The sequence below is a fragment of the Chromobacterium fluminis genome (assembly GCF_011602385.1).
GTDB classification, from domain to species: Bacteria; Pseudomonadota; Gammaproteobacteria; order Burkholderiales; family Chromobacteriaceae; genus Chromobacterium; species Chromobacterium fluminis.
Map to the genome: position 1 here is coordinate 1 of NZ_JAAOMA010000032.1, position 56396 is coordinate 56396.

The window sequence follows — 56396 nt, forward strand, 5'->3', positions numbered from 1 at the left end:
TTGAGACTTGTCATGGGGTTACTCCTGCGCTTGCGCGCTGTCTTGATGAAGATTCGCACCTCTATCAAAACGGGTAACCCCACCTATCGGCAAGGCCTGACTGTCAGATCAAATCGGAACTTCTACACCTCATGTACCACCTGTACATTCCGCTTCTTCAGCCGTTTCCGCCTTGTCTCGCCCTAGCTCGCGAGATCGTAAACACGTTATTAGGGCGGCTGCATCGTTTTTGCCCGCAGGTCCAAACGGGGTATGATGTCAGGCCGTACGTTTATTGCGCTTGCACACTCCGCCGCCCATGTCTCAGCACACTTTCTCCCCGGATGGGAACGCCCATCTCAGCCCCAAGGCCTGGTATCAGGCCGCCAGCGAAAAACCCGGCTTCATTCATGACGAGGCCCAGGCCGCGGCGATCGAGGAGCTGGACCTGCTGTGGCACCAGCTGGTGGAGTTCAAGAACAAGCGCAACCGCTTCCTCGGGCGCAGCCTGCGCAGCCCGGACGTGCCCAAGGGCCTGTATTTTTGGGGCGGAGTGGGGCGCGGCAAGAGCTTTCTGATGGACGCTTTCTACGCCTGCGTGCCTTACCGCCGCAAGCGCCGCATTCATTTCCACAATTTCATGGCCGAGGTGCACCGCGAACTGCGTGCCTTGGCCGGCAGTAAGGACCCGTTGCTGGCCTATGCCGACAAGATCGCGCGCGACACCCGCCTGCTGTGCTTTGACGAGTTCCACGTTAGCGACATCGCCGACGCGATGATGCTGGGCCGGCTGCTGTCGGCCTTGTTCGAGCGTGGCGTGGTGCTGGTCACCACGTCCAACTACGCGCCGGACAGTCTCTATCCCAACGGCCTGCAAAGGCAGAACTTCCTGCCCACCATCGAGTTGATCAAGCGCGAGCTGAAAGTGCTGAACGTGGACGGCGGCAACGACTACCGGCTGCGGGAGTTGACGCGCGAGCCGCTGTTCATGGTGCCGGTGGATGCGGCCAGCGAGGAGAAAATGGAGCAGCTGTTCCAGCGCCTGAGCCACGGCGTGGAGCAGAAAAAACGCTCCATCGAGGTGCTGGGCCGCGAGATTCCGGTCAAGCGTCTGGCCGCCGGGGTGATCTGGTTCGATTTCCCGGCCTTGTGCGACGGCCCGCGCGCGCAGACCGATTACCTGGAAATCGCCACCGAATACCACACCGTCTTCGTCAGCGGCATCCCCAAAATCACCGCGCGCGAGGCGTCCATCGCCCGTCGTTTCACCTGGTTGGTGGACGTGTTCTACGACAACCGCGTCAAGCTGGTGGCCTCCGCCGCCGCCGAGCCGGAACAGCTGTACACCGAAGGGGTGCAGGCCGGCGAATTCTTCCGCACCGCCAGCCGGCTGACCGAGATGCAGTCGCGCAGCTATCTGGAACTGCCGCACCAGTCCGTCGGCCAGACTCACGACCAGCCGCCGGCCGGCGTGGTGCTGTAAACGGCCGCGGACGTGGACGCCGACGGCCTGCTGCAAGAAGTGCGCGCCTGTCGGCTGTGCGCGGACAGCCTGCCGCATGGCCCGCGCCCGGTGCTGCAATGGCATCCGGACGCGCGCATCCTGATTGCCGGCCAGGCGCCGGGGCGGCGCGTGCACGCGTCCGGCCTGCCGTTCGACGATCCCAGCGGCGAGCGCTTGCGCGACTGGCTGGGCGTGGACAAGACGGTGTTTTACGATGAGACCCGCATCGCCATCCTGCCGATGGCTTTCTGTTACCCCGGCACCGGGAAGTCCGGCGATCTGCCGCCGCCGCCGCAATGCGCGGCTGCCTGGCGCCAGCCCTTGCTGGCCGGCCTGCCTCATCTGCAATTGACGATTTTGCTGGGCCAGTACGCGCAGCGTTATCACTTGCCGGGCCGTTATCCGCGGCTGACCGAGGCGGTGGAGCGCTGGCGCGAGCACTGGCCGGCCTTGCTGCCCTTGCCGCACCCCAGCCCGCGTAATCAACTGTGGCTGCGCCGCCATCCCTGGTTCGAGGCCGAGTTGCTGCCGGCTTTGCGGCAGAGGGTGGCAGAGGTGCTGGAGCGCGGCTGAGAACCTGTTTACGATCTGCTGCGCGCTGTGAAACGTGGCTCGGTGAGTGCAACTTCGAAATGCTCATGTACCACGTGTACATTCCGCTTTCTCAGCCGTTTTCGCCTTGTCTCGCGCTAGCTCGCGAGATCGTAAACACGTTCTAAGCACTATTCACCATCAATGGTTTTCCAAGGAGGCTGCAATGTGGCGACGCTGGATCTGGAATGGCAAGCAATGGTTGTTTGATTGGGGCGTGCGCCAGCAGCGGCGCTGGGCCGGGTTGAAGCCGAGGCGGCGCAGCCTGGAGCAGGGTGAGTTGAGCTGGTTGGAGCGCGCGGCGCCGGCCGGCGCGCCGGTGCTGGTGTTGCTGCATGGCTTTGGCGCGGAAAAAGACCATTGGGCGATGCTGGCGCGTCGCCTGCCCAAGATGTTCCGCCTGATCGCGCCGGATTTGCCCGGTCACGGCGACAGCATGTCCGGTCTGGACATCAGCTACCGGGTGGAGGCGCAGGCGGATAGGCTGCGCGCCTTTCTGGATGTCTGGGGCGTGGAGCATGTCCACTTGATCGGCAACTCCATGGGCGGCGCCATCGCCGCCAACTTCGCCGCGCGCTATCCGCGGCACGTGGCCAGCCTGACCCTGCTGAACGCCGCCGGCGCCGGCGACAGCGCCAGTGAAATGGCGGAGTGGTGGCGGCGCAGCGGCGAGAACCCGCTGCTGGGCATGACCAGCGCGGACGGGGTGCGGGCGATGCTGGATTGGGCGATGTACCAGCCGCCGCCGGTGCCCGGCTTCGCCATCGAGGTAACGGCGGCGCGCAAGGCGGAACGCGTCGAGGTGGAGCGCAAGATTTTCGACGACCTGTTGGACAGCGTGGACCAGCGGCCCTTGCTGGCAAGCATTCAGGCGCCGACCTTGATCGTCTGGGGCCGCGAGGACCGCATCTTGCACGTGGAGGACGCGGATTGCTTCGCCGCCGCCATCGCCGGCAGCGAGAAGCGGGTGTTGGAGCAGGTGGGCCATCTGCCGATGATGGAGCAACCGCGCCAGGTGGCGGAGTTATGGCTGGATTTTGCGCGGAGACGAGTCTTGCAGGCAGGGCAGGACGACGCACCGGCAGCGATTGCGACCGGGCGCTGAGACATCGCTCAAAACAAAAGCCGCCCGGCGCATGGCGCCGGGCGGCTTTGGGCACTGCGAAGCAAGAGGACGCTTAGGCGCGCTTCTTGAATTCGTTGGTGCGGGTGTCGATTTCGATCTTTTCGCCGGTGTTGACGAAGGCCGGAACCTGAACTTCGAAGGTGGTGCCCACCAGGCGAGCCGGCTTCAGCACTTTCCCGGAGGTGTCGCCGCGTACGGCCGGTTCGGTGTATTCCACTTCGCGGATCACGGTAGTTGGCAGTTCAACCGAGATGGCCTTGCCGTCGTAGAAGGTCACTTGGCACACTTCTTCCATGCCGTCGACGATGAAGTTCAGCGTGTCGCCCAGGTTGTCGGCTTCCACTTCGTACTGATTGAATTCGGTGTCCATGAACACGTACATCGGATCGGCGAAGTAGGAGTAGGTGCAGTCCTTGCGGTCCAGCACGATGACGTCGAACTTGTCGTCGGCGCGGTATACGGCTTCGCTGCCGGCGCCGGTCAACAGGTTCTTCATCTTCATTTTCACAACGGAGGCGTTGCGGCCGGATTTGCTGAATTCAGCCTTCTGCACGACCATCGGGTCGCTGCCTACCATGAATACGTTGCCGGCGCGGAGTTCTTGTGCGGTTTTCATTACTAAAAGTCCCAAACTCTTGATTGAAGTCGGAAAAAAGGTTTCCGAAAAACGGCGTATTTTAGCCGATTTCCCGGACAAAGTGCAGCAGTCTGTCGCCTAGATCGCCGTCCGCCAGCAATTTTTCCGGCCAAACGGCGGCGTGCTCGCGCCAGGCGGGCAGCCAGGCGGCCAATTCCGTCCAGGCGGCGGCCATGTCGGCGCCGTGGTTCCAGGTGTGGCTGGCGGCTGTGAGTGCTTGCGCCGCTCCGACGGGCAGCGCCGCGCCGTACTGTGACAAAAAGGCATCAAGCTTGGCCAGATGGGCGGCGTCGTCCTGCGGGTAGATGTGCCAGAGAAACGGCCGGCCCGCCCATTGCGCGCGCACGAAGCTGTCTTCGCCGCGCACCAGATTGAGGTCGCAGGACCACAGCAGCAAGTCGTAGCTGTCCTGGTCTGTCATTGGCAATACCTTGACCGTCAGCTGGCCCTGGCGCGCCAGCATGCCGGCGCGCAATGGGTAGCCGAAGACGCGGGCCGCGTCCGGCAGCGCCTTGCCTTCCGGCAGCAGGCAGGTCACCGGGCGTTCGCCCAGCGCCCAGGCGGCCAGCAGGCTGGTGACGGCCGGGTTTTCATAGGCGAACAGGCTGATGCGCCATTCGTCCGCGGCCGGTTCCGGCAGCTCCAGCAGTTGCCAGTAGGCGCGGCGCGCCAGCGCGTCGTCCTGCCATTGGCGACGAACCTCCAGCAGGCCCTGCTCGCAGATCAGGCCGCCGGTGTCCGCGCCGAAGCCGGGAAAAAAGAAGTGCTTGGTCAGCGGCAAGCGCGGGTGAGGCGAGGGCTGGCGGTGGCAGCCGCGAGTCCAGTCTTCCGCCGACAGGTATTCCAGATTGATCCACACCGGCTTGACCGCCTTGGCGGCCATCGCCTGTTCAAAGTTCTCCGGCAGCCGGCAGCCGAAGGCCTCGATCACCACCTCGGCGGGCACGGTGTCCGCCGGCGGGCCGTCCGCCGGCCAGTGGCGGATGTCGATGTCGGCCAGCCGCTGGACCGGCAAGGCCGGGTCCAGGTCGGGCGCGATGCGGGCGAAGCTGGCCAGGTCGTCCACCCACAGCCGCACCTCCAGGCCGAAGTCGTGGGCCAGCCGGCGCGCCAGCCGCCAGGCGACGCCGATGTCGCCGTAGTTGTCGACCACGGCGCAGAAAATATCCCAGTGTTTGCGTTCCATTGGCGGTGCCGCGCGTGAAAATGGCGGCAGCTTAGCACGCCGCCGCGGGTTAATGAAAAACCCCGCGCCAGAGCGCGAGGTTGCATAAAGATTAAGACGCCGCGCACAAAGGCCTGAGTTCGTAGCGTGGGCAAGTCCTTTGGGCTTGTCCACACTACAACTAGATCAAAACGCGGTGATTGCTTTTAGAGCCGGTTTACGATCTCGCGAGATAAGGCGAAAACCGCTGAGAAAGCGGAATGTACGCGTGGTACATGAGCATTTCGAAGCGGTTTTCAACGCCGTATCGCCGACGCGCAGCAGATCGTAAACAGGTTCTTAGAAAATGGACATCCACAGGCCGGCGGTGGTCGCCGTCATGAAACCCGCCATCACGGCGGCGGCCAGCGCGCGCATGCCGATCTGGGCCAATTCCTTCTGCCGCGACGGCGCCAGCGCGCCGATGCCGGCGACGCAGATGCCCACCGAGCTGAAGTTGGAGAAGCTGGACAGCGCGAAGGTGGAGATCAGGATGGCCTGCGGCGACAGGGTGCCGGCGGCCTTCATCTTGGCCAGGTCCAGGTAAGAAATGAACTCGTTGACCACGATTTTCTGGCCCAGCAGGCTGCCCACTTCCAGGGTTTCGTGCCAGCTCACGCCCATCATGAAGGCGAACACGCGGAAGGCCTGGCCAAACAGGTATTGCAGCGTCAGGCCGTCGAACACGCCGTTAGTGGAAGCCTTGATCATCTCGTTGACGCCCAGCGCCGCGCCGATGCCGTCCTTCACCACGAAGTTGGCCAGCGCGATCATGGAGACGATGGCCAGGATGATGGTGGCCACCGCGGCGGCCATCTTCATGCCGGACATCGCGCCGTTGACGATGGCGTTGATGAAGCTGCCCTGATCGTCGTCCTGGCTGTAGTCCAGTTTGTCGCTGGAGGTGTGGCCGCGATCGGTTTCCGGGTAGATGATCTTGGCGAACACCACGGCTGCCGGCGCGTTCATGAAGGAAGCCATCAGCAGATAAGTGGCGAATTTAGCCTGTTCCGCCGGGTCGCTGCCGCCGAGGAAGGCGACATAGGCGGCCAGCACGCCGCCGGCCAGCGTGGACATGCCGGCAATCATCACGCAGGCCAGCTCGGAGCGGGTCATGTGCTTGATATAGGGACGGATCAGCAGCGGGGCCTCGGTCTGGCCGAGAAAGATGTTGCCGGCCACGGTCAGGCTTTCCGGACCGGACAGCTTCATGCTGCGTTTCATCACCCAGGCCATGCCGGCCACCACGCGCTGCAGGATGCCCAAATGGTAGAGCAGGGCGCTGAAGGCGGAGAAGAAAATGATCACGGGCAAGACCATGAAGGCGAACAAGAAGCCCATGCTGCCGTTGGGTTTGGCCAGGTCGCCGAACACGAAGGCGGCGCCTTCGCCGGAGAAGGTCAGTACTTTGGCGAAACCGGAGCCGAAGGCTTCGAACACCGCGCGAGCGGCCGGTACGTAGTTGATGACCAAGAACAGCGTGCTTTGCATGATCAGGCCGATCAGCACGATGCGCCAGTTGATGGCTTTGCGATTGGTGGACAGAGCATAGGCGGTGCCCAGCAGGAACAACATGCCGACGAGAGCTTGTAAGGTATTCACGAACAACCCTGAGATGAAGGTGCGGAAGCTGACCGGCTGGCGCATGGCGCCGGGCCAGGCGGATCCAACGATTATTAGATGATGATTAGCTAATATTGCTCAAGGTGCGCGATTTTACAGCAAAAATCGGAGAACGAAAGCGATTGCAGCGCTTTGTCATTGATTTTATTCGATTTGGGTGAGGATTGGGCCGGCGGCGGGACATGCGGGCGCGCCGCGTCGGAGCAAAAAAATCCCGGCGCGGGGACGCGCCGGGAGGGGGTTGGGCGAGCGTGGGGCTTCAGTCGCGCCGCGGCGTCTCGTCCTTGGCATCCTTGGGCTTGTCGTCGTCCATCAGAATGCGGTGAGCCGGGCCTTCCATATCGTCGAACTGGCCGTTGCGGGTGGCCCACCAGAAAATGCCGCCGATGACGAAGGCCAGCACGAGGCTGAGCGGAATGAGCAGATACAGGCTTTCCATCAGGATTTCCGTTTGACCAGTCGGAGGGCGTTGCCGACTACGATGAGAGAGCTGGACGCCATGCCCAGGCTGGCGATCCACGGCGTAACGTGGCCGGCGATGGCCAAGGGCAGCGCCACGATATTGTAAGCGGCGGCCCACCACAAGTTTTGACGTATCACAGACAAGGTCTTGCGAGACAGTTCGAAAGCGTTGGCGATCAGTCCCAGCCGGTCGCCTATCAGCACCATGTCGCCGCTGGCGCGCGCCACGTCGGTGCCGCCGCCCATGGCGATGGACACGTCGGCCTTGGCCAGCACCGGCGCGTCGTTGATGCCGTCGCCCACCATCAGCACGCGCTTGCCGGCGGCTTGCAGGCGGCCGACGTAGGCCAGCTTGTCCTCCGGCGTTGCGCGGGCGATGTGGGCGTCGATGTCCAGCTGGCGCGCCAAGCTGGAGACGGGACCGGCGCCGTCGCCGCTGAGCAGGTGCACGCGCAGGCCGCGCTGTTTCAACTGGCGCAGCAGCGGTGCGGCGTCGGCGCGGACTGCGTCGCCGATGGCGAACAAGGCCACCAGTTCGCTCTCGTCCGCCAGCGCGATCAGGGTTTTATCGCTGTGCCAGTCGGCGGAGGGAAGAGGGCAGTCGCCCAGCTGCGCGGCGATGAATTCCGGCGAGCCTATGCGCCAGTCGCGGCCGTTCAGCCGGCCGGTCACGCCGCGGCCAGGATGGTTGCGCAGCGCTTCCGCCGCCTGGTGAGGGCCGTCGCCGGCGGCGGCGAGCAACGCGCGCGCCACCGGATGCTCCGAGCCCTGTTCCAGCGCGGCCGCCGTGGCCAGCGCCGCGGCCGCGTCGCGGCCGGGCGCGGTCCAACTGTCCAGCAGCCGCATATCGCCATGAGTCAGGGTGCCGGTTTTGTCGAAGACCACGTCGCTGATCTTGGGCAGGGTTTCCAGCGCGTGGCCGCGGGTGGTCAGCACCCCCAGCGCCGCCAGGTGGCCGGAGGCGGCGGTCAAGGCCGCCGGGGTGGCCAGCGACAGCGCGCAGGGACAGGAAATCACCAGCACCGCCACCATGATCCACAGCGCGCGGTCCGGCTCGATATAGTGCCAGCCGATATAAGTGCCGGCGGCGGCCAGCAGCAGCAGGGCGACGAACCCGCTGGCGAAGCGGTCGGCGATCACCGCCAGCCGCGGCTTTTCCGCCAGCGCCTGGTCCAGCAGCCGCACGATGCCGGCCAGCCGGGTGTCCTGGCCAGTCTGTTCCACCCGCACCACCAAGGGGCTGGCGGCGTTGACGCTGCCGGCAATCACCGCCGCGCCGGCGTCCTTGGTCACCGGGCGGCTTTCGCCGGTCAACAGCGCTTCATTGCTGGCGCTATGGCCGTCCAGCACCAAGCCGTCCGCGGGGATGGTCTCGCCGGGCTTGACCAGGATCACGTCGCCGGGGCGCAGCTGCGCCACCGTGGTTTCCTCGCTCTCGCGCCTATCCGGCCAGCCGGTCAGGCGATGAGCGAAGGCGGGGATCAGCTTGACCAGGCTTTCCGTGGCCTCGCCGGCCTTGCGCCGGGCGATGCCTTCCAGATAACGGCCGCCCAGCAGCAGGAACACGAACATCGACACCGAGTCGAAATAGACGCCGTGTTCCACCTTGTTGATCAGCGCCCAGAAGCTGGACAGGAAGGCGGTGAGGATGCCTATGGTCACCGGGGTGTCCATGCCCACGCGCCGGGTTTTGAGATCGCGCCAGGTGGCGCGGTAGAAGGGCACGGCGGAGTAAAGCACCACCGGCAGGGTCAGGATGAAGCTGGACCAGTGCAGCAGCCACAGGAAGTCCGGCGTGATCTCGCCGTCCGGCGCCAGGTAGATGGGCACCGCGTACATCATCACCTGCATCATGGACAGGCCGGCCGCCCACAGGCGGTTGATCGCCTGTTTGCGTTCTTTCTGGTTCAGCGCTTCCTGGCGCTCGGCGTCGTAGGGATGGGCGCGGTAGCCGATGGCGCTGACCGCTTCCAGGATGGCGGACAATTGGACCCGGCTATTGTCCCAACGCACGCGGGCGCGGTGGTTGCTGTAATTGATGTCGACGCTGACGATGCCGGGCAACTGGCGAATGTGCTGCTCGTTGAGCCAGACGCAGGCGGCGCAGGTGATGCCTTCCAGCATCAGCGAGGCTTCCCTCAGATTTTCCGCTTCAAAGCGTACGAAGCTGCGCTGCAGCTCGTCGGAATCATAGAGTTTGATTTGCTCCAGCAACTCGCGCGGCACCGGTTCGGCCTGGCGCGCGCCTTCGGTGCGGTGCTGGTAGTAATCGGACAGACCGGACTGGATGATGGTGACCGCCACCGCTTGGCAGCCGGCGCAACAGGTGGGCTGATCGACTTCACGGTATTTGACCGGGAACTGGACGTCGGGCGGCACCGGCAGGCCGCAGTGGAAGCAGTTTTCACTCATGATGGCCGATTGTAATCAATCCGGCCGTGTTTGGCTTGTGTCGGCGCGTTGGAAAAGGCTGTGTCAGCCCCCATTTGCTGGGGGCGTCCGGTCCTAGCTTGGAGTCGTTTAAGCCGCGCGCAATAGAGGCGCCACGCCGCGCAAGCTCAGTTGCTTCAGGATGCGGTTCAGGATCACGCCGTACATGGGCAAGAAGAACAGCAGGCAGATCAGCAGCTTGAAGCTGTAGTCCACTAGTGCTATCTCCACCCAGTTGGCGGCCATGAACGGGTCGCTGCTCTGGTAGAAAGCGATGAAGAAGAAGGCCAGCGTGTCGCTGATATTGCCGAACAACATGGCCGAGGCCGGAGCGATCCACCAGGTTTTCAGCAGGCGCAGGCGGTTAAACACCTGCACGTCCAGGATTTGGCCCAGCGCGTAGGCGGCGAAGCTGGCGACGGCGATGCGGGCGACGAATACATTGAAGCTGGCCAGAGCGGCGACGCCTTGCCAGGCGCCCTGATAAAACAGGGTGGAAATCAGGTAGGAGATCGCCAGCGCCGGCAGCATCGCCGCGAAAATGATGCGGCGGGCCAGCGGCGCGCCGAATACGCGCACGGTCAGATCGGTGGCCAGGAAAATAAAGGGAAAGGTGAACGCGCCCCAGGTGGTGTGGAAGCCGAACACGGTGATGGGCAGTTGCACCAGGTAATTGCTGGACGCGATGATGGCGATGTGGAACAAGGACAGCCACAGCAGCGCGGACAGCCGCTGTTGGCGGGTAAAGCTAAACATGATGTCGGCCTTTTTATTGGATTGGGGTGAGGGAACCCAATGCAGATTCGGTTGGCCCTGTCCGGCGAGGCGGATCAGGGCAAGGGCCGAAATAATACTCGTCCTTGCCTAGCTTGGCAAAGGTATTTGGTATTGCTAATCAGTCGCTTGAGCGTGAAAGGAGGGGGTATGTTGGCAGTTGTGCAGTCGGCTCCGGGCGGAGTCGACACCTTGCGTTTGGACGAGATCGCGGCGCCGGTTCGCGGCGCCGGGCAGTTGCTGCTCCGGGTGATGGCGGCGGGCGTCAACCGCGCCGATCTGGCGCAACGCGCCGGGCACTATCCGCCGCCGCCGGGCGCCAGTCCGATTCTGGGCCTGGAAGTGGCGGGCGTGGTGGAGGAGGCGGATGCGGATTCGTGCTTTAGGCCCGGCGACGCGGTGTTCGGCCTGATTGGCGGTGGCGGCTATGCCGAATACGCGCTGCTGGACGAGGCGCTGGCCATCGCCAAGCCGGACTGGCTGTCCTGGGTGGAGGCGGCCAGCCTGCCCGAGGCCTGGATGACGGCCTGGTTCAATCTGGTGGAAAAAGCGGGCTTGCAGCCCGGCGAGACCGTGCTGGTGCACGCCGGCGCCAGCGGCGTCGGCGCGGCGGCGATCCAGCTGGCCGGCCTGTTGGGCGCGCAGGCTTTCGCCAGCGCGGGCAGCGAGGAGAAGGCGGCGTTTTGCCGCGATCTGGGCGCGGCCCAGGTGTTCAACTACCGGCAGACAGCGGCCTTCGGCGCCGTGGTCAAGGACTGGGGCGGCGCCGATGTGGTGTTGGACCCGGTGGGCGCCAGCTATCTGAACGACAATCTGGCGGCCTTGAAGCCGGATGGGCGATTGGTCAATATCGGCCTGCTCGGCGGCGCCAAGGCGGAGTTGAATCTGGGCGCGCTGCTGATGAAGCGCATCGCCTTGATCGGCTCCACGCTGCGGCCGCAGCCGCTGGAGGTGAAGGCGCGCTTGGCGCGGGCTTTGGAAACCCGGATCTTGCCGGCGCTCGAGCAGGGCCGCTTGCGTGTGACGCTGGATTCCAGCTACCCCTTGGCTCAGGTGGGCGACGCGCACGCCTATGTCGAGGCCAATCGCAATCTGGGCAAGGTGGTGTTGACCTTGTTTCCGGTGTTGGCTGGGTGACGCCTTAAAAAAAGCGCGCCCAAATGGGCGCGCCGCTTTGTGTCAGCCCTTGGGCAAGGGGGTTTTAAGCGTGCATCCGGTTCAGCTGGCGCGCGATGATGTCATGGTTCAGCCACAGCACCGGGCCGGCCGGCGCGGCGGCTTCGTGGAACATCAGCGGGCCGGTGGCGTCGATCACCAGGCTGCTCAGATGGTCGGTGATCAGCGCCTTCTTGTCCTGGTGCAGGTCCACGATGGCGTCGGACGTGCCTATCATCACCTCGGCCAGTTCCGGGCTGTTCGGCATCGGCCAGGCTTCGAAGTTGCGGAAGCCGCGCATCACCTCGCCGCTATTGAGCGCGTCAATTTTTTCCAGTACTTCTTCCAGCGTGCGGCCGTCCTGCAGCAGTGCGGCGCAGGCCTGCCATTGGGCGTCGGCCCAGGCGCCGCCGTCTTCGCGTTTCAACGCGCGCAGCAGCGCCAGCAGCGGCAGCTCCACGCCGACAAAGATGTCCGAGGAGTTGGTGCGGATTTCCGGACAGTTGAACACCGTGGCCTTGACGCCCTGTTCCCAGGCGGCGCGGGCGACGTTTTCCAGGCGCATCTTGGCGTAGCCCTGGGTGTAGTTGGTGTAGGTCTGCCACTGATAATCCCCGTCGATCAGGATCTCGGTGCCGTGGTAGCCGTAGGCGGTGTAGCGCACCTGGCCGCCGGCGGCTTCCAGCCGGCCGCGCAGCGCGGCGCTGCCGTCTATCAGGTACTGGAAGGTGTTGGCGGTGACTTCGTCGAAGTTCTGCAGGATCAGTTTGCCCAGATCGCTGTCCAGCAGCGCCTGGGTGGACAGGAAGCGTTCGCCGCGGCCCTTGTAGACGCGGTTGGCGATGGCCAGGAACACCTTGGCCTTGGGAATGCCGCCCGCCATGGTGTGGGCGAAGAACACATTGCGGCCGTCGGCGATCATGCCGTCCAGCTGAGCCATCGCCTTGGCGACGCCGTCCTTGAAGCGCTGCACGCCGATCTGGCGGCATTGTTCGATGTGTTCCCAGTCCAGCTTGTCGTCCTGCCAGCTTTTCAGGGTCAGGGAGGCCAGCAGCTCGGTCGGCGTCGGCGAGCCGTCCTGGTCAAAGCCGGCCATCAGCGGCACATTGATCACGCGGCCGCCGAGATTGGCTTCGGCCGCGGCCAGTTCTTCTTCGTTCAGCGGGCGCAGTTGGTTGTTTTCGTCGCGGCGGCCCACGGTCATGCCGATGATGTCCATGCCGGCCTTGCGCGCTTCGTTGATCAGGCCATTGGCGTAGCCGCGGCCGAACAGTTCGCCGAACAGGACGAAAACGTCGCCGGGGCGGAACAGGGTGCTTTGCGGAAGTTGTCTCAGGGCGCTTGTTTGAGCCATATCTTAAATCTTTCTCGATGTGGGCCGGCGCGGCGCGTGATGGCGGGGCCGGTCACTTGAATGCGTTGGAGTGATTGCTCGGATCGGGGTGCATTCTACCCGCGATCCGGTTTTAGGTGTTCAGTTGGCCGGCAGCGGCGACAGCGCTTCTATCAGCGCCACTTCCTGCGCATAGCTGAGCGCCTTCATCTTGGCCAAGAGTTTTTCACCGTCCACTTTCCAGTGCTGATCCAGTTCTTCCTCGATGATGCGGGCCTCCACCGCCAGCCACACGCCGCGGCAGGCCGCGGCGTCGTCGAAGTGCACGCCTTTCAAGACTTGGGCGATCAGGTGCAGTTCCGGGTCGCTGAACTGGCGCGACAGCAGCGCCTGTTCGCGGCGCACGATCTCGGCGTAGCGATCACAGATCTGCCGCACCCGCGCGGCGTCGCCGTAGTGGGCGGGCTCGTCGGCCGGAGCGCTCAGCGCGCCGTGCTGGAACCAGGCGTCCAAGGCCGGTTTCAGCTGCGGCAGGTCTTCGTGCCAAACGCGGGTCAATTCTTCGCGGAAGCGGGCGTTGTCGGTGAAGGACAGTTCGTCGAAGGGCATGGCCGGCACCACGCCTTCGTCCAGCGCGCGTTTGCCCACCCATATCCGGCCTTCTTCGTCGCGGCTGACTGCGGCGCGCCAGACCGCCTGCTCCTCGGTGGCGAGGTTGTCGACGTGGATTTCGACATAGGGCGGGGCTATGTCCTGCTCCTCGTCCTCGGTGACGAAGCGCAGCGTGATGTCGAACAGGCTGTGTTTGGCGATCTCCAGCAGTTGCAGGCCGTCTTTGTGGCCGGCCAGCAGATAGCGGTCGCCATTGTCGTAGACGGCCACGTCGTCGATGCCAGCGGCCGGCTTGATCAGCGTGGCGGACAGGGCCTCGGCCAACTGGTTGGCGTCGTTGTGCTGGACGGCGTAGCCGGTGCGGTAGGCCTCGTGCTCGTGCCATAAGGCGTTCCAGTCGTACATAGCGCGTTTCCTCGTCGAAAATCGGTTTGCCGCGCAGTGTACGCAAAAGCCCAGCGCTTGTCGCCCGCCGGAATTTTTGGTATGGACAGTTTTTTGTGCTATTATCCAGCGATTTTTCTGTATCCATCCTCCTCCAAAAATGACCCGACAAATTCGCAATATCGCCATCATCGCCCACGTCGACCATGGCAAGACCACGCTTGTAGACCAACTGCTGCGTCAATCCGGTACCTTCCGCGAGAACCAGCAAGTGGACGAGCGTGTAATGGACAGCAACGATCTTGAAAAAGAACGCGGCATCACCATTCTGGCCAAAAACACCGCCATCGAATACGAAGGCGTGCACATCAATATCGTCGACACTCCGGGACACGCCGACTTCGGCGGCGAAGTTGAACGCGTGTTGGGCATGGTGGACGGTGTGTTGCTGCTGGTTGACGCCGTAGAAGGCCCGATGCCGCAAACCCGTTTCGTCACCAAGAAAGCGCTGGCGCTGGGTCTGCGCCCTATCGTGGTGATCAACAAGGTGGATCGTCCGGGCGCGCGTCCGGATTGGGTGGTGGATCAGACTTTCGACCTGTTCGACAAGCTGGGCGCGACTGACGAACAGCTGGACTTCCCCATCATCTACGCTTCGGGCCTGAACGGTTTCGCCAAGCTGGAACTGGAAGAAGAGTCCGACAATATGCGTCCGCTGTTCAATACCGTGCTCGAGCATGTGCCGACCCCTCCGGGCAACGCCGACGCGCCGTTGCAGCTGCAGATTTCCGCGCTGGACTACTCCACCTACACCGGCCGTCTGGGCGTGGGTCGCGTGCTGAACGGCCGCATCAAGCCGGGCCAGCAAGTCGTGGTGATGAACCACGACGATCAAGTGGCTTCCGGTCGCATCAATCAGGTGCTGGGCTACCAGGGTCTGGACCGCGTGCCGGTGGAAGAAGCCGAGGCGGGCGACATCATCATCATCTCGGGCATCGAAGACATCGGCATCGGCGTGACCATCTGTGACAAAGAGCAGCCGGTAGGCCTGCCGATGTTGTCCGTGGACGAGCCGACGCTGACCATGGACTTCATGGTGAACTCCTCGCCGCTGGCCGGCACCGAAGGCAAGTTTGTGACCTCGCGTCAAATCCGCGACCGTCTGACCAAAGAATTGCTGACCAATGTGGCGCTGCGTGTGGAAGACACTGGCGACTCCGACGTGTTCCGCGTGTCCGGTCGCGGTGAATTGCACCTGACCATTCTGCTGGAAAACATGCGTCGCGAAGGCTTTGAAATGGCCGTGGCCAAGCCGCGCGTGGTGTTCAAGGAGATCGACGGCCAGAAGTGCGAGCCGTACGAAAACCTGACCATCGACCTGGAAGACGATCACCAGGGCGGCGTGATGGAAGAAATCGGTCGCCGTCGCGGCGAGCTGACCAACATGGAATCCGACGGCAACGGCCGCACCCGCCTGGAATACCATATTCCGGCGCGCGGTCTGATCGGCTTCCAGTCCGACTTCATGACCATGACCCGCGGCACCGGCCTGATGAGCCACGTGTTCGACGACTACGCGCCGGTCAAGCCGGATATGCCGGGCCGTCACAACGGCGTGCTGATCTCGCAAGAGAACGGCGAGGCGGTGGCTTACGCGTTGTGGAAGCTGGAAGATCGTGGCCGCATGTTCGCGGCGCCGGGCGAAAAGCTGTACGAAGGCATGATCATCGGCATTCACAGCCGCGACAACGATCTGGTGGTGAACCCGGTCAAGGGCAAGCAGCTGACCAACGTTCGCGCCTCCGGCACTGACGAAGCCGTGCGTTTGACCACCCCGATCAAGCTGACGCTGGAATCCGCGGTGGAGTTCATCGACGACGACGAGCTGGTGGAAATCACGCCGAAGTCCATCCGCATTCGCAAGCGCTACTTGAACGAATCGGATCGTCGCAAGATGGCCAAGGCCAACGCCGCGTCCTGATTCGCGCCGGCCTTGCAAAAACCGCCGTTCCCTTAAGGGGCGGCGGTTTTTTCATGGTTCAACCGTTTAGCGCGTTCAGTTTTCGCCGGCAGTCCTCCGCTTCGGCCAGAATGCGCTCGAACAGCTCGGCCACGCCGGGCACGTCGTCGATCAGGCCCTGGGCCTGGCCGATCAACTGCACGCCCTTGTCGTGGTCGCCGTCCTCTATCGCCAGCCGGATGGATTCGGTGGCGGCGCCGAACTGCGCCAGTTGGCGCAGCGCCTGCGGCTGGCTCAGCAGGCCGCCCAGCACGACTTTGGCGATGGGCATGCCCAGCTTGCGCGCGGCGGCGCTGGCGCGCCAGGCGGCGGCGAGCAGGCTCAGCGGCTTGCGCGTGGCCTGGCGGGCGGCAGGGCTGTCCATCACCCGGCACCACAGGCCGTCGAAGTTCTTGGAGTACAAGGTGTCGGCCACGCCACGTTGGCGGATCATCTCCTTGGTGCGCTGGTGCACCGGGCTTTCCTTGCTCATCGCCAGGCGCGTGCCCATGGCCACGGCGTCGGCGCCCAGCGTCAGCGCGGCAATCAGGCCCTGGCCGTCGGCAAAGCCGCCGGCGGCGATGATGGGCAGCGCGCTGGCTTTGCGGATGGCCGGGATTAGCGTCAGCGAGGTGACGGCGCCGCCGTGGGCGGCGGCCTCGTGGCCGGTGACCAGCAGGGCGTCGGCGCCGGACGCCTCCGCCGAGCGAGCGTGCTTTTCCGTCACCACGGTGGCGATGGCCTTGCCGCCGTAGGCGTGAGCGCGTTCGATCAGCCAATCGCCCTTGCCTAGCGAAAAGTTGATCACCGGCACGCGTTCTTCCAGGGCGACCATGGCGTTTTCCTTGGCGCTCGGCATCATCAGCGTGCAGCCGACGCCGAAGGGGCGGTCGCTCAGTTCGCGCACGCGGCGGATGGCTTGTCGCGTCAGTTCCGGCGTCAACGGGCCGGTGGCGAGTATGCCCAGGCCGCCGGCGTTGCCGACGGCGGCCACCAGTTCCGGGGTGGCGATGTAGCTCATGCCGGGGCAGATCAGCGGGCGCTGGATGCCGAGCAGGCGGGTGATGGCGGTTTGCATGGGGCGGGGCTCGCTTTACAATGTCTGTCGGTCGAGGGTTGGCGGGCGCAATGGGTTGGACCCGGCGCTGTCATTGTTGTCGGCTTTGCCGGAAAATTCAAACGATTGTTTAAATATGCTGCTGATCGTGTTGCTGGGCTGGCTTTACGTGGTGCTGATGCTGGCGGTGGCGCAGCACAGCGTGCTGGCTTCGCTGTCCACCTTGTTCTTTTTGGGTGTGTTGCCCACCTTCTTTGTGGCGCGGATGACGCGGCGAAAACTGCGCCGTCAGCGTGAAAAAGCGCGCGAGGCGCGCGACGAGGCTTGAGTGGATCGCCGTCCGGTGCTAGAATCCCGCGTCCCTTGCCATACCGGCGGGGGAAAATCATCTATTACGCACATCCGCGCCAAAGGGTGCCTCGCTTCGGGGTTGTCTGCGCGGATGGAGGCTTAACCCTTTAAGGAGTTTTTGCATGTCCACCAACGTTACCATGCGTCAAATGCTTGAGGCCGGCGTTCACTTCGGCCACCAAACCCGCTTCTGGAACCCGAAGATGGCTAAGTACATCTTTGGCAGCCGCAACAAGATTCACATCATCAACCTGGAAAAGACTCTGCCGCTGTTCGTGGATGCCCAGGATTATGTGCGTCGTCTGGCCGCCAACAAGGGCTCCATCATGTTCGTGGGCACCAAGCGTCAGGCTCGTGAGATCGTACGTGAAGAAGCTGCCCGTTGCGGCATGCCGTTTGTTGACCACCGCTGGCTGGGCGGCATGCTGACCAACTACAAGACCGTGAAGCAGTCGATCAAGCGTCTTGAAGAGAAGCGCGCCATCCTGGAATCCGCTGGCGATACCGGTTACAACAAGAAAGAACTGCTGGACCTGCAACGCGAAGTCGACAAGCTGGAGCGTTCGCTGGGCGGCATCAAGGATATGAAGGGCCTGCCGGACGCCATCTTCGTTATCGACACTGGCTACCAGAAGGGCACCATCGTCGAAGCCAAGAAACTGGGTATCCCGGTTATCGGTATTGTTGACACCAACAACACCCCGGAAGGCATCGATTACGTGGTCCCGGGCAACGACGACTCCAGCCGCGCCATCCGCCTGTACGCTCGCGGCATGGCCGACGCGGTGCTGGAAGGCCGCGCCCAGTCTCTGCAAGAGATCGTGGCTGCTGAATCGGCTCAAGCCGAGTAAGCAGACGAAAAGGGGGCGCAAGCCCCTTTTTTCAGACCCACGTAATCAAAATCATTCAGGAGTGTGAAGTATGGCGGACATTACCGCAAAAATGGTTTCGGATCTGCGCGCGGCCACCGGCCTCGGCATGATGGAATGCAAAAAAGCCCTGGTGGAAGCCGAAGGCGACGCGGCCAAGGCTGAAGAAATTTTGCGCATCAAGTCCGGCAACAAAGCTTCCAAAATGGCTGGCCGCGTGGCTGCCGAAGGCATCATCGGTTCCTTCGTTGAAGGCGGCGTTGGCGCCCTGGTGGAAGTTAACTGCGAAACCGACTTCGTTGCCAAAGACCCGACTTTCCTGGCTCTGGCCGCCGCTGCCGCCAAGGCTGTCGTGACCGCCAACCCGGCCGACGTGGAAGCGTTGTCCGCCGTGGAAATCGACGGTCAGTCCGTTGAAGACATCCGCAAGGCCGCCATCGCCAAGCTGGGCGAGAACATGACCATCCGTCGTTTTGTTCGCTACCAGACCGAAGGCGCCATCGCGACCTACCTGCACGGCGCCAAGATCGGCGTGATCGTCGACTTCGCCGGCGAAGAGCAAGTGGGCAAGGACGTGGCCATGCACATCGCCGCTTCCAAGCCGATCTGTGTGTCCAAGGATCAGGTTCCGGCCGAAACCCTGGAACAAGAGCGCAAGATCTACACCGCTCAGGCAGCCGAATCCGGCAAGCCGGCCGACATCGTCGCCAAGATGGTGGAAGGCCGCGTCAACAAGTTCCTGGCCGAAGTGACCCTGATGGGTCAGCCCTTCGTCAAGAACCCGGACGTGACCGTTGAAAAGCTGTTGGCCGAGAAAAAATCCTCCGTCAAAGCGTTCGCCATGTTCGTAGTGGGCGAAGGCATTGAGAAGAAAGTAGTAGACTACGCCGCTGAAGTGGCCGCAGCCGCCAAGCTGTAAACGCCCAGTCGCGAGACGTATTGACGGCACCCTGCCTGCAGGGTGCCGTTTTGCAAACTGAAAACCGAATATCCAGCCAAACCCGAGGTTACCATGAGCCAAGTCCCTGCCTATAAACGCATCCTGCTGAAACTGTCCGGCGAGGCCCTGATGGGCGATGACAACTATGGCATCAACCGCACCACGATCGAGCAGATCGTGGGGCAGATCAAAGAGGTGGTGGAGCTTGGCGTGGAAGTGGGCGTGGTGATCGGCGGCGGCAACATCTTCCGTGGCGTGGCGCCGGCGGCCGCGGGCATGGACCGCGCCACCGCGGATTATATGGGCATGATGGCGACGGTGATGAACGCGCTGGCGCTGAAGGACGCGATGACCAAGGCTGGGTTGATCGCGCGCGTGCAGTCGGCGCTGACCATGCAGCAGATCGCGGAACCTTATGTGCGCGGCAAGGCCATGCAATACCTGGAAGAGGGTAAGGTGGTGATCTTCGCCGCCGGTACCGGCAACCCCTTCTTCACCACCGACACCGCCGCGGCGCTGCGCGGTATGGAAATGAACGTGGACATTATGCTGAAAGCCACCAAGGTGGACGGCGTGTACACGGACGACCCGAAAAAGAATCCGGACGCGATACGTTACCAGACCCTGACCTTCGACGAGGCGATCTCGCGCAACCTCAAAGTGATGGACGCCACCGCCTTTGCGCTGTGTCGCGATCAGAACCTGAACATCAAGGTGTTCAGCATATTCAAGAGCGGCGCTCTGACCCGGGTCGTGCTTGGCGAAGACGAAGGCACGCTGGTACACTGCTGAGTTTGAAAATTGCTGAAGGCGAAAGCGGCAATGGCCGTTTTCGCCTTGTCTTTTTAAGTTTCGATTTGGAGTGGACATGATTAACGACATCAAGAAATCTGCCGAGCAGAAAATGCAGAAGTCGCTGGAAGCGTTTAAGACCGACCTGAGCAAGGTGCGCACCGGTCGCGCCCATACCGGCATTCTTGATCATGTCATGGTGGACTACTATGGCAGCGACGTGCCCATCAGCCAGGTGGCCAACGTGACCCTGGTGGACGCGCGTACTATCGGCGTGCAGCCCTGGGAAAAGCCGATGCTGGCCAAGATCGAAAAAGCGATCCGCGACTCCGACCTGGGCCTGAACCCGGCTTCCATGGGCGAGATCATCCGCGTGCCGATGCCGATGCTGACCGAAGAGCGTCGCCGCGACCTGATCAAGGTTGTGCGCGGCGAAGCCGAAGGCGCGCGCGTGGCCGTGCGCAATATCCGCCGCGACGCCAACAACGAATTCAAGAACCTGCTTAAAGACAAGGCCATTACCGAGGACGACGAGCGTCGCGGCCAGGATGAGATCCAGAAGCTGACCGACAAATACACCGTCGAAATCGACAAGGCCCTGGCCGCCAAGGAAGCCGACCTGATGGCCGTCTAAGGAGCGCCGTACCTTGTTTGCAAGCTCTACCAAGGATGTGCCGGAGGTGCGTTCCGTGCCCCGGCATATCGCCATCATCATGGATGGCAACGGCCGCTGGGCCAAGAAGCGCTTCTTGCCGCGCGTGGCCGGCCACAAGCGCGGCCTGGACACCGTGCGCGAGATCGTCGGAGCCTGCAAGGAACTGGGCGTCGAATACCTGACCCTGTTCGCGTTCTCCACCGAGAACTGGCGGCGTCCGCAGGAGGAAGTGTCTTTCCTGATGGACCTGTTCATTCGCGCGCTGGAGCACGAGGTGAGCAAACTGCACAACAACAATATCCGTTTGCGGGTATTGGGCTCTCGCGAGCGTTTCAGCGCGGATTTGCAGGAACGCATTCTGCGCGCCGAGGAAAAGACCGCCGGCAACGATGGTCTGGCCTTGAACATCGCCGCCGACTACGGCGGCCGCTGGGATATTCTCAATGCGGTCAACGGCCTGATCGCAGAGGGCGCCACCCATATCGACGAAGAGGCGCTGAGCCAGCGCCTGTCGATGCCGTGGGCGCCGGAACCGGACCTGTTCATCCGCACCGGCGGCGAGCAGCGCATCAGCAACTTCCTGCTGTGGCAGCTGGCTTATTCCGAGCTCTACTTCACCGAAACGCTGTGGCCGGACTTCGACCGCGCGGCGCTGGAAACCGCCATCGGCTCCTACCAGTGCCGTGAGCGTCGCTTTGGGCGCACCAGCGAGCAATTGCCCGAGCATCTGCGCCGGGACGGGCGCTAGCCATGCTGCTGACACGCGTTCTGACCGCCCTGGTGCTGCTGCCGCTGATGCTGGCGGCGCTGTTTCTGTTCCCGGCCGAAGCCTGGGCCGGCTTCTCCTGGCTGATCATCGTGTTGGCCTTGTGGGAGTTCAGCCGCATGGCCGGCATGGCCGGTACAGGCAAGTGGCTGTATCTGGCCGTTAGCAGCGCGCTGGCCGCGACGGCCTGGTTCGGCCATTACCGGCTGGGCCCGCTTGAGCACGCGCTGACGCTGGCGTTCTGGCTGCTATTGGTGCCGTGCTGGCTGGCCAAGCGTTGGCGTATCCGCCAGGGCGCGACGGCCTGGCTGCTGGGCTGGCTTCTGATGCTGCCGGCCTGGTTCGCCTTCCTGGAATGGCGGCCGCATCCCGGAGCGGCGGACGCTTTCGCCTTGCTGGCGGTGATGGGCCTGGTGTGGGTGGCGGACATCGCTGCTTATTTCTCCGGCAAGGCTTTCGGCCGGCGCAAGCTGGCGCCGTCCATTAGTCCGGGCAAGAGCTGGGAAGGGGTGTACGGTGGCGTGATCTGCGTGGCGCTGTACGTGGCGCTGGTGGATCATCTGGGCTGGATAGACATCGGCTTGCCGATTTGGGCGCTGTTGCTGTTGGCGCTGCCGCTGAGCGCGGTCAGCGTGATGGGTGATCTGCTGGAATCCTGGTTCAAGCGCGCGTCGGGGATCAAGGACAGCAGCAGTTTGTTGCCCGGTCACGGCGGCGTGTACGACCGTATCGACAGTCTTATCGCCGTCCTCGCCGTCAGCAACGCGCTGCGCGCTCTGGGCGGCATGTAACCGCAGGAACACTTTAATGACGAAACCGCAAGGGATTGTCGTTCTCGGCGCCACCGGCAGCGTGGGCGTCAATACGTTGGACGTGGTGGCGCGCCACCCCGAGCGTTACCGGGTGGTGGCGCTAAGCGGCAACCGCCAGGTTGAGCGCTTGTTCGAGCAGGCGGTGCAATTCCGGCCGGCCTACGTGGTGACTGGCGACGCCGCGTCCGCGGAAGCCTTGCGCGGACGCTTGGCCGAGGCCGGCGTGAATGCCGAGGTGCTGCACGGCCCGGCCGCCTTGGCCCAGGTGGCGGCGCTGCCGGAGGTCGACGTGGTGATGGCCGCCATCGTCGGCGCCGCCGGTCTGCCGTCCGCGATGGCGGCGGCGCGCGCCGGCAAGCGCATTTTGTTGGCCAACAAGGAATCCTTGGTGGTGGCCGGCCGTCTGTTCATGGACGCGGCGCGCCGCCACGGTGCGACCCTGCTGCCGGTGGACAGCGAGCACAGCGCCATCTTTCAGTCGCTGCCGCACGACTATGCCGGCAATTTGGACGCCGCCGGCATCCGCAAGATCATCCTCACCGCTTCCGGCGGCCCCTTCCGTCAGTCTTCGGCGGAGGACTTGCTGCGCGTCACTCCGGACGACGCCTGCCGTCATCCCAACTGGGTGATGGGGCGCAAGATTTCCGTCGACTCCGCTTCCCTGATGAATAAGGGCCTGGAAGTGATCGAGGCGCATTGGTTGTTTTCCGCGCCGCCGGAACGCATCGAAGTGGTGGTGCATCCGCAAAGCGTGATTCATTCCATGGTGCAATATCGCGACGGTTCGGTGATGGCCCAGTTGGGCGCGCCGGACATGCGCACGCCTATCGCCTGCGCGCTGGCCTGGCCGGAGCGAGTCGAAGCCGGCGTGAGCTCGCTGGACTTTTTCTCCTTGTCCAATCTCACTTTCGAAGCGCCCGATCTGGAGCGCTTCCCTTGTCTGAAACTGGCTTTCGACGTGCTGCGCCTGGGCGGCGACGCGCCGGCGGTGCTGAACGCGGCGAATGAAGTCGCCGTGGACGCCTTCCTGCATGGGCGCCTGCGTTTCGTCGATATCCCCGCGGTGGTGTCCGCCGCTTTGGATGGCGTCAGCCTGGCGGGCAGCGACTCGGTCGAGGGCTTGTTGGCCAAAGATGAGGAAGCGCGCGCCTTCGCGTTGCAACGGGTGGCCGCATGTTGACCCTGCTTGCCTTCCTGGTCGCCATCGGCGTCTTGGTGACGTTTCACGAACTGGGCCACTACTGGGTGGCCCGGCTGTGCGGGGTCAAGGTGTTACGTTTTTCCATCGGCTTCGGCAAGCCGCTGTGGTCGTATTGGCGCAAGGGCACCGAATGGGTGATCTGCCCGATCCCGCTGGGAGGTTACGTGCGCATGCTGGACGAGCGCGAGGGTCCGGTGACGGAAGAGCTGCGTCCGCAGGCGTTCAACAATCAGCATGTGCTGAAGCGCATCGCCATTGTCGCCGCCGGCCCGCTGGCCAATCTTTTTCTGGCGGTGCTGTTGTACTGGGTGGTGATGGGTCAGGGTGTGACTCAGATCAGGCCTCTGGTAGGCACCGTGGTGGCGCAGACCCCGGCGGCGGCGGCCGGCTTCGCGCCCGGCGACCGCATTCTGAGCGTGGCCGGTCAACCGGTGGCCAACTGGCAGCAGATCCGTCTCGCCCTGGTGGAGGCGGCGATGTCGCCGGACGCCACCGTGGTGCAAGTGGAAACCGCCGCCGGTGCTCGGGCTGAACGCCGCATCGATCCGGCCCGCTTCGGCGACAAGGCGGTGACCGCGATGCAGCAAGGCAGCACCGGTCTGACGCCGGGGCGCTTTTTGCCGGTGATCGGCGCGTTGGAAGAGGGCGGTGCCGCGCAAAGCGCCGGCCTCAAGCCGGGCGACAAGCTGCTGGCGCTCAACGGCCAGGCGCTGAGCAGTTGGGAAGGCTGGGTGGCGCAGGTGCGCAACAGCCCGGGGCGCGATCTGGACGTGAAAATCCAGCGCGGCGCGGACATCATGAGTCTCAAGGTGCGGCCGCAGGCCCACCAGCAGGACGGCGAAGTGGTGGGACGCATCGGCGCCGCGCCGCAGGCGGACGCAGGTTGGGGCCGCCAGCTGCTGTACACCGAACATTATTCGGCGGCGCAGGCCGGCCTGGCCGCCCTGGCCAAGACCTGGGATACCGGCTGGATGAGCGTCAAATTCATGGGGCGCATGCTGATGGGCCAGGCTTCGCTGGATAATTTGTCCGGTCCGCTGACCATCGCCAATGTCGCCGGCCAGACCGCTCGCGAGGGTTTGACGCCTTATCTGGAGTTTCTGGCGCTGATCAGCATCAGCATCGGCGTGCTGAATCTGCTGCCGATTCCAGTTCTGGATGGCGGGCACTTAATGTATTATGTCGCGGAGTTGATCAGAGGCCGCCCCGTCAGTGAGCGGGCGCAATTGTTCGGACAAAAAATTGGCTTCATCTTGCTGGCGTCTTTGATGGCGTTTGCCTTGCTGAATGATTTCAGCCGCCTATTTGGGGGTTAAAACCGATCTATGAAATTGAAATTGCTTGCAGCAGCCGTATTGGGCTTGACTACGGCCTCCATGGCCTGGGCTGTTGATCCGTTCGTCATCAAGGACATCCGAGTCGAGGGCCTGCAGCGCACCGAACCCGGCACCGTGTTCAATTATCTGCCGGTCAAGGTGGGCGACACCTTTAACGACCAGAAGGCCAATGAGGCGATCAAGGCCTTGTTCGCCACCGGCTTCTTCAACGATGTGCGCATCGAATCGCGCGACAGCGTGGTGATCGTGGCCGTGGCCGAGCGCCCGGTGGTCAGCCAGCTCAACATCAACGGCGCCAAGGAGTTCAGCAAGGACCAACTGAAAAAGGCCTTGAAGGACAACGGCTTCGCCGAATCGCTGATTTTCGATCAGGCGCTGCTGGACGGCGCGGTGCAGGAACTCAAGCGCCAGTATTACAGCCGCGGCAAGTACTCCGTGGAAGTGACCCCGTCGGTGACCAAGCTGGAACGCAACCGCGTGGCGGTGACGCTGGACATCAACGAGGGCGTGACCGCGCGCATCAAGGAAATCCGCATCGTTGGCGCCAGCGCCTTCAAACAGTCCGAGCTGATTGATCAGTTCAGCCTGACCACCGGCGGCTGGTTGTCGTGGGTAACCAAGGACGACCAGTATTCCAAGCAGAAGCTGACCGGCGACCTGGAAAAACTCAAGGCCTTCTACCAGAACCAGGGTTATCTGGAGTTCAACATCGACTCCACCCAGGTGTCGATCAGCGCCGACAAGCAGGATATGTTCCTGACGGTGAATATTCACGAAGGCAAGAAGTTCACCATCTCCGACATCAAGCTGGCCGGCGATCTCAAGGTGCCGGAAGCGGACTTGCGCAAGCTGATTCAAGCCAAGTCCGGGGACACCTTCAACAACGAGCGTATCACCGAATCGGTGAAATCGCTGAGCGACCGCCTGGGCCAGGCCGGCTACGCCTTCGCCAACGTCAACGTGTTGCCGGACATCGACCACGAAAAACAGACGGTGGCCTTCACCTTCTTTGTGGATCCGGGCCGCAAGACTTATGTGCGCCGCGTCAACATCGCCGGCAACACCAAGACCCGCGACGAAGTGATCCGCCGCGAATTGCGTCAGCTGGAAGGCGCTCCTTACGGCGCGGACAAGATCAAGCGCAGCAAGGAACGCGTTGAGCTGTTGGGCTATTTCGAAGACGTCAACATAGAAACCCCGGCGGTGCCGGACGCCGCCGATCAGGTGGACATGAACATCAGCCTGAAGGAGCGCTCCACCGGCAGCGTGTCCGCTGGTATCGGCTTCGTGCAGGGTGAGGGCGTGCAATTGTCCGCCAACCTGTCGCAGAGCAATATCTTCGGCTCCGGCAAATACATGTCGCTGGGCCTGTCCACCGGCAAGGTGAACAAGAACCTGTCGCTGTCCTTCACCGATCCGTATTTCACGCCGGACGGCGTCAGCCTGGGCTACGACCTGTACAACCGCGTCTACAACCCGGACGCCACCAATATTTCCGCGTACAAGACCAGCACCATAGGCGGCGCGGTGCGCTTCGGGGTGCCGGTGACCGAGTACGACCGCATCAACTTCAGCATCGGCGCGGAAAACACCAAGATCAGCACCTACGACAACAGTCCGCAGCGTTACAAGGACTTCGTCAACCAGTACGGCGCCAGCAACAACACGCTGCTGGGCACCATCAGCTGGGGCCGCGACACTCGCGACAGCGCGTTGTGGCCGACTCGCGGCGCGGTGATCAAGGTGGGCGCGGACGCCGGCCTGCCGGGCGGCGATCTGCAGTACTATCGCCTGACTCATCAGCAGACCTGGTTCTTCCCGTTGACCAAGACCTTCACGCTGATGCTGAACGGCGAGCTGGGCTACGCCGACGGTTACGGCAAAACCTCGCGTCTGCCGTTCTTCCAGAACTTCTACATGGGCGGCCTGGGCTCGGTGCGCGGTTACGACACCAGCAGTATCGGCCCGCGCGACACCAACGGCGACTACCTGGGCGGTACCCGCAAGGCGGTGGCCAACGCTGAAGTGCTGTTCCCCTTCCCTGGAATGAAGGACAATAAGTCGGTGCGCACTAGCCTGTTCTTCGACGCCGGCACCTTGTGGGATCCGTCGGTGGCCGGCAGTTCCGCTGGCGACGGCATGCGTTATTCCGCGGGCGTGGCGTTGACCTGGCTGTCTCCGATTGGCCCGATGAAATTCAGTATCGCCAATCCGCTGAAGAAGAAGGACAACGACAAAGTCCAGCGCTTCCAATTCCAGCTGGGTACCGTGTTCTAAAATTGACGGGGTTGTTATATGAAAGCATTGCAATGGGCGGCCGTGCTCTTATCCATGGCCGCCATGTCGGCCCAGGCGGCCGAACTCAAAATGGGCTATGTCAACACTGAGCGCATTTATCGCGAAGCCGCGCCGGCCATCGCCATCCAGAAGCGTCTGGACAAGGAGTTTGGCGAGCGGCGCAACGAGCTGAAAAAGATGGAGGCGCGCGCCAAGGAGCTGGAGTCTCAGCTGGCCAAGAGCAGCTTGAATTCCGACGACCGCAAGCGCTATGAGCGCGAGTACGCGGCGCTGGACCGGGATTACCGGGCCAAGGGCCGCGAGCTGTCCGAGGACTTCAACCAGCGCCGCAACGAGGAGTTCGCTTCGGTGCAGGAGCGGGCCAACCGCGCGCTCAAGCAACTTGCCGAGCGCGAGCAGTACGATCTGATCCTGCAAGACGTGGTGTATGTGAACCCCAAGTACGACCTGACGCCCAAGGTTCTGAAGGAACTGGAACGCTGAAGGCAGGGCGGGGCGGCGTAAGCGCCGTCCCGGATGCGCCCGGCTGCGGCCGGTGCGCCAACACATAATTACGGGAGCAAGCCGACCCCAGGTCGGCTTTCGTTTTTGATGGCTTATACCCTCTCATTCATTATCGAAAGGTTGGGCGGCGAGCGTGCCGGCCCGGACCTGACGGTCGGTCGCCTGGCGCCGCTGGAAGCGGCCGCGGCCGGCGACATCGCTTTTCTGGCCAATCCCAAGTATCGCAAGCAATTGGACGACAGCGGCGCCAGCGCGGTGATTGTTTCGCCCAAAATGGCGGAAGAACTGGCGCAGAGCGAGGCCTGGAGCCAGCGCTCCTGGATCGTCGCCGCCGACCCCTATCTCTACTTTGCCCGCCTGGCGGCCCTGTTCCACCCGCAGCCGCAGCCGCAAGCCGGCGTGCACCCCAGCGCGGTGCTGGGCGAGGGCGCTCGGGTAGCGGCCAGCGCGGAGGTGCGCGAGCACGTCAGCATCGGCCGCAACTCGGTCATCGGCGAGCGCTGCCGCCTGCTGCCTGGCGTGGTGGTGGGGGACGACTGCGTGTTGGGCGACGATGTGGTGTTGTACCCCAACGTCACGCTTTACCACGGCTGCGTGTTGGGCAACCGCGTCGGCGTGCACTCCGGCAGCGTGATCGGCGCCGACGGTTTCGGCCTGGCCTGGGATAAGGATCATTGGTTCAAAATTCCGCAAACCGGCCGCGTCATCATTGAAGACGATGTGGAAATCGGCGCCAACACCACGGTGGACCGCGGCGCGATGGCGGACACCGTCATCAGGAAAGGCGCCAAGGTGGACAACCTGGTGCAGATCGCCCACAACGTACAGATCGGCGAGCATTCCGCCATCGCCGGCTGCGTCGGCATCGCCGGCAGCGCCAAGATCGGCGCTTATTGCACCGTGGGCGGGGCGGCGATGTTCGTCGGCCACATTGAAATAGCGGACAAAACTCATATCGGCGGCGGCACCCTGGTGTCGAAGTCGATCAAGACGCCGGGCACCTACGCCTCGTCTTACCCATTGCAACCGATGAAAGAGTGGCTGGCCAACGCCGTGCACGTCCGTCATCTGGACGATATGGCCAAGCGGCTCAAGCAGCTCGAGCGCGAGCTCAAAGAAATGAAGAATCAGGAGGAATCCCCCAATGTCTGAACACGCCGTCACCATCGATGTCCGCGAAATCATGCGCTATCTGCCGCATCGCTATCCTTTCCTGCTGGTGGACCGCGTCACCGAATTCGAGGAAAACAAGCGCATCAAGGCGTTGAAGAATGTCACCATCAACGAGCCGTTCTTCGTTGGCCACTTCGAGCAATACCCGGTGATGCCGGGCGTGCTGATCATCGAGGCGATGGCTCAGGCCGCCGGCATACTAGCCATTCGCAGCCAGGGCGAGCGCGCCGAAAACGAGCTGTATTTCTTCGTCGGCATCGACAACGCCCGCTTCAAGCGCCAAGTGGTGCCGGGCGACCAGCTGACCTTCGAAGTGGAACTAATCACCAGCAAGCGCGGCATCGGCAAGTACTCCGCCCGCGCGCTGGTGGACGGCCAACTGGCTTGCGAAGCCGAAATCATGTGCGCCAAGCGCGAGGTGTGATCATGGCCATCCATCCAACCGCCATCGTCGACCCCAAGGCCCGGATCGCCGACGACGTCGAGATCGGCCCTTACTCCATCATCGGCCCCAACGTCAGCATCGGCAGCGGCAGCTGGGTGGGCCCTCACGTGGTGATCGAGGGCCATACCGCCATCGGCAAGAATAACCGCATCTTCCAGTTCTGTTCGCTGGGCGCCCAGCCGCAGGACAAGAAGTACGCCGGCGAGCCGACGCGTCTGGAAATCGGCGACAACAACACCATCCGCGAATTCTGCACCTTCAACACCGGCACCGCCCAGGACGTGGGCGTGACCCGCGTCGGCAACGACAACTGGGTGATGGCCTATGTGCACGTCGCGCATGACTGCCAGGTGGGCAACAACGTGATCCTGGCCAACAACGCCACGCTGGCCGGGCACGTGCAACTGGGCGACTGGGTGATTCTGGGCGGCTTCACCAGCGTGCATCAGTTCGCCATCATAGGCGAGCACGCGATGACCGCCTTCGCCAGCGCCGTGGCCCAGGACGTGCCGCCGTTCGTGATGGCGCACGGCAACCGCGCGGTGCCCTCCGGCATCAACGCCGAAGGCATGAAGCGCCGGGGCTTCAGCGCCGAGCAGATCCGCCGCGTGCGGGGCGCCTACAAGACGCTGTACCGCCAGGGTCTGTCCTTCGAGGACGCCAAGACCGCCATCCTGGAGGAAGCCGCCGCCGGCCACGACGAGTTGGCGCCGTTCACCCGCTTCTTTGGCCAGTCCGCCAGAGGCATCATTCGCTGAGATCCATGCCCGACACTTTGTTTAAAAGCAAGCGGGCACTGAAGGTCGCCATGGTGGCTGGGGAAGCCTCTGGCGACCTTCTTGCCGCCCACCTGATGGACGCGCTGCTGGCGCGCTATCCCGACATCGAGTTCGCCGGCATCGGCGGCCCGCGGATGGAGGCCAGGGGCTTCGTCAGCCATGCGCCGCAAAGCCGGCTGGCGGTGATGGGCTATGCCGAGGTGCTCAAGCGTCTGCCGGAGCTGCTGCGCATCCGCCGCACCCTGCGCGACCGCCTGATCGCGGAGAGGCCGGACGTCTTCATCGGCATCGACGCGCCCGACTTCAACCTGGATCTGGAAGCCGCGCTCAAGCGCGCCGGCATTCCCACCGTTCACTACGTCAGCCCCTCGGTTTGGGCCTGGCGTCCGGAGCGGGTGCAAAAGATAGGCCGCAGCGTCAGCCACATGCTGTGCCTGTTCCCGATGGAGCCGCCCTTGTACCGCCAGGCCGGGGTGCCGGTCACCTATGTCGGCCACCCGCTGGCCAGCGAGATCCCGCTGTGGCCGGACCAGGACGCGATGCGCGAACAACTGGGGCTGCCGCGGCGCGCGCCGGTGTTCACCCTGATGCCGGGCAGCCGCGTCGGCGAACTGGAACACATGGCGCCGCTATACATCGAAACCGCCAAGCTATTGCTGAAAACCTATCCCGACGCTCAGTTCCTGGTGCCGCTGGCCACGCGTCCAACAATGGAGTTGTTCGACCGCATGCTGACCCGCTGCAAGGGCTGGGATCTGCCCTTGCGCAAGCTGTTCGGCCACGCGCAGATGGCGATGATCGCCAGCGACGCGGTGCTGGTCACCAGCGGCACCGCCACGCTGGAAGTGGCGCTGACCAAGAAGCCCATGGTGATCAGCTACAAGCTGTCCGCGCTGACTTACCGCCTGGTCAAACGCAAGATCCGGCTGCCTTACGTCGGCCTGCCCAATATCCTGTGCGGCCGCTTCGTGGTGCCGGAACTGCTGCAGAAGCAGGCCACGCCGGCCAAGCTGGCGGCGGAGATGCAAAGGCTGTACGAAGATCAGGACGCGCGACGGGAGATGGTGCAAACCTTTACCGAGCTGCATCAGTCGCTGCGCCAGGACACCGCCGCGCTGGCCGCGGACGCGGTGTTGCAAGTGGCGGGGCGGCAATGAGCGGACTTGGTCTGGAGAGGGTCGCCGGCGTCGACGAGGCCGGGCGCGGCCCGCTGGCCGGCGCGGTGTTCGCCGCCGCGGTGATTCTGGATCCGGACAGGCCCATCGCCGGCTTGGCGGATTCCAAAGTGCTGAGCGAGGCCCGCCGGGACGAACTGGCGCTGCTGATCAAGCGCGACGCGCTGGCCTGGTGCATCGCCAGCGCCAGCGTCGAGGAAATCGACAAGCTCAACATCCTGCACGCCACCATGCTGGCGATGACGCGCGCGGTGCAAGGCCTGCAGCCGCAGGCGACGCGCGCGCTGATAGACGGCAACCGCGTGCCCAAGGGGCTGCCGGTGCCGGGCGAGGCCATCGTCAAGGGCGACGCCAAGGTGGCGGCCATCTCCGCCGCCTCCATTCTGGCCAAGACCGCGCGCGACGCCGAACTGGTGGCGCTGGACGCCTTGCATCCGCAATACGGCTTCGCCCGCCACAAGGGTTATCCCACCGCGGAACACCTGGCCGCGCTGGAACAGCATGGCGCCTTGACGGCGCATCGCAAAAGCTTCGGCCCGGTCAAGGCCTGGCTGCTGCGTCAGCAGGGGCAGTTGTTTTGAGCGGCGAGGCCGCCAAATCCTGCTTCCCGCCAGTGGCGAGGCCGGACGCCCGCGTCTTGGTGCTGGGTTCCTTGCCCGGCGACGCCTCCTTGCAGGCCGGCCAGTACTACGCCCACCCCCGCAATCAATTCTGGCCGCTGATGCAGGCGATCACCGGCCGGTCTTTGGTCGAACTGGCCTACGCAGAGCGCCTGGAGGCGCTGCAACAGGCCGGCGTGGCGCTCTGGGACGTGATCGCCAGCGCGCGGCGTCGGGGCAGCCTGGATACCGCCATCCGCGATCAACGCGCCAACGATCTGCGCGAGCTGGCGCAAAGCCTGCCGCGGCTGCGCGCAGTCGCTTTCAACGGCGCCACCGCCGCGCGCGCGGCCGGACAGCTGGACGGACTGGCTCTGGACATCCTGGCCTTGCCTTCTTCCAGTCCGGCGCATACTCTGGCCTTTGACAGAAAACTTGAAGTTTGGCGGCAACTGGGACGATATTTGTAGTTGACGATGGCCGAATGCGCTCGTCGTCGCGATGAAACCATCTGGGGGAGCGAATATGGGCCATTACTGCATATGGTTTGTCACGCCGGACGACAGCGTGATGCGCCGGGCCGAAGTGGTGATCAACGGCGTGATCCATTGCCATCAGGTGCTGGAGGAAATCGAGGCGCAGCTGGCGGTGGACTGCGGCCTGACCCAGGTGATGATCGTGGATTGGAAACGTTTTGAAACGCCGGAACCCGCCAACAAGCTCGCTCACGCGGCCTAAGAAGTTGTTTACGATCCGCCGCGCGTCAACGGGACAGTTAGACAGGAGCGTTGAAAACCTCTTTCTCAGCGGTTTCCTCCTTGTCTCGCCCTAGCCCGCAAGATCGTAAACACGCTCTAGGCGGCTAGCTCTTTGGTAGGAGTCAAGCCCGCAGGCGGCCATGCTATCATGGCCGCCTGAATCTTTATGGGGGCGTCGGCGCTATGCATGTATTGGGTTTCGCCGGCTATTCCGGCAGCGGCAAGACCACCTTGCTGGAAAAACTGATTCCCCGTCTGACCGCCTGCGGCCTGCGCGTCGCCGTGGTCAAACACACCCACCACGATGTGGACTGGGACACGCCGGGCAAGGACAGCTGGCGGCATCGCCAGGCCGGCGCCGCGCAAGTGCTGCTGGCCTCGGCCCGCCGCCGCATGCTGGTGGAGGAGTTGGCGGACAGCAACGATCTGCCGCTGGCCGCCCACCTGGCCATGCTGGGCCCTTGCGACCTGGTGCTGGCGGAAGGCTTCAAACACGAAGCCATTCCCAAGATAGAAGTGGTCAACAGCGCGCTGGCCGCGCCGGCGCTGCATCCGCACGATGGACAGGTGCTGGCCGTGGTCGGCGATCTGCCGCAAACGCTGGACCTTCCCTGGTTTCACCGCGACGACGTCGACGCCGTCGCCGCCTTCCTGATTTCACGATTGGATCTGCCCCATGCTGAGCTTTGAACAAGCCCGTGACTGGCTGCTGGAGCGCGCCCAGCCGCTGAGCGCCACCGAACAAGTCGAATTGCTGGCCGCCGCCGGCCGCGTGCTGGCCGAGCCTGTGCTGGCCACGCTGGACGTGCCGCCGCACGACAATAGCGCGATGGACGGCTACGCCTTGCGCGCCGACGAACAAGCGGCGGCGATGCCGGTGTCGCAGCGGGTGCCGGCCGGCAGCGTGCCGCAGGCGCTGGCCGCCGGCAGCGTGGCGCGCATCTTCACCGGCGCGCCCATTCCGCCCGGCGCGGACGCCGTCATCATGCAGGAACAGGCGGAAACCGCCGCCGACGGCACGGTGAGCTTCAGCCAGCCGGCCAGCGCCGGCCAGAACATCCGCCGTCGCGGCGAGGACATCCGCGCCGGCCAGGAAATCCTGCCGGCCGGCAAAGTGCTGAACCCGGCCGACATTGGCCTGGCCGCGTCCATCGGCGTGGAAACGCTGACGGTGCGCCGCCCGCTGCGGGTGGCGGTATTCTTCACCGGCGACGAACTGGTGGAGCCGGGCCGGCCGCTGGCCGCCGGCCAGATCTACAACTCCAACCGCTACTGGCTGGCGCCGGCGCTGATGCGCCTGGGCTGCGAGGTGATCGATCTGGGCATCGTCCGCGATTCCCTGGGCGCCACCCGAGAGGCGCTGCGCGACGCCGCCGACGCCGCCGACGTGATCATGACCTGCGGCGGGGTGTCGGTGGGCGAGGAAGACCACGTCAAGGCCGCGGTGGAGGCCGAGGGCTCGCTGGACCTGTGGAAACTGGCGATCAAGCCGGGCAAGCCGCTGGCTTACGGCAAGGTGGGGCAGGCGGACTTCATCGGCCTGCCGGGCAATCCGGTGTCCGGCTTCGTCACCTTCCAGGTGCTGGCGCGCGCCTTCCTGGAACGGCGCGCCGCCCTGCCGGTCTCGGCGCTGGCGCCGGAAGGCCCGTATCCGGCGGCCTTCGACTGGACCCGGCCGGACGCGCGCCGCAGCGAGTTCATCCGCGTGCGGCGCGTGTGCGTCGACGGCCACTGGCAGCTGGAACTGTACCCGCAGCAAGGCTCCGGCGTGCTGATGTCCTGCGCCTGGGCCGACGGCCTGGTGCGGCTGGAGCCGGGCCAGGCGGTGGCGCGCGGCGACATGCTGGCCTATCTGCCGCTGGTGCAGTAAGCCGTGCCCGTCGTCCGCTTCGTCGATGAAAACGGCGCGCTGCTCGGCGAGCAGCAGGCCATGCCCGGAGACAATCTGCTGGACCTGGCGCGGCTGGCGGACGTGCCCCTGCACTGGCGTTGCGGCCAGGGCACTTGCGGCACCTGCAAGGTGAGGCTGGCGACGCCGGAGGCGGAGCAGCGGCCCAGCCGCAAGGAACGCAATGTGCTGTTGCGAGCAGGCGCGATTGACGCTGCCCAAGCCGCCAGCGAATGCTGGACCGAAGCGCGGCCTTGGCGGCTGGCCTGCCATCTGCATCTGAGCGAGGACGATTGGGAAGTGGAGTGTCCGGCGTTTTGAGCGCCAACAAAAAGGGCCCGTAGGGGCCCTTGTTTATTGCATTGGGCGCTCAAGCGCTCCTGCGGTACAGCGCGATCGACCCCGCCAAGGCCAGCAAAGCGCCGCCGCTGACGCGGTTCAGCCACTTCACGCCGTTTTCCTGCCACAGCTGCAGCGACTTCGCGCCCAGCAGCGCGTAGCCGCTCATCGCCAGCACGTCGATCACCACGATCACCGTGGCCAAGGCCAGGTACTGAGGCAGCTGGGCCTCGGCTGGAGCGACGAATTGCGGCAGCAGCGCGGACATGAAGAAATAATACTTGGGGTTGCCCATGGCCACGGAAAAGCTCTTGGCGACGGCTGTCCAGCGTGAAGGCTGGCGCGCACTGTCATGCACCGAGGCTAGTTCGCCCTTGGCAAACAGCATCTGCAGGCCGACATAGGCGAGAAACGCGACGCCCAGCCATTTGACGATCAGAAACAAGGTTTCCGATGCCGCTAGCAGCGCGCCGAAACCCAGGCCCACCAGCAGTACCAGCAGCAAGTCGGCCAGCACCGCGCCCAGCATGCCGAACAAGGCGTAGCGCAGGCCGAAGCGGGAACCGTTGCTCAGCGCCAGCAAGACCGTGGGCCCCGGAGTGAGAATGCCTACGGACATGATGAAGGCGAAGGCGAGCAGGGCGGCGGAAGTCATGGTCGGGCCTCTCTTGGTGTCAGGTTTTAATCCGCGGCCTGCTCTTCGCAGCCTGCCTCGGCCTCGCCGGCCTTGGGTTCCGGACATTCCGGGCGCAGCCAGTGGCGCAGCATGGTCAGGGCCACCGCCAGCAGGGTGGGGCCGATGAACAGGCCTATCACCCCCCAGGCGATCAGGCCGCCGATCACGCCCAGGAAGATCAGCGACAGCGGCATCTGAGCGCCCTGGCTGATCAGCAAGGGCTTCAGGATGTTGTCTATGGTGTTGATCAGCAAGAAGCCCCAAACCAGCAGGAAGATGCCCAGGCCGGTGTTGCCAGTGTAAAAGACCCAGGCCGCGGCCGGCAGCCAGACGATCAGCGTGGGCATCTGCGCCACCGCGACGATGAAGCAGAGGAAGCCCAGCACCAGCGCGCCGGGCACGCCGGCGATCAAGAGGCCGATCACGCACAGAATAGTCTGCGCCAGCGCGGTGCCCACCACGCCGGTGGTGACGCTGCGTATGGTGCGGGCGATCACGTCGGGTAGCTCGCCGGCCGGCGCGCCGCCCAGCTTGATCACGATCAGCTCCACCATGTCCCACAGCCGGTCGCCGTTGATCAACAGCAGGCCGGACACGATGATGGCCAGCACGATCTCCAGCAGGCTCAGGCTGAGATTGGCGCCGCCGGACAATAGCCACAACGCGCCTTGGTTCACCGCCGGGCGAATTTTTTCGAAGAAACCCGGCAGGTCGGCTTGCACGCTGGCCCACAGTTTTTGCAGGCTTTCGCCCACCACCGGGATATTGGCCAGCCAGGCCGGCGCATTGGGCAGGGTCAGCTGGGTCAGGTCGTGGGTGAGGCCGGACAAGTGGGGCAGGGTGTCGGCCAGGGTCAGCGCCATCAAGCCGATGGGGATGGCCAGCGCCAGGGCCAGGGCCAGCACGATGAGCAGGGCGGCCAATTTGTGACGCTCCCCCAGCTTTTGCCGCAGCCGGCAATGCATTGGCCAAGCGGAAATGGCGATGATGGAGGCCCAGGTCAGGGCGCCTAGAAAGGGTTGGATCACGCGCAGGCAGGACATCACCAGCAGCGCGATGATGGCGATCTGAAACACCGCCAGGATGCTGACATTGGAGAACGCTTTATTGATGGCCATGGGGCTCTCGGAAAATGAAAAACGGGCCGATCTGGATCGGCCCGCTGATTCTGCAATGCAATGGGCGTGAATGCAATTGGCGCTTGCGGCTACTGTGGGTTCACCGCCGCCAGGGTCTTGGCGAAGGCTTCCGCCGGCGTGAAGCCAATCACGCGATCCGCCTCCTGTCCCAGTTTGTCGAACAGGATAATGCCCGGCGGGCCGAACAGGCCGAAACGCTTGAGCAAGGCCTGGTGCTCCGCGTTGTTGGCGGTGACGTCGGCCTTGACCAGCACATAGCCCTGCATTTGGCGGCCGACCGCGGCGTCAGGGAAGGTTTCCGCCTCCATCTCCTTGCAGGACACGCACCAGTCGGCGTAGAAGTCCAGCAGCAGCGGCTTGCCCTCCGCCTTGGCCTTGGCCAGCAGCGCATCCAATTGGGCGCTGTTGGCCACCGGCTGGAACACCGCCGCGGCCTTGGCTTCCGCCTGGCCCTGACCCAACCAGCGCAAGGGATAGCGCGGGTTGTCGGCGCCGGCCAGCAGACCGGCCAATTGCGCTGCGCCGATCAGCAGCAGGGCCACCCCGGCGGCCTTCCCCAGCCGGCGCGGCGCGGCGGCGTTGCTCGGCAGCGCCTCCAGCGCGCCCAGGGACACCGCGCTGCCTATCAGCAGCAAGGCCCACAGCAGCATCACCAGCGCGCCCGGCAGGAAGGGCGTGGCCAGCCAGATGGCCAGGCCCAGCATTACGACGCCGAAACCGGCTTTGACGGTTTTCATCCAGCCGCCGGCGCGGGGCAGCACATGGCCGCCGAAAGTGCCGATCAAGATCAGCGGCAGACCCAGGCCCAAGGCCATCGCGTACAGCGCCGCGCCGCCCAGAGCGGCGTCGCCGGTGCTGCCTATATAGCCCAGCGCCAGCGCCAGCGGCGGGGCGACGCAGGGGCCGATGATCAGCGCGGACAGCGCGCCCATGGCGAACACGGTGGCGAATTTGCCGCCGGACAGGTGGTTGGAGGTGTCGGCCAGCCGCGACTGCAGCGCCGACGGCAGCTGGATGGTGAACAGGTCGAACATCGACAGCGCGAACACCACCATCAGCGCGCTGGCGCTCAGCACCACCGCCGGCTGTTGCAGCCATACGGTGAGCAAGGCGCCGGTAAGGCCGGCGATGACGCCGACCACGGTGTAAGTCAGCGCCAGGCCCTGCACATAGGTGAAGGACAACAGGAAGCCGCGGCGACGGGTCAGGGTAGCGCCCTGGCCGGCAATCAATGAGGAAACGATGGGCAGCAGCGGGTACATGCAGGCGGTGAACGCCATGCCGATGCCCGCCAGCAAAAAGGTGCCCAATGTGGTCAGCCAACCCTGGGCTGCCAGCTCATTGTTGCCGGCCGAGGACTTTCCCTGAGGGGGGGCCTCCGACAGCCATTCGCCCAGCTTGCCGCCGGCGGACGGCGTGCCGCCCACCTTGAGCTTGTGGGTGTAAGGCGGGTAGCACACGCCGGCGTCGGCGCAGCCTTGCAGGCGTACTTGCAACTCAAACTCTGCCGGCGCGTTGGCTTGCAGCGGCACGGTTATCACGTTCTTGCCGATGAATACGGTTTGTTTGCCGAAGTACTGGTCGTTCTTTTCCTTGCCGGCCGGGAACTGCGGCGCGCCCACCAGGTTTGCCGGCAGGCTGCTGATCTGGGTGCGGTCGCGGTACAGGTAGTAGCCGGGAGCCACGTCCAGCGTCAGCTTGAGCTGGTCGCCGGCGCGTTCCACCTTGGCGGCGAAGGCTTGCTCCGCCGGCAGCAGGTCGTCCTGGTTGACGGCGTGCGCGGGCAGGCTCAAGCCCAGGCAGGCCAGCGTGACCGCGAGCAAGCCCACGATCCGGGATGAGAGAAGCGATAAGTTGATTGGCACGGGATGACTCTATGGTTTATGGTCGTTAGCGTTTGAATGACCGGCGCGCGCAGGCATTGGTTCCATGGCGGCCGGGCGGGGTGCGGAGGGCGGCGGGCTTGGTCGCGGCCGCGTCTTGCTATGCGAAAACAATATGCATTAAATTCAAATTTCGGGCAAACGGTAAGATAGAATATTCATATAAAAACTAGGGCGCAACACCAGACATCATGCGAGAAACGATTCACTTTGCTCATGCCAACAGTTTTCCGGCCTCGGTTTACGGCAAACTCCTGGACGCGCTGGGCGAGCACCACCAGGTGGGCTTCCTCGATGCCATCGGCCACGATCCGGCCTATCCGGTCACCGACTGCTGGCCGCATCTGGTGGAGGAAACCATCGCTCACATCGAAAGCCACTATCATGACCCTATCGTCGGCGTCGGCCATTCTCTGGGCGGCTTCCTGATGTTCTACGCCGCCTTGCGCCGGCCGGAGCTGTTCAAGCGCATCGTGATCCTGGATTCGCCGCTGATGGGGCCGTTCCGCTCGCGCGGCATCTGGCTGGCCAAGAAGCTGGGCTTCATCGACCGCGTCACCCCGGGCGGCAACACCCTGAAGCGGCGCGACAACTGGGCGTCGGTGGCCATGGTTCACGACTACTTCGCCCGCAAGCCGATGTTCGCCCGTTTCGATCCGGCCTGCCTGGCCGACTACGCCGAGCACGGCACCGTGGACGACGGCCAGGGCGGGCGCAAGCTTAAATTCCGTCCGCGGATTGAACATGACATCTATTGTTCGCTGCCGCATGATTTTCCGCGTTATCGCGGCCAATTGAAAGTGCCGGCCGCCTTTATCGCCGGCGTTGGCTCTGACGTGTTGAAACCGGCGGACCTGCGCTTCATGCGCAAACACTTCAATATCCAGGTGCAGATGCAGCAGGGCAGCCATCTGTTTCCGCTGGAACGGCCGGTGGAAACGGCGCAGAGGATACTGAATCTGCTGGAGGCCTGAGTGTTTCCAAAGGCGGTGTCATGTAAAAACAAAGCCCGGCTTAGCCGGGCTTTGTTTTTTCCGCGAGGGGCAGGTTTACAGCATCGCCAGCCGCTGGCGCACGCTGCGCTCGATGCCGGCGGCGTCCAGGCCGCAGTCGGCCAGCAGGCCGGCCGGGTCGCCGTGCTCCACGTAATCGTCCGGCAGGCCCAATTGCAGCACCGGCTTGAGGATGCCCATTGCTTGCATCGCTTCCACACAGGCCGAACCGGCGCCGCCCATCACCACGTTTTCCTCCACGGTGATGATCAGATCGTGGCTCTCCGCCAGCCGGCACACCAGTTCCGCGTCCAGCGGCTTGACGAAGCGCATGTCGGCCACGGTGGCGTTCAGCGCCTCGGCGGCGGCCAGGGCCGGCGTCACCATGCTGCCGAAGGCGAGGATGGCCACTTTTTCGCCTTGGCGGCGCACCAGGCCCTTGCCCAGCGGCAGCGCCGTCATTTCCGCCTGGATCTCGGCGCCGGGGCCGGTGCCGCGCGGATAGCGCACCGCGGCCGGGCTGTTCATCTGGAAGCCGGTGTACAGCATCTGCCGGCATTCGTTTTCGTCCGAGGGCGCCATCACCGTCAGATTGGGAATGCAGCGCAGGAAGGACAGGTCGAAGGCGCCGGCGTGGGTGGGGCCGTCCGCGCCCACCAGGCCGGCGCGGTCGATGGCGAACAAGACCGGCAGGTTTTGCAGCGCCACGTCGTGGATTAGTTGGTCGTAAGCGCGCTGCAGGAAGGTGGAGTAGATCGCCACCACCGGCTTGACGCCGTCGCAGGCCAGGCCGGCGGCGAAGGTGAGCGCGTGCTGTTCGGCGATGGCCACGTCGTAATAGCGGTCCGCGTGTTCCTGCTCGAAGCGCACCAGGCCGGAGCCCTCGCGCATCGCCGGGGTGATGCCCACCAGGCGCGGGTCGCGCTTGGCCATGTCGCAGATCCAGTCGCCGAACACCTGGGTGTACTGCGGCTTGCCGCCGCCCTTGCCGCTGGCCAGGCCGTTGTTGGGGTCGAACTTGGTGACGCCGTGGTATTTGACCGGGTCGCTCTCCGCCAGCTTGTAGCCGTGGCCTTTCTTGGTGACGATGTGCAGGAACTGGGGGCCCTTGAGGCTGCGGATATTGCTCAGGGTGTCCACCAGCACGTCCACGTCGTGACCGTCGATGGGGCCGATGTAGTTGAAGCCGAACTCCTCGAACAGGGTGCCCGGGGTGAAGAAGCCCTTGACGTGCTCCTCCACCTTGCTGGCGATCTCCTTCAGCGGCGGAGCGATGCCCAGCACCTTGCTGGAGCCTTCGCGCATCGCCGCGTAGAAGCGGCCGGACATCAGCTTGGCCAGGTAGTTGTTCAGCGCGCCCACATTGGGCGAGATGGACATCTCGTTGTCGTTGAGCACCACCAGCAGGTCGGTGTCCATCGCGCCGGCGTTGTTGAGGGCCTCGAAGGCCTGGCCGGCGGTCATGGAGCCGTCGCCGATGATGGCCACGCATTTGCGCTCTATGCCCTGAGTCTTGGCCGCCACCGCCATGCCCAGCGCCGCGCCGATGGAGGTGGAGGAATGGCCGACGCCGAAGGTGTCGTATTCCGATTCGTCGCGCTTGGGAAAGCCGGCCAAGCCGCCTTTCTGGCGCATGCTGCCCATGCGCTCGCGGCGGCCGGTCAGGATCTTGTGCGGATAGGTTTGGTGGCCCACGTCCCACACCAGGCGGTCGTCCGGGGTGTTGAAGACATAGTGCAGGGCGATGGTCAGTTCGATGCTGCCCAGGTTGGAGGCGAAGTGGCCGCCTGTCTTGCTGACGCTTTCCACCAGAAAGTCGCGCAGTTCCGTGGCCAGCGGCGCAAGCTGCTGGCGCGACAGCTTGCGCAGGTCGGCGGGGCTTTGAATGGTCTCGAGCAAGGGATACATAGTTTTCTGCTTCTCAGAACGAGCGCGCGACGATGTAGTCGGCCAGCTCCTTCAATCGTTGGGCGGAATCGCCAAATCCTTCCAGCGCGGCAAAGGCCTCGTCGCGCAAGTCGCGGGCAAACTGCTTGGCTTCGGACAGCCCCATCAGGCTGACGTAGGTGGGCTTGTCGTGGGCGGCGTCCTTGCCTGCGGTTTTGCCCAGCGTCGCGGTGTCCGCCTCGCAGTCCAGCACATCGTCCACTACCTGGAAGGCCAGGCCCATGCGCTTGGCGAACACGTCCAGACGGGCGGTTTCCTCCTCGCTCAACGGCCGGCCGGCCATGGCGCCCAGCAAGACCGACGAGCGGATCAGCGCGCCGGTTTTCAGCAAATGCATGTATTCCAGTTCCGGCTGATTCAGCGCCTTGCCCACGCTGGCCAGGTCTATGGCCTGGCCGCCGGCCATGCCGGCGTGGCCGGCGGCGCGGGCCAGGGTGTGAACCATGGCGAGCTGAGCCGCGGGTGCCACGCCCGGCAGCGGCGCGCTCAGCGTGTCGAAAGCGTGGGTTTGCAGCGCGTCGCCCGCCAAGAGGGCGGTGGCTTCGTCGTAAGCCACGTGGCAGGTGGGCTTGCCGCGGCGCAGCACGTCGTCGTCCATACAGGGCATATCGTCGTGCACCAGGGAATAGACGTGGACCATCTCCAGCGCGGCGCCGATGCGAGCCAGGTTGTCGGCCGAGGCGCCCACCAGTTCGCCGGCGGCGAACACCAACAGCGGACGCACCCGCTTGCCGCCGCCCAGGCAGACGTAGCGCATCGCTTCGTGCAATTTTTGCGGCGTGTGCTGATCGGAGGGCAGCAGGCGTTCCAGCGCGCCTTCCACTTGCTGCTGGATCTCGGTCATCCAGGCCATGAAAGGTTTATTGGCCATTGGACAATTCCAGCGGTTTGAGTTCGTTGTTTTCCAGGATTTTCAGCTGCTGTTCCGCGTCGGCCAGTTTGGTCTGGCAGAACTTGATCAATTCTATGCCCTGCTTGTAGGAGCCGAGCGCCGTTTCCAGCGGCATGTCGCCGCTTTCCATCGCCTGGATGATGTCTTCCAGTTGGGCCAGTGCGGTTTCGAAACTGGCCGGCGCTTTGCTGGCTTTAGCCATGGCGTTTTCCTTATTGTGCTTTCGTGGTGGCCGGGCCGTGCGGGTTCCGTCGGTGTCGCGTGGGCGCAGGCGGCTCTTTAAGGCCGTCATTCTAGTCCAATTACCGGGTGCGGCGACAGAGGCGATTGAGCGCTTTCGGCAAGCGCGGATGCTGTTGGGATGCTAACGGCGCGGAAAGGGAACGCGCCTAGCGGACAATTCCCCGTCGCCCGCATTTGCGGTAGGGTGTCGCCAATTGAAAACGACAGGGGCCAGCATGCATTCGCAACCATCCATTCTGATTACCGGCTGCTCCAGCGGCATCGGCTACCACACCGCCGTGATCCTGGCCCAGCGCGGCTGGCGCGTGATCGCCAGCTGCCGTGCCGCCGCCGACGTGGAGCGCTTGCGCAGCGAGGGCATGAGCTGCATCCGGCTGGACGTGGACGACGCCGACTCCATCCGCGACGGCCTGGCCCAGGCGGTGGAGATGGCAGGCGGGCGTCTGGACGCCTTGTTCAACAACGCTGGCTTCGGCCAGCCGGGCGCGGTGGAGGACATCAGCCGGGCGGCGATGCGCGAGCAGTTCGAGACCAATCTGTTCGGGCCCTGGGAGCTGAGCAACGCCGCGCTCAAAGTGATGCGGGCCCAGGGACATGGCCGCATCGTGTTCAACAGCTCCATCCTGGGCTTCGCCGCCATGCGCTGGCGCGGCGCTTACAACGCCAGCAAGTTCGCGATGGAAGGTCTGTGCGACACCCTGCGTCACGAGCTGCACGGCACCAATATCCATGTCTCCCTGGTGGAGCCGGGGCCGATAGAAAGCCGTTTCCGCCCCAATGCGCTGGCGCGTTTCCTGAAGAACGTGGACATCGACGCCAGTTTTCACCGTGAAGCCTATCAGCAGCAACTGGCGCGGCTAAAGAAAGAGGGCCACGCCGCGCCGTTCACCCTGCCGGCCAGCGCGGTGTCCGAGGCGGTATACCGCGCCATCACCGCAGCCAAGCCGGCGGCGCGCTACCGGGTGACGTTTCCCACCAAATTGTACTGGTGGCTGCGCCGTTTGCTGCCAACCCGTTGTTTTGACTGGGCATTGCGCGCGGCGACTTGAGGCGGCGCCAAGTCCTTGGCTTAGCATGAGTTTTTCTATGCATAGGCATGTTTTTTCTTTGATGACATTTTGATAGTTTCTAGTTGATCTAGCCTGCGGATTCGCTTTACAGTCACGGCACTTGCTCATGGCATTTCCTCATGCTGGAGCAGGCATAACAATAGAGACGCCGGGTTTCCCGGCTCCGTGACACAAAGGAGTAAGCGAGATGAATCGCTGGAAATGGCTGCCCCTGCTGCTGGCGGGGGCAGGCCTGTTCGCGTCCGCGCAGGCGGCCGATATGACCAAGACGTTGAAGGTGTCCTTCCTGGCGCCGGAGACCGGCTTCGACCCGGCCAAAATGAGCGACATCTATTCGCTGGGCGTGATCGAGAACATTTTCGACAATCTGCTCAGATACGATTATCTGGCGCGGCCGGTCAAGCTCAAGCCGGGCACCGCCCAGGCGCTGCCGGAGATTTCGGCGGACGGCAAGGTGTTCACTTTCAAGGTACGACCCGGCATCTACTTTGCCGACGACCCGGCCTTCAAGGGCAAAAAGCGGGAGCTGACCGCGGCGGACTACGCCTACAGCATCAAGCGCTTCGCCGACCCCAAGGTCAGCTCGCCCAACGCCACTTCCTATACCGACTACGTGCTGGGGTTGGCGGAGGCGGGCAGCGCGGCCAGCAAGAAAGGGCGCTTCGATTACGACAAGCCTATCGAAGGCGTTAAGGCGCTGGACCGCTACACCCTGCAGCTGACGCTGAAAAAGCCCAATTACAACTTCCTCTACACCGTGGCCGCCAAATTCAGCGGCGCGGTGGCGCGCGAGGTGATTGAAACTTATGACAGCAACACCAACGCCCACCCGGTGGGCACCGGTCCGTTCATGCTGAAGGAATGGAAGCCGGGCAACCGCATCATTCTGGAAGCCAACCCCGGCTACCGCAAGGAAGTGTTCTCCGACGAGCCGGCTGCCGACGCGCCGCCGCAGGACCGCGAGATCGCCGATCAATTGCGGGGCAAGACCCTGCCGGTCATCGGCCGCATCGACATCAAGGTGATAGAAGAAGAACAGCCGCGCTGGCTGTCTTTCCTCAACAAGCAGATCGACTACATCGGCGTGCCCAAGTCCGCCATTCCCTCCACCGTGCACAGCAGCGAGGCCAACCCTTTCCAGGCCAGCCTCAACCCGACGCTGGCGCAGCGCGGCATCCGCCTGCACCACAACCTGGGCATGGACCTGACTTACGCCTTCTTCAATATGCGGGACCCGGCGGTGGGCGGCTACAGCAAGCAAAAGATTGCCTTGCGTCGCGCCATCGCCATGGCCTATCCCAGTCAGGAAGTGATCAAGCTCTTGTACAGCGGACAGGCCATCCAGCTGCAAAACCTGGTGCCCTTGAACATGGTGGGCAACGATCCGCGCTTTCGCGGCGCGGCGGACTTCGATCCGGCGCTGGCCAACGCCCTGCTGGACCAGGCCGGCTACAAGATAGGCCCGGACGGCTACCGCCGCCAGCCCAACGGCCAGCCGCTACTGATCACCCAGGCCACCCAGGGCAGCGCTTTTGACAAGCAGTTCAACCAGATCTGGCAGAAGGCCTTTGACAGCATCAAGCTGCGCGTCACCTTCAAAGTGGCCAAGTGGAATGAAAACCTCAAGGCCGCCTACGCCGGCAAGGTGCAGATGTGGTCGCTGGGCGGTTCCGCCGCCATTCCGGACGGCGACGATTTCGTCACCGGCTTGTGGAGCAAGCAGATCGGCATCGGCAACCTGCCGTTCTTCAGCCGGCCGGAGTTCGACAAGGCCTACGAGGCTTCGCAAGTGCTGCCCAACGGCCCGGAGCGCGACGCGCTGTTCGACCGCATGAATCGGGTGGCGGCCGCCTATCAGCCCTATGTGCTGGGCGTGACCCGCTTCGAAAACATCGTCAGTCACGACTATCTCAAGGGTTACAAACCGCATCCGCTGGCCACGGTGGGCGTGTCCTGGCGTTATGTCGACATCGACCTGAGCAAGCGCCGCTAAGCGCCTTGATCCGGGGCGCAGCCGCGCCGCTATATTCTGGAGAAGCAGATGTTCAATTTCATCATCCGCCGAATCTGGCAGATGGTGCCGACGATGTTCGGCGTCATGCTGCTGGTGTTCGTGCTGTTCAACTGGGTGGGCGGAGACCCCACCTACATCCTGGCGGGCAAGCGCCTGACGCCGGAAATCATGGCCAATATCCGCGCCCAGCTGGGCCTGGACCTGAGCTTGCCGCAGCAGTTCTGGCTCTTCGTCAAGCAAGTGGCCGCCTTCGATTTCGGCACCTCCTGGTCCACCCAGCAGTCCGTCACCGCCACGCTGGCTTCGCGCATCGGCCCCTCGCTGACGCTGACCGGCACCTTGCTGGTGTTCGAACTGCTGACCGCGCTGCCCATCGCCATCGTCGTGGCTTACTACCGCGGCACCCTGACCGACCGCATGGTGACGCTGATCTGCACCGTGGCCATGTCCATCAGTTCGCTGGCCTACATCATCGTTGGCCAGTACCTGCTGGCCTTCAAACTGGACTGGTTTCCGGTGATGGGCTGGGACGACGACAGCCTGTTGCGCAGCCTGCTGATCTACGTGCCGCTGCCGCTGATCCTGGGCATGCTGGTGTCGTTGGCGCCCAATGTGCGTTTCTACCGCAGCTTTGTGGTGGAAGAACTGGGCCACGACTACGTGCGCACCGCGCGCGCCAAGGGCTTGTCGGAAAAAACCGTGCTGTTCAAGCACGTGCTGCGCAACGCGCTGATCCCGGTGGTCACCGCGGTGATGATGTCCTTGCCCTTCCTGGTGCTGGGCTCGATGCTGCTGGAGCGCTTTTTCGGCATTCCCGGCATGGGCAATGAACTCCTGATGGCGGTGGACAAGAGCGATTTTCCGGTAATCAAAGCCATTACCGTGACCATCGCCGCCGCCGCCATGGTGTTCAACCTGCTGGCCGACATCATCTACAAGTGGATCGATCCACGCGTGCAACTCAAGTGAGCGCGGAGCACAAGACATGACAACATTGCACAATACCGCCGGCGCGCCGCCGGCCGCCCCCTCGCGCAGCCTGTGGGCGCTGGGCTGGCAACGCTTAAAGCGCGACCGTATCGGCTTCGTCTCCCTGTGGGTGGTGGTGGCCTTCATGCTGCTGGCCGCCGCCGGTTGGCTCAACCTGGCCGGCCGCGGCTGGAACGACGAGATCGCCGCTTCCTACGCGCCGCCCACCTTGCTGCTGGAACAATTCCGCCAGCAGGAAACCCCGCCCGCCGCCGGCGGCCCGTCCACCGCCATCGTGCCCACCGAACGGCTGAAGCCGTCGGAAGATCCGATCCACGACTGGCTGGAAGCCGCGCGCCCGCACGCCGCCCAATACGCGGTGCCGGAAGTGAAGAAGGTGGCGTCGCTGACCTTCGGCGCGGACCAGCGCGGCCGCGACATCCTGGACAAGGTGATCAAGGGCACGGCTACTTCGCTGCTGGTGGGCTTCTTCGGCGCGCTGCTGTCCATCCTGATCGGCACCTCGCTGGGCGCGATGGCCGGCTACTTCGGCCGCAAGGTGGATGATTTCCTGATGTGGTTCTACAGCGTGTTCACCTCGGTGCCGGACATGCTGTTGCTGCTCGCCTTCGCCGCCGTGGCCGGGCGCGGCATCGCCACCGTCATCCTGGTGCTGTCGCTGACCAGCTGGACCGGCACCTTCCGTCTGGTGCGCGCCGAGTTCATCAAGAACCGCTCGCGCGAATATGTGCAGGCGGCGGACGCCATTGGCGCCAGCCATAGCCGCCGCATGTTCATCCACATCCTGCCCAATGTTTCCCACCTGCTGCTGGTGCAGTTCTCCCTCTTGATGGTGGGCCTGATCAAGTACGAAGTGATCCTGTCCTTCCTGGGCTTCGGCGTGGACGTGCGCCAGGTGAGCTGGGGCTCCATGCTGGCGGAAGTGCCGGAAGAGCTGTTGCAGGGCTATTGGTGGCAACTGGCCATGGTGGTGCTGTTCATGTCCACCTTGGTGACCGCTTTCAGCATGTTGACCGATGCGCTGCGCGACGCGCTGGACCCGCGCGCGGCGGTGAAGTGAGTGGGGGAGAACAAACCATGACCCAAAACCAGACCCTGCTGTCGGTGCGCAACCTCAAAGTGGCGTTCCGCCAGGAGAACGGCGGCGAATTCCAGGCGCTCAAGGGCGTCAGCTTCGACATTCCGGCCAAGCGCACCGTGGCCTTGGTGGGCGAATCCGGCTCCGGCAAATCCGTGACCTCCATGGCCATCATGCGCCTGCTGTCGCCGCAGCACGCCAGCATCCACCCGGACAGCCAGATCCTGCTGCAAGGGCGGGATCTGCTCAAGGCCGGCGGCGCCGAGATGCGCGCGCTGCGCGGCAAAGACATCGCGATGATCTTCCAGGAGCCGATGAGCTCGCTGAACCCGGTGTTCAGCGTGGGCGAGCAGATCATGGAAGCCCTGATGCTGCACGCCAAGCTGGGCCGCCGCGCCGCGCGCCGGCGCGCGATCGAACTGTTGCGCGAAGTGGGCCTGCCGGAACCGGAAAGCAAGGTGGACAGCTACCCGCACCAGTTGTCCGGCGGCCAGCAGCAACGGGTGATGATCGCGATGGCCATCGCCTGCGAACCCAAGCTGCTGATTGCCGACGAACCCACCACCGCGCTGGACGTCACCATCCAGAAGCAGATCCTGCAACTGATCGCCGACCTGCAAAAGAAACACGATATGGCGGTGCTGTTCATCACCCACGATCTGGGGGTGGTGGGCGAGTTCGCCGACGAAGTCATCGTCATGCGTCACGGAGAAATCCGCGAGCAGGGCAAGGTGCAGCAAATCTTCGACGCGCCGCAGGACGCCTACACCAAGGCGCTGCTGGCCTGCCGGCCGCACCTGGATCGCCGGCCGCAGCGGCTGGCGGTGATCGACGACTTCCTGCAACCGGGTGGCTATGTGGAGCCGCCGCAGCGCGAACGCGGCTACCGGGCGGACGACGAGATCATCCTGGACGTGCGCGGGCTGAGCAAATCCTTCGACGTGCGCGCAGGCTTGTTCGGCAAACGCCAGTTCCACGCGGTCAAGGACGTGTCCTTCAAACTGGCCAAGGGCAAAACCCTGGGCATCGTCGGCGAATCCGGCTCCGGCAAGACCACCGTCGGTCTGACCCTGGTGCGGCTGCACCAGGCCAGCGGCGGCCAGGCGCTGTTCCACGGCCAGGACCTGCTGGGCATGGACGCCAAGGCCTTCCACGCTTACAAACGCCGCATCCAGATCATCTTCCAGAACCCCTACGCCTCGCTGAACCCGCGCTTCACCGTGGAGCAGATCCTGAGCGAGCCGATGCAGCTGCACGGCATCGGCCGCGACGGCGGCGAACGGCGCAAGCTGGCGCAGGAACTGCTGGACAAGGTGGGGATGCCGGCCGGAGCGCTGCAGAAATACCCGCACGAATTCTCCGGCGGCCAGCGTCAGCGCATCGCCATCGCGCGCTGCCTGACCTTGAAGCCGGAAGTGCTGATCTGCGACGAATCGGTGTCGGCGCTGGACGTGTCGGTACAGGCGCAAGTGCTGAACCTGCTGCAAGACCTGCAGGACGAATACGGTCTGTCCTATCTATTCATCTCGCACGATCTGGCGGTGGTGAAACACATCTCCGACCAAGTGATGGTGATGAACAAGGGCGAAGTGGTGGAGCAGGCGGACGCGGACCAGATCTACCGCGAACCGCGGGAGAGCTATACCCGCAAGCTGTTGGAGTCCATTCCGCAGGGCTGGGTGGGCATGGCGCCGGCCTAAGCGCTGATGGCCATTCGCACAAAACCGCCGGGAAACCGGCGGTTTTTTCATGCTTTGGCGGCAGGAACTGAAAAAAACGCATCGCGGCGGGAATAAAGCGCGTTGGCCATCCGTATACCCCGGACTGGACGCCGAATGGTCGGCGGTTTCGTCAAGATGGAGCGTCGCGGCGCATAGGCCTTGAGGTGAGGGCCGGCAGTTGCCGCGTGTTCTACAACGGGAGGATGGGCGATGAAAGCATGGATGGCGGTGGCGCTGACGGCGCTGAGCATGGGCGCGTTGGCCGGGGAGGCGGCGTCGCGGCGCGACGGCGCGCTGGTGGACGCGCAAGGCATGACGCTATACGTCTTCGACAAGGATGCGGCCGGCAGCGGCCGCAGCGCGTGCAATCAGGCTTGCGCGGCGCTGTGGCCGCCCTTGCTGGCGGCGGCCGAGGACAGCGCGCCGGAGGGTTTCAGCCGGATCCGCCGCGACGACGGCCAGACGCAGTGGGCGTATCAAGGCAAGCCCTTGTACCGTTTCGCCAAAGACGGCAAGCCGGGCGAGCGCGCCGGCGACGGCTTCAAGGAGGTATGGCATGTGGCGCGTTAAAGCGAGGGCGGCGCTGCTGTTGGCGGCGTTGTCGACACCCTTGGCCTGGGCGCAGGAGCCGGCGGCTTTCGATCCGCAAATCCGCAACAACACCCTGGCGGTCAATCCTGCGGAAACGCTGGCCCTGGCCGGCAACAGCTCCCGCGGCACGCTGCTGGCCTATGACTTGCGCGCCGGCAAGCTGCTGCGCGAACTGCCGGGCTTTGTCACGCCGCGCAATATCGTGTTTGCCCCAGACGGGGAACGCTTCTACGTCTCGGACAGCAGCAAGGGCGTGGTGGAGCGCTGGCACGCGGGCAGTTGGACGCGGGAAGCCAGCCTGGCCATCGGGCCGGGGGCTTTCGGCACCGCGCTGAGCCGGGACGGCAGCCGGCTATACGTCAATAATCAGGCCGCCGGCAGCCTGACCGTGGTGAACCTCCCGCAATGGAAGGTGGAAAAAGTGCTGACCGGCTTCGCTCAGCCGCGCCAGGGCATCAAGGTGTCGCCGGATGGCGGCACCGTGTTCGTCACCAACTTCCTGGGCGACAAGATCACCCTGGTGGACGCGGCCAAGCTGGAGACCCGCGCCGAGGTGGGCGGTTTCGACAAGCTGCGCGCCATCTCCGTCAGCGGCGACGGCCGCAGCGTGTTCGCCGCCAACAGCGGCGCGGATACGCTGTCCTGGGTGGATGTGCCCAGCCGGGCCGTGATCAAGACGGTGAAAGTGGGGCAGGAGCCTTACGGCGCGGCCTTGAGGCCGGATGGGCGCTTCTTGTATTCCGGCAACCTCAAGAGCCACTCGCTCACTGTGGTGGCCTTGCCGGCGTTCAAGGCGGTGGGGGAAATCACCGGCTTCAGCGGGCCGCGCCAGGCCATCAGCTTCAGCCGGGACAGCGGCAAGGCCTGGGTGTTGAACGAAGATTTGGGCATTGCGGAGGTGGATTTGACGCGCAAGGCCATTGTCCGGGTGCTGGCCCCCGCCGCTGGATGAGCGAGGCCGCCCAACAGCGCTTCCACCATTTGTTGGTGGACTGCATTCCGCGTTTGCGGCGTTATGCCCGCGCCCTGGTGTTTGATCAGGGCGCGGCGGACGATCTGGTGCAGGACACGCTGGAGCAAGCCTGGCGCAAGTGGCGGCAATGGCGGGAGGACCGCGACTTGCGCCCCTGGCTGTTCGGCATCATGCACCGGCTGCACATTGACGACTTCCGCCGTTACGGCGCCAGGCGGCAGCCGCTGTCGGAGGATATGGCCGAGCTGACGGTGGACGCGCCGCAGGAGCGCGGGCTGGCGCTGCGCGAACTGGCGGCCAATCTGGCCCGGCTGCCGGAGGAACAGCGCGCCGTTCTGCTGTTGTTGGCGCTGGAGGACATGAGCTATCAGCAAATTGCCGCGGCGCTGGACATTCCGCTGGGCACGGTGATGTCGCGGCTGAGCCGCGGGCGCGAACGCTTGCGCGGTTTGATGGAGGCGGGCGCCGCGCCGGCCGTCGGAGGAGGGGTTTGATGGAAACGGTCACGGAACAGGAATTGCAGGCTTATCTGGACGACGCCTTGCCGCTGGAGCGGCGCGCGGCGGTGGAGGCCTATTTGGAAAACCACCCGGAGGCGCGGGAGCGGCTGCGGGCTTACCGCCGCTTGCAAGACGACATCGGCGCCTTGTTCGAGCCGGCCTTGCGAGAGCCTATCCCGCCGCGTCTGCTGGCCGCCGCGCTGCCGCCGCCGGCCCCGCTGCGGCGAGGGTGGAGCGTGCCATGGTGGCAGGGCGCGGCCGCGTCCCTATTGATGTTGGCGCTGGGCGGCGGCGGCGGCTGGTTGCTGCGCGGTCAGCAGCAAGCGCCGGCTGCGCCGTTGGTTGCCGCGGCGGACAGCCAGGAGCGCCTGCCCAGCTTGGCGGCGATGGCGCATGTGGTGTACAGCCCGGATGTGAAGCGGCCGGTGGAAATCGACGCCGAGCATCAGGACCAGCTGGTGGCCTGGCTGTCCAAGCGCCTGCAAAGCCGGGTGAAGCCGCCGCTGCTGAGCGCGCAAGGGTATGAGTTGATCGGCGGCCGGCTGTTGCCGGGCGAACAAGGGCCGGTGGCCCAGTTCATGTACCACAACGCCGCCGGTCAGCGCATGACCTTGTACGTGGCCACCACGGCCGCGGCGCGTCGCGACGCCGGCTTCCGCTTCGCCAGCCAGGGGCCGGTGAATGTGTTTTATTGGTGGGACGGCCGCTTCGCCTATGCCTTGTCGGCCGGCTTGGCGCGGGATGAACTGGGGAGATTGGCGGAGGCGGCGCATCGTCAGTTGCGGGTTTCTTGAGAACGTGTTTACGCTCTCGCGAGCTAAGGCGAGACAAGGCGAAAACGAGCGAAAAAGCGGAATGTACCGGTGGTACATGGGCACTGAGCTTGGTTTCAACGCCCATTTCTATCCATCCCGCCGACGCGCAGCAGATCGTAAACAGGTTCTGAGCCGCAGCGTAAAAAAACGCCGCCGGTTGGCCCCGGCGGCGTTGTCTTTTGACGGCTGGCCTAAGTTCAGGCCGCGTCGTTCACCCAGCGGATGGCTTGGGCCGGCGCAACCTTGTTCTCGGTCACGATCTGCAGGGCCAGGCCGCCGCAGGAGGTTTCACGGTACTTGGCGTCCATGTCCTTGCCGGTTTCGTACATGGCGGCGATCACCTTGTCCAGCGACACCTTGGGGCTGCTGACGCGGTGCATGGCCATGCGCGCGGCGTTGATGGCCTTGACCGCGGCGATGGCGTTGCGCTCGATGCAGGGAATCTGCACCTGGCCGCCCACCGGGTCGCAAGTCAGGCCCAGGTTGTGCTCCATGGCGATTTCCGCCGCCATGCACACCTGGGACGGGCTGCCGCCCATCAGTTCGGTCAGGCCGGCCGCGGCCATGGAACAAGCCACGCCCACCTCGCCCTGACAGCCCACCTCGGCGCCGGAGATCGACGCGTTCAGCTTGAACAGGCAGCCAATGGCGCCGGAAGACAGGAAGAAGCGCAGGCAGCTGTCCTCGTCCAGCGGCTGGATGAAGTGGTTGTAGTAGGCCAAGACCGCCGGCACGATGCCGCAGGCGCCGTTGGTGGGCGCGGTGACCACGCGGCCGCCGGCCGCGTTTTCTTCCGACATCGCCATCGCGTACATATTGACCCAGTCCATCACGCTCATCGGGTCATTGGCCACTTGCAAGGAGCTGGTCAGCATGCGGTGCAGCGCCGGCGCGCGGCGCGGAATCCGCATCGGGCCGGGCAGATTGCCCTCGGTGCGCATGCCGCGGTCTATGCTGGTCTTCATCACATCCCACACCTTGGCGAAGTGCTGCTCGACATCCTTGGCTTCGTGGAAGGCTTTTTCGTTTTCCATCACCAGCGCGGAAATGGACAGGCCGGTTTCCTCACACATATCCATCATCTGCTGCGCGCTGAGGAAGTGATAAGGCACCGGGGTGTCGCTGCAGGAGCTCTGATTGAAATGCTCCTCGTCCACGATGAAGCCGCCGCCGATCGAATAATACGTCTTGGTCAGCACGCACTCGTCGCCAACAAAGGCGTGGATCTGCATGCCGTTTTCGTGCATCGGCAGGTTGGCGGTGTGGAAGTCCATATCAAAGCCCACGCGCTGATGGGTGCGGCCCAGCGTCAACTGGTGGGTTTTTTCCACATCGGCGATCAAGGCCGGAGTCTGTTCCGGGTCCACGGTGTCCGGCAGATTGCCGGCCAGGCCCAGAATGATGGCGTGGTCGGTGCAATGGCCCTTGCCGGTCAGGGCCAGCGAGCCGTAGCAATCCACGTGGACATGGGTGACTTGGTTGAAGCGGCCGGTTTCCTTGAGCGAGCCCAGGAACTGGTGGCCGGCTTTCATCGGACCGACGGTGTGGGAACTGGAGGGGCCTACGCCGATTTTGTAGATATCAGTCATGCTGAACATGATTGCTTACCTCTTGGCTTGATACTTTGGCTTGATGCTGAGGAACCCGGCCGGCCGTGACCGGCCGGGCTGTCAGAGAAGGGCGATCAGGCGAACAGATCGTAGAAGATGGCGGAGATGGCGATCAGGCCGATCAGAACCACGAAGATGTTGCTGGCGGCGCCGGAGTATTTCTTCATGGCCGGCACTTTGGCGATGGCGTACATCGGCATCAGGAACAGCAGCATCGCGATGACCGGGCCGCCCAGGGTTTCGATCATGCCCAGGATGCTGGGGTTGAAAGTGGCTACAGCCCAGGTGGTGATGATCATGAACACGGCGGTGAAGCGGTCCAGCTTGGCGGTTTCGATAGTCTTGCCGCTCTGGCGCAGCTGTTTGATGATCAGGCCGTTGAAGCCTTCTTTGGCGCCCAGGTAGTGACCCAGGAAGGACTTGCTGATGGCGACCATGGCGATCAGCGGAGCCACCCATTCAATCACCGGGTTGCGGAAGTGGTTGGCCAGGTAGGACAGGATGGAAATGTTCTGCGCTTTGGCGGCGGCCAGGTCGGCCGGGGACAGGCTGAACACACAGCTGAACACGAAGAACATCACCGACAGCACCATCATGACGTGAGCGCGGATCAGTACGCGGCCGGCGGCCGGTTCTGCGGCGTCGCCATGCAGCTTCTGCTGGTCAACCGAGAAGGACGAAATGATGGGCGAGTGGTTGAAGGAGAACACCATGACCGGGATGGCCAGCCACAGCGTCTTGTAGAACGCGCCGTGGGACAGGGCGTCGCCCAGGCTGCCGGCTTGCTGGATGGCCGAGCTGTTCCATTCCGGAACCAGGTACAGCGCCAGCAGCATCAGGCAGGCGACAAAGGGGTAAACCAACACGCTCATGGCCTTGACGATCATCTTCTCGCCCAGGCGCACGATGGCCATCAGACCCAGGATCAGGATCAGCGACAGAATGGCGCGCGGCGGAGCGGACACGCCCAGCTGGTTGACCATGAAGGACTGCACGGTGTTGGTGATGGCCACGCTGTACACCAACAAGATGGGGTAGATGGCGAAGAAGTACAGCAGGGTGATCAACTTGCCGGCGCCCACGCCGAAGTGCTCTTCCACGACTTCAGTGATATCCGCGCCCGGCTTGGAGCTGGACAGCACGAAACGGGTGAGGCCGCGGTGAGCGAAGAAGGTCAGCGGCAGGGCCAGCAGCGCCATGACGATCAGCGGCCACAGGCCGCCGATGCCGGCGTTGATGGGCAGGAACAGGGTGCCGGCGCCAATGGCGGTGCCGTACAGACCCAACATCCAGACGGTATCTTGCTTGGTCCAAGAGGACGAAGCGCCTGATTTGGGCAGGGGGGTGGAAACGGCTTGAGACATGATATTGGCCTTCATAAAAGACAAATGGGGTAATCGTTTTGACGTGCCGCTCAGCGACGCGCCGTTTATCTCTTGCTAGCTAGACTTTTAGTCAGTAGCGGGAACCGCTGATTAGTGAGTCACGCTTCATTGATGTGCATGGTATAGGCAGTTGTACCGCAGCGGTTACACCTTTCAGAACATCAGTTGATTCTAATCAACTTTATTTTGAAGCAAAACGAACATCCGAACAATTGCTATTTGCTGTTGATGTCTTATCAATATCATGATGATTGCTTATTTTTGGTTTAAAAACACGAAAAATAAAGGGTAATCATTATAAAATGGCTTAGAAGTGCACCAATATGGGGAATATTCCAATTTTCGGATTGTTTTGTTTTCATGTTGCTTTGCTGATTGTTGCTGAGTGAAATCGAGCGCTTGCTTGAAAAAGTGCATCGACTTTGCACAATAGTTCTAGGCAGTTGTAGCACGGAGCAACACGCCAATGGCATGGTGTGCGCTATGGCTTAGGTGTGGGGCGCTGATGTGGAGAGGGTGAAAAAAAGGTTGGCGATTGTTTTGTAAGTTGATGAATATAATGAGTTAATTTAAGGTTTGTGCCGAGGGTAGGGGTAGCGGGGTAGGTGTTGGGAGCAGGGGTTTACGTCAAGATATTTGCTATATCAGTCTGGCGGGGAAGAGGCTGTGGAGTATCATAATATGAAATTTGAGCGACAAAATTGTTTTCGAAAACGAACAAAAATATTTCAAAACGAACAATATTTGGTTGGTTTCCAACATGCCATCGGCGTTCAAACGATCGTTTGTCTATTATCTATATGATTTTCATGGTGTTTTTTATTGTTGGCTATCGAGCTTTCCATTCGCCTAAGAGCCTGTGCAAAGTCTCGCGAGCAAGAACGAGGCGTGACCTTGTCGTTGAAGATAAGGAATGTACAAGCGGTGCATGAGCATTCTGAAGCCGCTTGTAGGTCTCTATCTGACTGTTCCGCAGAAGCGCGGCAAACTTTGAAGTTCGTAAGGAGGGCTGGCGGCCTTAGAACCTGTTCACGATCTGCTGCGCGTGGTGAGACGCCTCACGGTGAGTACGGCTTCGAAATGCTCATGTACCACTCGTAAATTCCGCTTTCTCAGCTGTTTTCGTCTTGTCTCGCTTTGGCTCGCTAAACCGTAAGCACGCTCTTAGGTGGTGGCTGAACCGCGGCGGGGCCGAAAATCCCTTGCCGGACATGTTGTAAAAAGAAAGGCTTGAGTAGAAGTGTGCAAGGGAAAGACCTGCGTTTGATAGTTATCAAACAACAATGATGCAATACGAACATAAAATTTTCGTGAACCAACAATCAG

The 56396-nt window shown here is 63.6% G+C and carries 53 protein-coding genes; 36 read left to right on the plus strand and 17 right to left on the minus strand.

Annotation, left to right across the window (positions count from 1 at the left end; translation table 11 throughout):
* The first annotated feature begins 298 nt into the window (after positions 1–298).
* From zapE to HA052_RS18940, 3 genes are all read left to right on the plus strand, one after another.
* Complete coding sequence (gene zapE / locus HA052_RS18930) at positions 299–1462, plus strand: cell division protein ZapE (RefSeq protein ID WP_166453102.1); 1164 nt, start codon at positions 299–301, stop codon at positions 1460–1462.
* A gap of 12 nt (positions 1463–1474) precedes the next feature.
* On the plus strand, positions 1475–2056 hold the full coding sequence (locus HA052_RS18935) for a uracil-DNA glycosylase family protein (protein ID WP_081548094.1): 582 nt from the start codon (positions 1475–1477) through the stop codon (positions 2054–2056).
* Between the two features lie 184 nt (positions 2057–2240).
* Positions 2241–3179: an alpha/beta fold hydrolase gene (locus HA052_RS18940; RefSeq protein ID WP_166453103.1), complete on the plus strand. Its 939-nt coding sequence runs from the start codon at positions 2241–2243 to the stop codon at positions 3177–3179.
* A 73-nt stretch (positions 3180–3252) separates the two neighbouring features.
* Here the strand turns inward: HA052_RS18940 and efp are convergent, their stop codons facing one another.
* From efp to HA052_RS18970, 6 genes are all read right to left on the minus strand, one after another.
* Positions 3253–3816: an elongation factor P gene (gene efp / locus HA052_RS18945; protein ID WP_048411239.1), complete on the minus strand. Its 564-nt coding sequence runs from the start codon at positions 3814–3816 to the stop codon at positions 3253–3255.
* A 61-nt stretch (positions 3817–3877) separates the two neighbouring features.
* Entirely contained in the window at positions 3878–5023 is a 1146-nt protein-coding gene (earP, locus tag HA052_RS18950) for an elongation factor P maturation arginine rhamnosyltransferase EarP (RefSeq protein WP_166453104.1), read from the minus strand.
* Positions 5024–5341: 318 nt separating this feature from the next.
* Positions 5342–6643: a NupC/NupG family nucleoside CNT transporter gene (locus HA052_RS18955; protein ID WP_081548177.1), complete on the minus strand. Its 1302-nt coding sequence runs from the start codon at positions 6641–6643 to the stop codon at positions 5342–5344.
* 280 nt (positions 6644–6923) lie between these two features.
* On the minus strand, positions 6924–7103 hold the full coding sequence (ccoS, locus tag HA052_RS18960; RefSeq protein ID WP_019103031.1) for a cbb3-type cytochrome oxidase assembly protein CcoS: 180 nt from the start codon (positions 7101–7103) through the stop codon (positions 6924–6926).
* On the minus strand, positions 7103–9538 hold the full coding sequence (locus HA052_RS18965) for a heavy metal translocating P-type ATPase (RefSeq protein WP_166453105.1): 2436 nt from the start codon (positions 9536–9538) through the stop codon (positions 7103–7105). The genes ccoS and HA052_RS18965 overlap by 1 nt, the downstream gene beginning before the upstream one ends.
* 108 nt (positions 9539–9646) lie before the next feature.
* A complete protein-coding gene (locus HA052_RS18970; protein WP_166453106.1) occupies positions 9647–10312 on the minus strand; it encodes a 7-cyano-7-deazaguanine/7-aminomethyl-7-deazaguanine transporter in 666 nt (221 codons plus the stop codon).
* Positions 10313–10480: 168 nt separating this feature from the next.
* Between HA052_RS18970 and HA052_RS18975 the strand changes: the two genes are divergently transcribed.
* A complete protein-coding gene (locus HA052_RS18975) occupies positions 10481–11467 on the plus strand; it encodes an NAD(P)H-quinone oxidoreductase (protein WP_166453107.1) in 987 nt (328 codons plus the stop codon).
* A gap of 64 nt (positions 11468–11531) precedes the next feature.
* On the opposite strand, the gene HA052_RS18980 is transcribed toward HA052_RS18975, so the two are convergent.
* Positions 11532–12839, minus strand: coding sequence for an enoyl ACP reductase FabMG family protein (locus HA052_RS18980; RefSeq protein WP_166453108.1), 1308 nt, complete (start codon positions 12837–12839; stop codon positions 11532–11534).
* A 120-nt stretch (positions 12840–12959) separates the two neighbouring features.
* On the minus strand, positions 12960–13835 hold the full coding sequence (locus HA052_RS18985) for a hypothetical protein (RefSeq protein WP_166453109.1): 876 nt from the start codon (positions 13833–13835) through the stop codon (positions 12960–12962).
* 139 nt (positions 13836–13974) lie between these two features.
* On the opposite strand from HA052_RS18985, the gene typA reads away from it, so the two are divergent.
* Positions 13975–15795 (plus strand): translational GTPase TypA, encoded by a 1821-nt coding sequence (gene typA, locus HA052_RS18990; protein ID WP_081548132.1) that lies wholly within the window; start codon positions 13975–13977, stop codon positions 15793–15795.
* A gap of 58 nt (positions 15796–15853) precedes the next feature.
* Here the strand turns inward: typA and HA052_RS18995 are convergent, their stop codons facing one another.
* The gene (locus HA052_RS18995) at positions 15854–16891 is read right to left on the minus strand and encodes an NAD(P)H-dependent flavin oxidoreductase (protein WP_166453110.1); all 1038 of its coding nucleotides are present in this window, start codon (positions 16889–16891) and stop codon (positions 15854–15856) included.
* Between the two features lie 115 nt (positions 16892–17006).
* Here HA052_RS18995 and HA052_RS19000 point away from each other — a divergent pair, with 115 nt between their 5' ends.
* The 21 genes from HA052_RS19000 (at position 17007) to HA052_RS19100 (ending at position 34533) form a co-directional block, all read left to right on the plus strand.
* On the plus strand, positions 17007–17198 hold the full coding sequence (locus HA052_RS19000) for a hypothetical protein (RefSeq protein WP_118266999.1): 192 nt from the start codon (positions 17007–17009) through the stop codon (positions 17196–17198).
* Between the two features lie 145 nt (positions 17199–17343).
* Positions 17344–18072 carry a 30S ribosomal protein S2 gene (gene rpsB / locus HA052_RS19005; protein WP_081548138.1) on the plus strand — a complete coding sequence of 243 codons (729 nt, stop codon included), beginning with the start codon at positions 17344–17346 and terminating at the stop codon, positions 18070–18072.
* A 70-nt stretch (positions 18073–18142) separates the two neighbouring features.
* A complete protein-coding gene (gene tsf, locus HA052_RS19010; RefSeq protein ID WP_166453111.1) occupies positions 18143–19009 on the plus strand; it encodes a translation elongation factor Ts in 867 nt (288 codons plus the stop codon).
* A 93-nt stretch (positions 19010–19102) separates the two neighbouring features.
* Positions 19103–19822 carry a UMP kinase gene (gene pyrH / locus HA052_RS19015; RefSeq protein WP_081548142.1) on the plus strand — a complete coding sequence of 240 codons (720 nt, stop codon included), beginning with the start codon at positions 19103–19105 and terminating at the stop codon, positions 19820–19822.
* A 76-nt stretch (positions 19823–19898) separates the two neighbouring features.
* On the plus strand, positions 19899–20456 hold the full coding sequence (gene frr / locus HA052_RS19020; protein ID WP_081548144.1) for a ribosome recycling factor: 558 nt from the start codon (positions 19899–19901) through the stop codon (positions 20454–20456).
* 79 nt (positions 20457–20535) lie between these two features.
* Entirely contained in the window at positions 20536–21225 is a 690-nt protein-coding gene (gene uppS, locus HA052_RS19025) for a polyprenyl diphosphate synthase (protein WP_240937423.1), read from the plus strand.
* Between the two features lie 2 nt (positions 21226–21227).
* Entirely contained in the window at positions 21228–22034 is an 807-nt protein-coding gene (locus HA052_RS19030; protein WP_081548148.1) for a phosphatidate cytidylyltransferase, read from the plus strand.
* Between the two features lie 16 nt (positions 22035–22050).
* Positions 22051–23235, plus strand: coding sequence for a 1-deoxy-D-xylulose-5-phosphate reductoisomerase (gene ispC / locus HA052_RS19035; RefSeq protein ID WP_166453113.1), 1185 nt, complete (start codon positions 22051–22053; stop codon positions 23233–23235).
* Positions 23229–24572 (plus strand): RIP metalloprotease RseP, encoded by a 1344-nt coding sequence (rseP, locus tag HA052_RS19040; protein ID WP_166453114.1) that lies wholly within the window; start codon positions 23229–23231, stop codon positions 24570–24572. Before ispC ends, rseP begins: the two co-directional genes overlap by 7 nt.
* A gap of 9 nt (positions 24573–24581) precedes the next feature.
* Positions 24582–26870 (plus strand): outer membrane protein assembly factor BamA, encoded by a 2289-nt coding sequence (gene bamA, locus HA052_RS19045; RefSeq protein WP_081548154.1) that lies wholly within the window; start codon positions 24582–24584, stop codon positions 26868–26870.
* 18 nt (positions 26871–26888) lie between these two features.
* On the plus strand, positions 26889–27374 hold the full coding sequence (locus HA052_RS19050) for an OmpH/Skp family outer membrane protein (RefSeq protein ID WP_081548156.1): 486 nt from the start codon (positions 26889–26891) through the stop codon (positions 27372–27374).
* 108 nt (positions 27375–27482) lie between these two features.
* On the plus strand, positions 27483–28547 hold the full coding sequence (gene lpxD / locus HA052_RS19055) for a UDP-3-O-(3-hydroxymyristoyl)glucosamine N-acyltransferase (RefSeq protein WP_166453115.1): 1065 nt from the start codon (positions 27483–27485) through the stop codon (positions 28545–28547).
* The gene (fabZ, locus tag HA052_RS19060) at positions 28540–28992 is read left to right on the plus strand and encodes a 3-hydroxyacyl-ACP dehydratase FabZ (protein WP_019100286.1); all 453 of its coding nucleotides are present in this window, start codon (positions 28540–28542) and stop codon (positions 28990–28992) included. The genes lpxD and fabZ overlap by 8 nt, the downstream gene beginning before the upstream one ends.
* Positions 28993–28994: 2 nt before the next feature.
* Positions 28995–29771 carry an acyl-ACP--UDP-N-acetylglucosamine O-acyltransferase gene (lpxA, locus tag HA052_RS19065; RefSeq protein ID WP_206118959.1) on the plus strand — a complete coding sequence of 259 codons (777 nt, stop codon included), beginning with the start codon at positions 28995–28997 and terminating at the stop codon, positions 29769–29771.
* 5 nt (positions 29772–29776) lie between these two features.
* Positions 29777–30949 carry a lipid-A-disaccharide synthase gene (gene lpxB, locus HA052_RS19070; RefSeq protein WP_166453116.1) on the plus strand — a complete coding sequence of 391 codons (1173 nt, stop codon included), beginning with the start codon at positions 29777–29779 and terminating at the stop codon, positions 30947–30949.
* Positions 30946–31548, plus strand: coding sequence for a ribonuclease HII (gene rnhB / locus HA052_RS19075; protein WP_166453117.1), 603 nt, complete (start codon positions 30946–30948; stop codon positions 31546–31548). Before lpxB ends, rnhB begins: the two co-directional genes overlap by 4 nt.
* Complete coding sequence (locus HA052_RS19080) at positions 31545–32036, plus strand: DNA-deoxyinosine glycosylase (RefSeq protein WP_166453118.1); 492 nt, start codon at positions 31545–31547, stop codon at positions 32034–32036. The genes rnhB and HA052_RS19080 overlap by 4 nt, the downstream gene beginning before the upstream one ends.
* Before the next feature lie 55 nt (positions 32037–32091).
* On the plus strand, positions 32092–32304 hold the full coding sequence (locus HA052_RS19085) for a hypothetical protein (protein WP_166453119.1): 213 nt from the start codon (positions 32092–32094) through the stop codon (positions 32302–32304).
* A 203-nt stretch (positions 32305–32507) separates the two neighbouring features.
* Positions 32508–33014, plus strand: coding sequence for a molybdopterin-guanine dinucleotide biosynthesis protein B (gene mobB, locus HA052_RS19090; protein WP_166453120.1), 507 nt, complete (start codon positions 32508–32510; stop codon positions 33012–33014).
* A complete protein-coding gene (locus tag HA052_RS19095; protein ID WP_206118960.1) occupies positions 33001–34194 on the plus strand; it encodes a molybdopterin molybdotransferase MoeA in 1194 nt (397 codons plus the stop codon). The genes mobB and HA052_RS19095 overlap by 14 nt, the downstream gene beginning before the upstream one ends.
* Positions 34195–34197: 3 nt before the next feature.
* Positions 34198–34533: a 2Fe-2S iron-sulfur cluster-binding protein gene (locus tag HA052_RS19100; RefSeq protein ID WP_166453121.1), complete on the plus strand. Its 336-nt coding sequence runs from the start codon at positions 34198–34200 to the stop codon at positions 34531–34533.
* Positions 34534–34582: 49 nt separating this feature from the next.
* On the opposite strand, the gene HA052_RS19105 is transcribed toward HA052_RS19100, so the two are convergent.
* From HA052_RS19105 to dsbD, 3 genes are all read right to left on the minus strand, one after another.
* A complete protein-coding gene (locus HA052_RS19105; RefSeq protein WP_166453122.1) occupies positions 34583–35206 on the minus strand; it encodes a LysE family translocator in 624 nt (207 codons plus the stop codon).
* 26 nt (positions 35207–35232) lie between these two features.
* Positions 35233–36345 carry an AI-2E family transporter gene (locus HA052_RS19110; protein ID WP_166453123.1) on the minus strand — a complete coding sequence of 371 codons (1113 nt, stop codon included), beginning with the start codon at positions 36343–36345 and terminating at the stop codon, positions 35233–35235.
* A gap of 89 nt (positions 36346–36434) precedes the next feature.
* Positions 36435–38195 (minus strand): protein-disulfide reductase DsbD, encoded by a 1761-nt coding sequence (dsbD, locus tag HA052_RS19115; protein ID WP_346774575.1) that lies wholly within the window; start codon positions 38193–38195, stop codon positions 36435–36437.
* Between the two features lie 245 nt (positions 38196–38440).
* Between dsbD and HA052_RS19120 the strand changes: the two genes are divergently transcribed.
* Positions 38441–39223, plus strand: coding sequence for an alpha/beta fold hydrolase (locus HA052_RS19120; protein WP_166453125.1), 783 nt, complete (start codon positions 38441–38443; stop codon positions 39221–39223).
* A gap of 75 nt (positions 39224–39298) precedes the next feature.
* Here the strand turns inward: HA052_RS19120 and dxs are convergent, their stop codons facing one another.
* Genes dxs through HA052_RS19135 form a run of 3 tightly spaced genes read right to left on the minus strand, consistent with a single transcriptional unit; the run spans position 39299 to position 42351 of the window.
* A complete protein-coding gene (dxs, locus tag HA052_RS19125; RefSeq protein ID WP_166453126.1) occupies positions 39299–41149 on the minus strand; it encodes a 1-deoxy-D-xylulose-5-phosphate synthase in 1851 nt (616 codons plus the stop codon).
* Between the two features lie 13 nt (positions 41150–41162).
* Positions 41163–42059: a polyprenyl synthetase family protein gene (locus HA052_RS19130; RefSeq protein ID WP_081548169.1), complete on the minus strand. Its 897-nt coding sequence runs from the start codon at positions 42057–42059 to the stop codon at positions 41163–41165.
* A complete protein-coding gene (locus HA052_RS19135; protein WP_439823244.1) occupies positions 42049–42351 on the minus strand; it encodes an exodeoxyribonuclease VII small subunit in 303 nt (100 codons plus the stop codon). The genes HA052_RS19130 and HA052_RS19135 overlap by 11 nt, the downstream gene beginning before the upstream one ends.
* Before the next feature lie 187 nt (positions 42352–42538).
* Here HA052_RS19135 and HA052_RS19140 point away from each other — a divergent pair, with 187 nt between their 5' ends.
* The 9 genes from HA052_RS19140 (at position 42539) to HA052_RS19180 (ending at position 52054) form a co-directional block, all read left to right on the plus strand.
* Complete coding sequence (locus HA052_RS19140; protein WP_166453127.1) at positions 42539–43372, plus strand: SDR family NAD(P)-dependent oxidoreductase; 834 nt, start codon at positions 42539–42541, stop codon at positions 43370–43372.
* A gap of 208 nt (positions 43373–43580) precedes the next feature.
* Positions 43581–45386, plus strand: a complete 1806-nt coding sequence (locus HA052_RS19145; RefSeq protein ID WP_166453128.1) for an ABC transporter substrate-binding protein — start codon at positions 43581–43583, stop codon at positions 45384–45386.
* A 48-nt stretch (positions 45387–45434) separates the two neighbouring features.
* Entirely contained in the window at positions 45435–46376 is a 942-nt protein-coding gene (locus HA052_RS19150; protein WP_166453129.1) for an ABC transporter permease, read from the plus strand.
* A gap of 16 nt (positions 46377–46392) precedes the next feature.
* Positions 46393–47457 (plus strand): ABC transporter permease, encoded by a 1065-nt coding sequence (locus HA052_RS19155; RefSeq protein ID WP_166453130.1) that lies wholly within the window; start codon positions 46393–46395, stop codon positions 47455–47457.
* Between the two features lie 17 nt (positions 47458–47474).
* A complete protein-coding gene (locus HA052_RS19160) occupies positions 47475–49175 on the plus strand; it encodes an ABC transporter ATP-binding protein (protein ID WP_166453131.1) in 1701 nt (566 codons plus the stop codon).
* Between the two features lie 231 nt (positions 49176–49406).
* Complete coding sequence (locus tag HA052_RS19165; protein WP_166453132.1) at positions 49407–49766, plus strand: COG4315 family predicted lipoprotein; 360 nt, start codon at positions 49407–49409, stop codon at positions 49764–49766.
* Positions 49753–50739 carry a YncE family protein gene (locus tag HA052_RS19170; protein ID WP_166453133.1) on the plus strand — a complete coding sequence of 329 codons (987 nt, stop codon included), beginning with the start codon at positions 49753–49755 and terminating at the stop codon, positions 50737–50739. Before HA052_RS19165 ends, HA052_RS19170 begins: the two co-directional genes overlap by 14 nt.
* Positions 50736–51254: an RNA polymerase sigma factor gene (locus tag HA052_RS19175; protein ID WP_166453134.1), complete on the plus strand. Its 519-nt coding sequence runs from the start codon at positions 50736–50738 to the stop codon at positions 51252–51254. Before HA052_RS19170 ends, HA052_RS19175 begins: the two co-directional genes overlap by 4 nt.
* Positions 51254–52054 (plus strand): anti-sigma factor family protein, encoded by an 801-nt coding sequence (locus tag HA052_RS19180; protein WP_166453135.1) that lies wholly within the window; start codon positions 51254–51256, stop codon positions 52052–52054. Before HA052_RS19175 ends, HA052_RS19180 begins: the two co-directional genes overlap by 1 nt.
* Before the next feature lie 218 nt (positions 52055–52272).
* Here HA052_RS19180 and HA052_RS19185 read toward each other — a convergent pair whose 3' ends face one another.
* A complete protein-coding gene (locus tag HA052_RS19185) occupies positions 52273–53673 on the minus strand; it encodes an L-serine ammonia-lyase (RefSeq protein WP_081551230.1) in 1401 nt (466 codons plus the stop codon).
* An 86-nt stretch (positions 53674–53759) separates the two neighbouring features.
* Entirely contained in the window at positions 53760–55049 is a 1290-nt protein-coding gene (locus tag HA052_RS19190) for an HAAAP family serine/threonine permease (protein WP_166453136.1), read from the minus strand.
* Positions 55050–56396: the final 1347 nt, after the last annotated feature.

Excerpts from the sequence above, each read along its gene's own strand:
- zapE (WP_166453102.1), top strand. The coding sequence starts at position 299 with ATGTCTCAGCACACTTTCTCCCCGGATGGGAACGCCCATCTCAGCCCC.
- HA052_RS18940 (WP_166453103.1), top strand. The coding sequence starts at position 2,241 with ATGTGGCGACGCTGGATCTGGAATGGCAAGCAATGGTTGTTTGATTGG.
- efp (WP_048411239.1), bottom strand. The coding sequence starts at position 3,816 with ATGAAAACCGCACAAGAACTCCGCGCCGGCAACGTATTCATGGTAGGC.
- earP (WP_166453104.1), bottom strand. The coding sequence starts at position 5,023 with ATGGAACGCAAACACTGGGATATTTTCTGCGCCGTGGTCGACAACTAC.
- ccoS (WP_019103031.1), bottom strand. The coding sequence starts at position 7,103 with ATGGAAAGCCTGTATCTGCTCATTCCGCTCAGCCTCGTGCTGGCCTTC.
- HA052_RS18965 (WP_166453105.1), bottom strand. The coding sequence starts at position 9,538 with ATGAGTGAAAACTGCTTCCACTGCGGCCTGCCGGTGCCGCCCGACGTC.
- HA052_RS18970 (WP_166453106.1), bottom strand. The coding sequence starts at position 10,312 with ATGTTTAGCTTTACCCGCCAACAGCGGCTGTCCGCGCTGCTGTGGCTG.
- HA052_RS18975 (WP_166453107.1), top strand. The coding sequence starts at position 10,481 with ATGTTGGCAGTTGTGCAGTCGGCTCCGGGCGGAGTCGACACCTTGCGT.
- HA052_RS18980 (WP_166453108.1), bottom strand. The coding sequence starts at position 12,839 with ATGGCTCAAACAAGCGCCCTGAGACAACTTCCGCAAAGCACCCTGTTC.
- HA052_RS18985 (WP_166453109.1), bottom strand. The coding sequence starts at position 13,835 with ATGTACGACTGGAACGCCTTATGGCACGAGCACGAGGCCTACCGCACC.
- typA (WP_081548132.1), top strand. The coding sequence starts at position 13,975 with ATGACCCGACAAATTCGCAATATCGCCATCATCGCCCACGTCGACCAT.
- HA052_RS18995 (WP_166453110.1), bottom strand. The coding sequence starts at position 16,891 with ATGCAAACCGCCATCACCCGCCTGCTCGGCATCCAGCGCCCGCTGATC.
- HA052_RS19000 (WP_118266999.1), top strand. The coding sequence starts at position 17,007 with ATGCTGCTGATCGTGTTGCTGGGCTGGCTTTACGTGGTGCTGATGCTG.
- rpsB (WP_081548138.1), top strand. The coding sequence starts at position 17,344 with ATGTCCACCAACGTTACCATGCGTCAAATGCTTGAGGCCGGCGTTCAC.
- tsf (WP_166453111.1), top strand. The coding sequence starts at position 18,143 with ATGGCGGACATTACCGCAAAAATGGTTTCGGATCTGCGCGCGGCCACC.
- pyrH (WP_081548142.1), top strand. The coding sequence starts at position 19,103 with ATGAGCCAAGTCCCTGCCTATAAACGCATCCTGCTGAAACTGTCCGGC.
- frr (WP_081548144.1), top strand. The coding sequence starts at position 19,899 with ATGATTAACGACATCAAGAAATCTGCCGAGCAGAAAATGCAGAAGTCG.
- uppS (WP_240937423.1), top strand. The coding sequence starts at position 20,536 with ATGGATGGCAACGGCCGCTGGGCCAAGAAGCGCTTCTTGCCGCGCGTG.
- HA052_RS19030 (WP_081548148.1), top strand. The coding sequence starts at position 21,228 with ATGCTGCTGACACGCGTTCTGACCGCCCTGGTGCTGCTGCCGCTGATG.
- ispC (WP_166453113.1), top strand. The coding sequence starts at position 22,051 with ATGACGAAACCGCAAGGGATTGTCGTTCTCGGCGCCACCGGCAGCGTG.
- rseP (WP_166453114.1), top strand. The coding sequence starts at position 23,229 with ATGTTGACCCTGCTTGCCTTCCTGGTCGCCATCGGCGTCTTGGTGACG.
- bamA (WP_081548154.1), top strand. The coding sequence starts at position 24,582 with ATGAAATTGAAATTGCTTGCAGCAGCCGTATTGGGCTTGACTACGGCC.
- HA052_RS19050 (WP_081548156.1), top strand. The coding sequence starts at position 26,889 with ATGAAAGCATTGCAATGGGCGGCCGTGCTCTTATCCATGGCCGCCATG.
- lpxD (WP_166453115.1), top strand. The coding sequence starts at position 27,483 with ATGGCTTATACCCTCTCATTCATTATCGAAAGGTTGGGCGGCGAGCGT.
- fabZ (WP_019100286.1), top strand. The coding sequence starts at position 28,540 with ATGTCTGAACACGCCGTCACCATCGATGTCCGCGAAATCATGCGCTAT.
- lpxA (WP_206118959.1), top strand. The coding sequence starts at position 28,995 with ATGGCCATCCATCCAACCGCCATCGTCGACCCCAAGGCCCGGATCGCC.
- lpxB (WP_166453116.1), top strand. The coding sequence starts at position 29,777 with ATGCCCGACACTTTGTTTAAAAGCAAGCGGGCACTGAAGGTCGCCATG.
- rnhB (WP_166453117.1), top strand. The coding sequence starts at position 30,946 with ATGAGCGGACTTGGTCTGGAGAGGGTCGCCGGCGTCGACGAGGCCGGG.
- HA052_RS19085 (WP_166453119.1), top strand. The coding sequence starts at position 32,092 with ATGGGCCATTACTGCATATGGTTTGTCACGCCGGACGACAGCGTGATG.
- mobB (WP_166453120.1), top strand. The coding sequence starts at position 32,508 with ATGCATGTATTGGGTTTCGCCGGCTATTCCGGCAGCGGCAAGACCACC.
- HA052_RS19095 (WP_206118960.1), top strand. The coding sequence starts at position 33,001 with ATGCTGAGCTTTGAACAAGCCCGTGACTGGCTGCTGGAGCGCGCCCAG.
- HA052_RS19105 (WP_166453122.1), bottom strand. The coding sequence starts at position 35,206 with ATGACTTCCGCCGCCCTGCTCGCCTTCGCCTTCATCATGTCCGTAGGC.
- HA052_RS19110 (WP_166453123.1), bottom strand. The coding sequence starts at position 36,345 with ATGGCCATCAATAAAGCGTTCTCCAATGTCAGCATCCTGGCGGTGTTT.
- HA052_RS19120 (WP_166453125.1), top strand. The coding sequence starts at position 38,441 with ATGCGAGAAACGATTCACTTTGCTCATGCCAACAGTTTTCCGGCCTCG.
- dxs (WP_166453126.1), bottom strand. The coding sequence starts at position 41,149 with ATGTATCCCTTGCTCGAGACCATTCAAAGCCCCGCCGACCTGCGCAAG.
- HA052_RS19130 (WP_081548169.1), bottom strand. The coding sequence starts at position 42,059 with ATGGCCAATAAACCTTTCATGGCCTGGATGACCGAGATCCAGCAGCAA.
- HA052_RS19140 (WP_166453127.1), top strand. The coding sequence starts at position 42,539 with ATGCATTCGCAACCATCCATTCTGATTACCGGCTGCTCCAGCGGCATC.
- HA052_RS19145 (WP_166453128.1), top strand. The coding sequence starts at position 43,581 with ATGAATCGCTGGAAATGGCTGCCCCTGCTGCTGGCGGGGGCAGGCCTG.
- HA052_RS19150 (WP_166453129.1), top strand. The coding sequence starts at position 45,435 with ATGTTCAATTTCATCATCCGCCGAATCTGGCAGATGGTGCCGACGATG.
- HA052_RS19155 (WP_166453130.1), top strand. The coding sequence starts at position 46,393 with ATGACAACATTGCACAATACCGCCGGCGCGCCGCCGGCCGCCCCCTCG.
- HA052_RS19160 (WP_166453131.1), top strand. The coding sequence starts at position 47,475 with ATGACCCAAAACCAGACCCTGCTGTCGGTGCGCAACCTCAAAGTGGCG.
- HA052_RS19165 (WP_166453132.1), top strand. The coding sequence starts at position 49,407 with ATGAAAGCATGGATGGCGGTGGCGCTGACGGCGCTGAGCATGGGCGCG.
- HA052_RS19170 (WP_166453133.1), top strand. The coding sequence starts at position 49,753 with ATGTGGCGCGTTAAAGCGAGGGCGGCGCTGCTGTTGGCGGCGTTGTCG.
- HA052_RS19175 (WP_166453134.1), top strand. The coding sequence starts at position 50,736 with ATGAGCGAGGCCGCCCAACAGCGCTTCCACCATTTGTTGGTGGACTGC.
- HA052_RS19180 (WP_166453135.1), top strand. The coding sequence starts at position 51,254 with ATGGAAACGGTCACGGAACAGGAATTGCAGGCTTATCTGGACGACGCC.
- HA052_RS19185 (WP_081551230.1), bottom strand. The coding sequence starts at position 53,673 with ATGTTCAGCATGACTGATATCTACAAAATCGGCGTAGGCCCCTCCAGT.
- HA052_RS19190 (WP_166453136.1), bottom strand. The coding sequence starts at position 55,049 with ATGTCTCAAGCCGTTTCCACCCCCCTGCCCAAATCAGGCGCTTCGTCC.